The organism is Flavobacterium frigidum, assembly GCF_048286795.2.
Genome location: NZ_JBLVPT020000016.1, coordinates 1 through 57671 on the forward strand (window position 1 = coordinate 1; position 57671 = coordinate 57671).

Annotated in this window: 48 protein-coding genes and 1 pseudogene; 41 read left to right on the plus strand and 8 right to left on the minus strand. The window is 31.8% G+C overall.

Features of this window, described 5'->3' with window-relative positions; translation table 11 throughout:
- Positions 1–193: 193 nt before the first annotated feature.
- The 5 genes from ACNQGB_RS13395 to ACNQGB_RS13415 all read right to left on the minus strand — a co-directional run bounded on the left by ACNQGB_RS13395 (position 194) and on the right by ACNQGB_RS13415 (position 6250).
- Positions 194–1249, minus strand: a complete 1056-nt coding sequence (locus ACNQGB_RS13395; RefSeq protein WP_417944400.1) for a nucleotidyl transferase AbiEii/AbiGii toxin family protein — start codon at positions 1247–1249, stop codon at positions 194–196.
- Between the two features lie 27 nt (positions 1250–1276).
- Complete coding sequence (locus ACNQGB_RS13400) at positions 1277–2005, minus strand: DUF6577 family protein (protein WP_417944401.1); 729 nt, start codon at positions 2003–2005, stop codon at positions 1277–1279.
- Between the two features lie 231 nt (positions 2006–2236).
- Complete coding sequence (locus ACNQGB_RS13405) at positions 2237–4774, minus strand: TonB-dependent receptor (protein WP_417944402.1); 2538 nt, start codon at positions 4772–4774, stop codon at positions 2237–2239.
- 9 nt (positions 4775–4783) lie between these two features.
- The gene (locus ACNQGB_RS13410; protein WP_417944403.1) at positions 4784–5683 is read right to left on the minus strand and encodes a FecR family protein; all 900 of its coding nucleotides are present in this window, start codon (positions 5681–5683) and stop codon (positions 4784–4786) included.
- 45 nt (positions 5684–5728) lie between these two features.
- The gene (locus ACNQGB_RS13415) at positions 5729–6250 is read right to left on the minus strand and encodes an RNA polymerase sigma factor (RefSeq protein ID WP_417944404.1); all 522 of its coding nucleotides are present in this window, start codon (positions 6248–6250) and stop codon (positions 5729–5731) included.
- A gap of 228 nt (positions 6251–6478) precedes the next feature.
- On the opposite strand from ACNQGB_RS13415, the gene ACNQGB_RS13420 reads away from it, so the two are divergent.
- From ACNQGB_RS13420 to ACNQGB_RS13580, 33 genes and pseudogenes are all read left to right on the plus strand, one after another.
- On the plus strand, positions 6479–7510 hold the full coding sequence (locus tag ACNQGB_RS13420; RefSeq protein WP_417944405.1) for a hypothetical protein: 1032 nt from the start codon (positions 6479–6481) through the stop codon (positions 7508–7510).
- A 140-nt stretch (positions 7511–7650) separates the two neighbouring features.
- The gene (locus ACNQGB_RS13425) at positions 7651–8373 is read left to right on the plus strand and encodes a hypothetical protein (RefSeq protein ID WP_417944406.1); all 723 of its coding nucleotides are present in this window, start codon (positions 7651–7653) and stop codon (positions 8371–8373) included.
- 167 nt (positions 8374–8540) lie between these two features.
- Positions 8541–8939: pseudogene (locus tag ACNQGB_RS13430) on the plus strand (transposase); the annotation flags it as partial.
- A 544-nt stretch (positions 8940–9483) separates the two neighbouring features.
- Positions 9484–9852, plus strand: a complete 369-nt coding sequence (locus ACNQGB_RS13435; RefSeq protein ID WP_417944407.1) for a hypothetical protein — start codon at positions 9484–9486, stop codon at positions 9850–9852.
- 153 nt (positions 9853–10005) lie between these two features.
- Entirely contained in the window at positions 10006–10908 is a 903-nt protein-coding gene (locus tag ACNQGB_RS13440; protein ID WP_417944408.1) for a DUF3347 domain-containing protein, read from the plus strand.
- An 18-nt stretch (positions 10909–10926) separates the two neighbouring features.
- Positions 10927–11979, plus strand: a complete 1053-nt coding sequence (locus ACNQGB_RS13445; RefSeq protein ID WP_417944409.1) for a YncE family protein — start codon at positions 10927–10929, stop codon at positions 11977–11979.
- A gap of 43 nt (positions 11980–12022) precedes the next feature.
- Positions 12023–12757, plus strand: coding sequence for a DUF3347 domain-containing protein (locus ACNQGB_RS13450; RefSeq protein ID WP_417944410.1), 735 nt, complete (start codon positions 12023–12025; stop codon positions 12755–12757).
- A 1-nt stretch (position 12758) separates the two neighbouring features.
- Complete coding sequence (locus ACNQGB_RS13455; RefSeq protein WP_417944411.1) at positions 12759–13229, plus strand: heme-binding domain-containing protein; 471 nt, start codon at positions 12759–12761, stop codon at positions 13227–13229.
- Between the two features lie 5 nt (positions 13230–13234).
- A complete protein-coding gene (locus ACNQGB_RS13460; RefSeq protein WP_416856331.1) occupies positions 13235–14530 on the plus strand; it encodes an efflux RND transporter permease subunit in 1296 nt (431 codons plus the stop codon).
- Positions 14527–16464 (plus strand): efflux RND transporter permease subunit, encoded by a 1938-nt coding sequence (locus ACNQGB_RS13465; RefSeq protein WP_417944412.1) that lies wholly within the window; start codon positions 14527–14529, stop codon positions 16462–16464. Before ACNQGB_RS13460 ends, ACNQGB_RS13465 begins: the two co-directional genes overlap by 4 nt.
- A complete protein-coding gene (locus ACNQGB_RS13470; RefSeq protein ID WP_417944413.1) occupies positions 16451–17707 on the plus strand; it encodes a TolC family protein in 1257 nt (418 codons plus the stop codon). Before ACNQGB_RS13465 ends, ACNQGB_RS13470 begins: the two co-directional genes overlap by 14 nt.
- A gap of 2 nt (positions 17708–17709) precedes the next feature.
- A complete protein-coding gene (locus ACNQGB_RS13475; protein WP_417944414.1) occupies positions 17710–18957 on the plus strand; it encodes a heavy metal-binding domain-containing protein in 1248 nt (415 codons plus the stop codon).
- Between the two features lie 2 nt (positions 18958–18959).
- Positions 18960–20174, plus strand: a complete 1215-nt coding sequence (locus ACNQGB_RS13480; protein WP_417944415.1) for a heavy metal-binding domain-containing protein — start codon at positions 18960–18962, stop codon at positions 20172–20174.
- Positions 20175–20235: 61 nt separating this feature from the next.
- Entirely contained in the window at positions 20236–21480 is a 1245-nt protein-coding gene (locus tag ACNQGB_RS13485; protein ID WP_417944416.1) for a hypothetical protein, read from the plus strand.
- A gap of 11 nt (positions 21481–21491) precedes the next feature.
- The gene (locus ACNQGB_RS13490; protein WP_417944417.1) at positions 21492–22556 is read left to right on the plus strand and encodes a YncE family protein; all 1065 of its coding nucleotides are present in this window, start codon (positions 21492–21494) and stop codon (positions 22554–22556) included.
- 111 nt (positions 22557–22667) lie between these two features.
- Positions 22668–23378: a PepSY domain-containing protein gene (locus ACNQGB_RS13495; protein WP_417944418.1), complete on the plus strand. Its 711-nt coding sequence runs from the start codon at positions 22668–22670 to the stop codon at positions 23376–23378.
- 47 nt (positions 23379–23425) lie between these two features.
- The gene (locus tag ACNQGB_RS13500) at positions 23426–24295 is read left to right on the plus strand and encodes a DUF2911 domain-containing protein (RefSeq protein WP_417944419.1); all 870 of its coding nucleotides are present in this window, start codon (positions 23426–23428) and stop codon (positions 24293–24295) included.
- 27 nt (positions 24296–24322) lie between these two features.
- A complete protein-coding gene (locus tag ACNQGB_RS13505) occupies positions 24323–24808 on the plus strand; it encodes a DUF305 domain-containing protein (RefSeq protein WP_417944420.1) in 486 nt (161 codons plus the stop codon).
- A 29-nt stretch (positions 24809–24837) separates the two neighbouring features.
- A complete protein-coding gene (locus tag ACNQGB_RS13510; RefSeq protein WP_417944421.1) occupies positions 24838–27714 on the plus strand; it encodes a multicopper oxidase domain-containing protein in 2877 nt (958 codons plus the stop codon).
- Positions 27715–27920: 206 nt separating this feature from the next.
- The gene (locus tag ACNQGB_RS13515; RefSeq protein WP_417944422.1) at positions 27921–28256 is read left to right on the plus strand and encodes a four-helix bundle copper-binding protein; all 336 of its coding nucleotides are present in this window, start codon (positions 27921–27923) and stop codon (positions 28254–28256) included.
- Positions 28257–28594: 338 nt separating this feature from the next.
- A complete protein-coding gene (locus ACNQGB_RS13520) occupies positions 28595–28702 on the plus strand; it encodes a heavy metal-binding domain-containing protein (RefSeq protein ID WP_417944423.1) in 108 nt (35 codons plus the stop codon).
- A gap of 521 nt (positions 28703–29223) precedes the next feature.
- Positions 29224–29613 (plus strand): hypothetical protein, encoded by a 390-nt coding sequence (locus tag ACNQGB_RS13525; RefSeq protein WP_417944424.1) that lies wholly within the window; start codon positions 29224–29226, stop codon positions 29611–29613.
- A gap of 251 nt (positions 29614–29864) precedes the next feature.
- Positions 29865–30293, plus strand: a complete 429-nt coding sequence (locus tag ACNQGB_RS13530; RefSeq protein ID WP_417944425.1) for a hypothetical protein — start codon at positions 29865–29867, stop codon at positions 30291–30293.
- A 44-nt stretch (positions 30294–30337) separates the two neighbouring features.
- Positions 30338–30553: a hypothetical protein gene (locus tag ACNQGB_RS13535; RefSeq protein WP_417944426.1), complete on the plus strand. Its 216-nt coding sequence runs from the start codon at positions 30338–30340 to the stop codon at positions 30551–30553.
- 69 nt (positions 30554–30622) lie between these two features.
- Positions 30623–31306, plus strand: coding sequence for a HupE/UreJ family protein (locus ACNQGB_RS13540; RefSeq protein WP_417944427.1), 684 nt, complete (start codon positions 30623–30625; stop codon positions 31304–31306).
- A gap of 11 nt (positions 31307–31317) precedes the next feature.
- Positions 31318–31944, plus strand: a complete 627-nt coding sequence (locus tag ACNQGB_RS13545) for a hypothetical protein (RefSeq protein WP_417944428.1) — start codon at positions 31318–31320, stop codon at positions 31942–31944.
- Positions 31945–31973: 29 nt separating this feature from the next.
- Entirely contained in the window at positions 31974–36314 is a 4341-nt protein-coding gene (locus tag ACNQGB_RS13550; protein ID WP_417944429.1) for a CusA/CzcA family heavy metal efflux RND transporter, read from the plus strand.
- A 10-nt stretch (positions 36315–36324) separates the two neighbouring features.
- Complete coding sequence (locus ACNQGB_RS13555; RefSeq protein WP_417944430.1) at positions 36325–38163, plus strand: heavy metal translocating P-type ATPase; 1839 nt, start codon at positions 36325–36327, stop codon at positions 38161–38163.
- Between the two features lie 14 nt (positions 38164–38177).
- Complete coding sequence (locus ACNQGB_RS13560; protein ID WP_417944431.1) at positions 38178–39302, plus strand: efflux RND transporter periplasmic adaptor subunit; 1125 nt, start codon at positions 38178–38180, stop codon at positions 39300–39302.
- Positions 39303–39326: 24 nt separating this feature from the next.
- Positions 39327–39941, plus strand: a complete 615-nt coding sequence (locus ACNQGB_RS13565) for a class I SAM-dependent methyltransferase (protein WP_417944432.1) — start codon at positions 39327–39329, stop codon at positions 39939–39941.
- A 239-nt stretch (positions 39942–40180) separates the two neighbouring features.
- Positions 40181–41056 carry a bestrophin family protein gene (locus ACNQGB_RS13570; protein ID WP_417944433.1) on the plus strand — a complete coding sequence of 292 codons (876 nt, stop codon included), beginning with the start codon at positions 40181–40183 and terminating at the stop codon, positions 41054–41056.
- Between the two features lie 11 nt (positions 41057–41067).
- Entirely contained in the window at positions 41068–41535 is a 468-nt protein-coding gene (locus ACNQGB_RS13575) for an MgtC/SapB family protein (protein WP_417944434.1), read from the plus strand.
- Positions 41536–41569: 34 nt separating this feature from the next.
- Complete coding sequence (locus ACNQGB_RS13580) at positions 41570–43594, plus strand: heavy metal translocating P-type ATPase (RefSeq protein ID WP_417944435.1); 2025 nt, start codon at positions 41570–41572, stop codon at positions 43592–43594.
- A 182-nt stretch (positions 43595–43776) separates the two neighbouring features.
- Here ACNQGB_RS13580 and ACNQGB_RS13585 read toward each other — a convergent pair whose 3' ends face one another.
- The 3 genes from ACNQGB_RS13585 to ACNQGB_RS13595 all read right to left on the minus strand — a co-directional run bounded on the left by ACNQGB_RS13585 (position 43777) and on the right by ACNQGB_RS13595 (position 47395).
- Positions 43777–44517: a phosphatase PAP2 family protein gene (locus tag ACNQGB_RS13585; protein WP_417944436.1), complete on the minus strand. Its 741-nt coding sequence runs from the start codon at positions 44515–44517 to the stop codon at positions 43777–43779.
- Positions 44518–45180: 663 nt separating this feature from the next.
- Complete coding sequence (gene eptA / locus ACNQGB_RS13590) at positions 45181–46713, minus strand: phosphoethanolamine--lipid A transferase EptA (RefSeq protein ID WP_417944437.1); 1533 nt, start codon at positions 46711–46713, stop codon at positions 45181–45183.
- Positions 46694–47395 (minus strand): phosphatase PAP2 family protein, encoded by a 702-nt coding sequence (locus ACNQGB_RS13595; protein ID WP_472777124.1) that lies wholly within the window; start codon positions 47393–47395, stop codon positions 46694–46696. Before ACNQGB_RS13595 ends, eptA begins: the two co-directional genes overlap by 20 nt.
- 257 nt (positions 47396–47652) lie before the next feature.
- On the opposite strand from ACNQGB_RS13595, the gene ACNQGB_RS13600 reads away from it, so the two are divergent.
- The 8 genes from ACNQGB_RS13600 to ACNQGB_RS13635 all read left to right on the plus strand — a co-directional run bounded on the left by ACNQGB_RS13600 (position 47653) and on the right by ACNQGB_RS13635 (position 57228).
- Positions 47653–48333 carry a response regulator transcription factor gene (locus ACNQGB_RS13600; protein ID WP_417944439.1) on the plus strand — a complete coding sequence of 227 codons (681 nt, stop codon included), beginning with the start codon at positions 47653–47655 and terminating at the stop codon, positions 48331–48333.
- On the plus strand, positions 48330–49595 hold the full coding sequence (locus tag ACNQGB_RS13605) for a sensor histidine kinase (protein WP_417944440.1): 1266 nt from the start codon (positions 48330–48332) through the stop codon (positions 49593–49595). The genes ACNQGB_RS13600 and ACNQGB_RS13605 overlap by 4 nt, the downstream gene beginning before the upstream one ends.
- 53 nt (positions 49596–49648) lie before the next feature.
- Positions 49649–50086, plus strand: coding sequence for a PepSY-like domain-containing protein (locus ACNQGB_RS13610; protein WP_417944441.1), 438 nt, complete (start codon positions 49649–49651; stop codon positions 50084–50086).
- Positions 50087–50161: 75 nt separating this feature from the next.
- Positions 50162–51562 (plus strand): Omp85 family outer membrane protein, encoded by a 1401-nt coding sequence (gene omp85 / locus ACNQGB_RS13615; RefSeq protein ID WP_417944442.1) that lies wholly within the window; start codon positions 50162–50164, stop codon positions 51560–51562.
- 28 nt (positions 51563–51590) lie between these two features.
- Complete coding sequence (locus ACNQGB_RS13620) at positions 51591–52832, plus strand: TolC family protein (protein WP_417944443.1); 1242 nt, start codon at positions 51591–51593, stop codon at positions 52830–52832.
- On the plus strand, positions 52798–53751 hold the full coding sequence (locus ACNQGB_RS13625; protein ID WP_417944444.1) for an efflux RND transporter periplasmic adaptor subunit: 954 nt from the start codon (positions 52798–52800) through the stop codon (positions 53749–53751). The genes ACNQGB_RS13620 and ACNQGB_RS13625 overlap by 35 nt, the downstream gene beginning before the upstream one ends.
- A complete protein-coding gene (locus tag ACNQGB_RS13630; protein WP_417944445.1) occupies positions 53751–56789 on the plus strand; it encodes an efflux RND transporter permease subunit in 3039 nt (1012 codons plus the stop codon). Before ACNQGB_RS13625 ends, ACNQGB_RS13630 begins: the two co-directional genes overlap by 1 nt.
- 160 nt (positions 56790–56949) lie before the next feature.
- Complete coding sequence (locus ACNQGB_RS13635; protein WP_417944467.1) at positions 56950–57228, plus strand: transposase; 279 nt, start codon at positions 56950–56952, stop codon at positions 57226–57228.
- Positions 57229–57671 lie beyond the last annotated feature (443 nt).

The window sequence follows — 57671 nt, forward strand, 5'->3', positions numbered from 1 at the left end:
TGTAATTTAAAAGACATTGAATAATCTTTTTGAGTCCGCTTCACATAGTGTGTTTCTTTATGTTTTTCCATTAGGATACTTTTTGTGTATCGCTATTTCAGGACGGGACACTGCTTTCATTAAAAAGCCTTCTAATTGCGAGAGTTTTATTTTATCGTTTTTCATTGTTTATTTTTATAAAGTAAAATTGAATCTACTTTAAGATTATAAATTCAAAGCTTTTATACCAATAGTAAAAAGCTTCTGGGTTGTTCTTTTTTAACTTGTTTAATTTATTGTATTCTTGGTTTTCAATCAACCAATCTTTTATTTCTAAAGGGTTTTTAAACCTTTCAATTTTTATTTCATTTTCGGAATGTATTAGCTTGGTTAGGTAAGCCACTTTTGCTGCTGCAGTTATAGCTTCGTCAATATTAAATCTATCAATTGTAAAATTGGTGAAATTTCGAATACCTAATTGCAAGTGATTGTATTCTTCTGATTTTGTATCACGTTCCGCTAATAAGAAACAGGCTGACAGAGTATCTTCTAATACTTCCTTGGCAGTACAATCTAATTTTCGGAAACCGATTTCTTCTTGGACTACTTTGTCATAGCTTTTTTTAACTATTTTCAAATTAGTGATATTATCGAATAGAAAAGCAATGTCGTACAACTGTTTTATAATTTCTACTGGACGGTTTTTACTGTATAATATGCCAGTTGTTTTGGGTGCGAATGCTGTTAATTTATCGCCTAAGATAGAGTCAAATGTTGGCATTGCAATTATAACATCTTCTCCTGAAGTAGCAAGCCATGAGTGCTTTATTGGGAGTTCTCGAACTTCTGGGTATGGATTTGGTGTGTAGAGTAAGTCTAAAAGAATTGGTTCTATGTTGCCATCCACTACGCTTTTATAATACATTTTGAAATGCCCTATAGGTGCATCGGGGGTGTGTTTGCGGTTGTTGTCGTCTTCCCAACTGATAAAGGTTTTTTCAGTAACTATTTTTTGTAAAACGGCACTTATTTCTTTTTCCGTATGTTCTGTGATAATATCGATGTCAATGGAAAAACGTTTGGGGGTTTCGGTTGCCAGTAACAAGGCTGTTCCTCCTTTGAATGTAAAGTTTAATCCTTTTAATTGTAGTTGTTCTAATAAGGTTAGTGCCCAAATTACTTTTTCAATTAATTTGGGATCAATACGACTTCCTAACTTATTTTTCAAGCTGGTGATCCATTCTATCTGTTGTGTTTTGTGGTCAATCATAGTTGTTAACTTTTGGCAAAAAATACATTAATTTGCCAAAACTAAATTAATTTTTTTTTCGATTTCCTGCTCTCTGTTTCTGCGCATTGCGTATCGTTTCATTTTTGCGATATTGACAGGGTATTTTTTGAATGCTGTATTAAAAATAAAATCGAGTTCACCTTGTTGCGCTGCAAATAGGTCCTTATCAATGATCATATCTACTAACAATTTTTCCAAAGAAGGGATTTCGATTTTATTGATTTGCATTGTTGGTGATTCTGTTACCAAGTTTTTAATTATAGTAACTTCTCCGATGTTTGTGCTTATGTACCTCTCAAATATCTCTTCATCGGGATTGAGGTATACATTTTTGGTGCTTTCGCTAATACTATTGAAGACTTGTTCTATAGCTTCTTTTTCAGTTTCCACTATCGTGAAGTTTTTAAACGTTTGGTGTCGCATTAGGTCATTAATCCATTTTGTATTCCAAACACAAATTTTTATGAACGGAAATTCTTTATGAATTTTATTATATACCTTTTTCAGACCTTGATTAATTTCGGGTTGGAAATTTGATTTACTTGAAATTGTGTAAATTCCTCGTGATGGATTATTGATTATGCCCGCCTTTTTAAGCTTAGAAAGATAAACGGTAATAGTGCTTTCCGTTAGATCCGGAAAATCATTTACTATTTTTTGTACCAGTTTCTCCCTAGAAAGTTGATTTTCAGTTTCAAAGTAATTGTGAATTGTATTTTCAAGCGTTTTTGTCAAAAGGTCTATTTTAAAAGTGAAGGTACTACTTTTTTTAAAAAAATTAATTTTTGGCAGTAAAATTATTTTTTTGCCAAAACTTAATTATTATTTTATAGAGTGTATTTCACTTTATACAGAAAACCAACATCGTTTGTCTGGAGTATTTTATCAAAAGCAATTAGGTTAAAAAATGGCCCGCATTCAATATAAAACTTGCTTTACTTGGAAAATAACAATAACCGTCAAGGTTTAATACGTTACTCTAAAGCTTAAATTTGGTGTGCGTCGAAGTGAAAAAGTTTTTATATCTTCTATAGAATTGGTTACTGCATTTATTCTATAATATTCATTGATTTCATTTTTTCGATTCAATATATTCAATAAAGAGAACCCCAATTTATATTGAGCTCGATCTAAGCTTTCCCATTTGTACGTTGCCGAAAAATTAACTTGAAAAAAGTCATCTAATATTTTATTGTTTGGGGTATTATAATCAATCTTTGGATTAGAGAAATTACTGTAATTTATACTTGAACTCACAGGAGTGGTCTCGGGTTTTCCAGAATACCACTTTGAACCCAATGCTATTTTTAGATTTTTTCTTTCATAGATTCCAGCCCAAGAGATAATATGGTCTAATTTAAAGTTATTTGGAAATACAGGTTGTTCTAAATCTGGAAAGTGATAATTATTAATATTGTAAGTATAACTAAACCAAGTAATAAAATGGTTTATCTTTTTTTGAACCAGCATTTCAATTCCTAAAACTTTATAATCGCCATTAGTTTTAACAAATTCTAGTTGGTTTTGAAATTCTTGACTGGAGCTATTAATGCCCGTTACTTTTTTATAAAAATTCTCTATAGTAAATAACCAATTATTTTTGTTGTAAAATAAACTAATTGATGCTTGTTTACTTCTTTGAATGGGTATTGTTGTGTTATTTGACAATATCCATCTTCTTTTTTCAATACCAAAATAATCATTTTGCAGATCAATAACCTGATAAGAATTTTGACTTTTAAACTCTCCTAACACTTCTAAATTAAAATATTTTGTGATGGAATAATTAAATTGTAATCGTGGTTCTAAAAGGTTTTTTTTAAATTGTTCGATATAGTTTAATCGCAATCCAGCATTAAAATATATTTTAGATATTGTATCATTATATTTTGCTTCAATTATAAGTGCGTGAATTCGTAAAACTTCTTTAATTCTTCTATAAAATATAGGACTGTTTATTTCATCTGCATTTATGGTCGCAATTTCGTTGAATTGATATCCATTTTTAAGGGTGAATTTCGAATTAATTGCATGAGTATTTTCAAGCTTCAAGCCGTTGTCTAACACTTCGTTTTTTTGTTTTACAATTTGATTATCTTGTATTTGGTTTTTTTCGGCATTTAGCACATATGAAGAAGTATACGCATTCAAATGAGAGCTGTTTTTAGTATTCCAGTGTCGCATCCATGAGAGATTACCTCCATAATTTTTTTGATTTAAAATATTATTTTCAGACTGGATTTGAGAACTGTTGTTTGTTGTTTGAAAAATTTTCAGCTGATCGTTAATTGTAATAAAATCTAAAATAAAATGATTTTTTTGTCCTATTTGTTGAGAATATTTTGCCGTAATATCGTAAAAATTAAATTTTTCGTCACCTGAATAATTTATATTTTGATTATTATAAAAATTAGTAATACTTGTATTTTGGAAGGCTTTATTATAATACTCTTTGTAAGTAGGTGTTTTTACTAAATCGGTTATGGATTTTCTTCCTGCAATTTCTATAAAACTTTTTTTGGAGATTTTAAACTTTGAATATACATCGGCATTTATCATGTTTATTCCTGCACTAATACTGTTTTTTTTTAAATTATTGGTGTTTGAAGAAATATCCACAACGCTTGAAACACCTTCTCCATAAAAAGCAGAAGTCCCATTTTTAGTAATAGAAACGGTATGGGCTAAATTAGGATTGAACGCCGAAATTAATCCAAAAAAATGTCCCGTTTGATACATTTTGATTCCATTCCACAAAAACAAATTTTGATCATGCGTGCCTCCTCTTACATTAATACTTGAGATGCTTTCGTCAGCACTATAAATACCCGGAATTTGCAACAAAGTTTGTAAAACATCCGGTTCAATTAAGCCAGGTAATATTCCAAGTTTTTTGGGTTTAATTTCAAAAGTTCCATTAATTTTTTTTGAGATTCCAGATGTTAAAAGATTATTCGCAATTATATTATTTAATTCAGAAACTTCCACTTCTAGGTAAATTTTTGAACAATTTATATTTTGTAAATCAGAAACAGAAATTTTTTTAGTCGTGTACCCAATGTTACTAATTAATAAATAAGTGTACTTTTCTTTTTTTAGTTCAAAATATCCTTTTATATTGGTTGAAGTACTAAGTGCATCTTCAAACTTAATATTCACATTTTCCAGTGGGGAATTATCTTCTTTAGAATATACATATCCACAAATATTCTTTTTTTCTATGCTATTATTGCTGTAAATGGTGATGAATTTATTATCGATATTTTCAAAGAACAAATTCGTTTTTTTTTCAAGATAACTGATCTTCTTGTTCAAAGACAATGATTTTTTTGGAGGTACAATTTTAATTTCAACTATCTCATTGTCAATGTAATTAAAATAAATAAGATGTTGTTTCTCAATAGTTTGCAGGATATCTTTTAATGCAATTGGTTCACTTCTGTTTTGAGCTGTCATACTCAAGACAAAAATTAGGCAAAAAAATAAAACAGAAGTGTATTTCATTTAAAAAATTTATTTTCCTTCAAAAATTATTTTGTTTGCAGTAATTTTTTTGGATTCTAAATGATAGGTTGTGGTAATAATTTGAAGAGCAACATCAAGATTGTTACTTGGGATTTTTCCAGTAAATAATGCACTCGAATATTTTGTTTTCACTTCAATAGAAACATCGTATTGCCTTTGTATTTCATCTAAAATGTTGTGTAAATTTTCTTTATTGAAAGCAATTGTGTTTTCCATCCATTCTGGTTTAGCGATAGCAATTGTTGAGTTTATTTGTTTTCCTTCTACAAAATAAACAACTTGTCCAGGTGATAAAATCAATTCTTTTTCTTGGTACTTTACGAGTACCCTTCCTTCAAAACATGTTACGTCCAAACGATCTTTCCGTACTTTTACATTAAATTGAGTTCCAAGAACAGCAACTTTTCCAAGGACAGTTGTAACTTCAAATTTTTCACCTTTTGCTACTTTAAAATAGGCTTCCCCATCCAACTCAAGGTTTCTATTTTTGTCCCAATTCCATTTTTTATATTTAATTTCAGAGCCGGCATTTAGAACTACTTTAGAATTATCTGGTAATAAGAAAGTGGTTTTTTTACCATTAAGAGCATAATGTGTTTGTAACGCAAAATTTTGCATCATAAATACAATTCCTATCCCAATAACGAAAACGGCAGCCGCTTTGAATAACCATTTTTTGTAGGAAGGAATAATTTTAGGTATTATTTTTTTGTGATTAATAACATGCTCTAAAACTTTCTCTTCATTAAATAGCGGTACTTCTAAATGAGCAGTATAATTTTTAATTTGTTCGTATTTTTCATTATCAGGATTAGCTTTGAATTCAGCTAATTGATCTTCTGTTAATTCGTTGTTTAGCCATTGTGCTAAAATGTATTTTTTTTCCATTGCACTAATCGTATTATATTTAAAACAAGTAAAAACAAATTTACCCTACTTTATTGTATCAATTTCTTTTCGTAGTTCAATTAAAGCCAAGTGTATCCGCTTTTCAACTGCTTTTACACTGATATTTAATTCCGTTGCTATTTCGCTATATTTCTTACCGTCTATACGATGCATCAAAAAAGCAACTCGCTGTGTTTCTTTTAAATTCTCGATTGATTTTAAGAGCTTACTTTTAAATTGTTTTTCTTCGAGTATAAATTCTGGAGTTTCATTTGTGTTATTATGACCGACAAAATTTTTTTCATATTGCAAAACTACTTTTTGATGTGCAATCTCGTTAAGAGAGCTATTATTTGCGATGGTGTAGATATAAGATTTCGCTTTATCAATGGGTACTGTAGCACAGTTTTGCCAGAGTTTAATAAAAGCTTCTTGCGTTATATCATCGGCTTGATCTTTATTCCCATATTTATAAAAAAGAAAATTGCGAAGCGCTTTCGCATGACTTTTAAAAAATATTGAAAAAATAATCTTATCACAAGTATTTGATAATGAAAATATTGTCATTTATTTCGTAATTTTTTGCTCTACAAAGATATATTTATTTTTAAATTTTGGTAGGGTAATATAGCTCTAAACTGTTTTAGTATTAAACCGTTACTTTTTTAATATAGAATAAGCGAAATGAAAACGGTCTATAAACATCGAAGCGAATACGCAGAACGGAATTCTATGCCACAAAAAACAATATAAAAAATATCAGTTCGTTATTTTACATATTAATTAATACTATATATGAAAACAATTAAATATTTATTAATGTGCCTTGCGGTAGTGCTATTTATTTCGTGTCAAGATGAGGAAACTTTGGTTATCCAAGACATTACACAAAATTTAACAGCTACATCTCCGCTCGCTAGTCTGATTTCTAGGGTATCACAAAACCCAACGGCTAAGGATAATATTTTGGATAATTCAAGTTGTTTTAACGTTTTGTTACCGGTTAGCGTTATTGTAAATGAAAAGAATATTACAGTGTCTAGCCAAAATGATTATGTAGTAGTTCAAAACGCATTAGATGCTTTTTCAAATGATGATGATGTAGTAAACTTTGTATATCCAATTACAATCCAATATCAAAATTTCAAGACAGAACTAATTAGAAATTCGGATCAATTAGAGAATGTTATTGATAATTGTGATGATGATGACGGGTTTGAAGAGATTGAGTGCCTAAGTATAAATTATCCCATAAAGATTAACATTTATAATGCAAATAATCAAATTGCAAACACTATTACTATTCAAAACGATAAGGATTTATATAACTTTTTAAAAGATTTAGAAAGTAATGTGTTTATATCTATCAGCTATCCAATTTCTATTATAAACTCTAAGGGTCAAAATGTTGTAATTACAAATAACTCTAATTTTGAAAATAGCATTGAAGAGGGAATTAAAGATTGTAATACTAATTCAGGCTCTGTAGGAAATCAGAATTTTGTTTCGATTTTGACAAATGGAACTTGGCACGTATCTTATTATTTTGATGATAGTGATGAAACTTTAAATTACAATGGATATAATTTTACTTTCAATTCTAACGAAACTGTTACGGTTGTGAAAGAAAAAAATACTATCGCCGGAAATTGGTCCACTTTTGTAAATAATAGTCAAGATATATTTCTGTTAAAACTTGAAGACAGTAAATTAGATGACTTGGAGGACGATTGGAAAATTTCAGAATTTACAACTACAAACGTTAGACTGAAAAATAAAAGTAGCAGCGATGGAACAACTGATTATCTGTATTTCACAAAGAATTAATTAATACAAAACATAAAAACCTAGTTATTGCAAATTTTAAAGAAACTTTTTTTATTCATACAATTATTAAAATTGTTTGTCACAACCATTAATTATTAACCCCTAATTACATATTATTTAATCTTAAAAAAATGAAAAAAATGAAAAAAACATCGATTTTAGCATTACTTGTCATTGTGATGAGTTCTTGCACAAATGACCCATCTACAAGCGGTAACGTTACATTAAAAGCTTCATCCTTTTCTGCAACAGGAAAAACGTCTACAACTGCTCGTACTGCGGCATCAACAGTTGTGTTCAACGAGTTTAAAATAAACATTGGAAAGATAAAATTTGAAATAGATGAAGAAGATGATCAATATAATCTTTCAGATCCTTTTTATGATGATGACGTAAAACTGGTAGGTCCTTTTTTAGTAGATATTTTAGATCCTAACCTAACTTTGACTCAGTTTATAACTTCTGTTAATATCCCCAATGCCAAGTATGAGGAAATTGAATTTAAATTTGAAAAAAGTATTGTACCGGGCGAAATGTTAGGTAAAACTTTTTTAATTAAAGGTACAATAAACGGTAAAAACTTTATAATCTGGAGTGGAAAAGATGCTGAACTTGAAATGGATTTTGAAGATCCAACTAAAGATTTTATAGTTAGCGGTAACGATATGTCACTTAACATAAAAATTCATCTTGATGCCATAATGGCAAAACTTATTACTTTAGCTAATCAAAATTTATTGATGGATACAGATGGGGATGGAGTTATCGAAATTAGTACCGATAACGACGATGGTAATCAGAATATTGGAGAGCAAATAAAAAACTTACTTGAAAATGAAACAGACTTAGATGACAAGGATTAATTAAATTAAAACGGATTTGTAAAAAAAGACACTATCTTTAAAAGAGGCCACTGAAAAGTCTTTTAGTAATTAATTGTTTAATAAAAAGGAGTAGAAAACTTTAATTTTTCACTCCTTTTTTCACGTTTTTGAATGTCATCATAATGCTATTCAGATGATGAGGTACAATAACAAAAAAACTCAATGCCATTCTTCGTTATTATGATGGAATCGTTCCTAATGGTAATGTGCTCAGAAAAATCAATAAGTTGATCGATTTTTCATTTATCTACATAGAGTGCTAAATTAATACGGGACAAATAATAGTCGCACAGCAAGAGTCCTCTTTAGTGTAGCGTTTCCGTTTTGATATGTCCTTTAAGTATTTTTTGGAAATGGCACCAGAAAAAAAAGTTATCAATTCTAGTACGTTTAGAAACTACGTTTGAAGGACACAGGCTTATTAAATCTATTGATTGGTAAAACGTAACTTATAGCCGTTGGAAAAGGAATTATCCGTTCTAAGTCTATTAGTTGATGTCATACATGCTTTATCGAGATCAAATCCAAATTCGGCAATTCAAGTATTCCTCTTCCCTATAAAACTATCAGTTTGCAAATATTAATGATCATTTAGATAAGAAAGGCAAATTCTGTCTTTAAATATGTTTATGCTCTATTATATGGATTTGTATTACACGCAGAAAATAAAACAAAAATTTGATAGGATTTGAAAAGCTTTAAAAATCTTTTGCAAACAGTTTTTTACGATTACGGTAATCGAATTAACAATTACTACAAATTTAATTAATCATAAATACTAGAAAAATTTCGAAGTAATTTTCGAACTATATAAATACCGCAAAAATCAAATGAATTTGGAGATTTATACTTTTTGTGGTCGTTAGGGAGTTAAAACTATTACTTCACTAAAATTAAAGCATTTTAAAAGTTATTTTTTTAAATAACAAAGATTAAAGGAATTAGTCTTTATCTATTCGCTTCCCTAATAATGCTTTTAATGAGAATAAAAATCAAAGCTAAGTAGTAGTAAAAAAAAATCAGCAAGTCTTTAACGTGTATTAGGATTATTTTTCTAACTTTGTTACAATATTTAGATTTTCTATACAAATGAAAAAGTTTCACATTTTATTAATCGTTGTTCTTGGTTTCTTCTTGATGCCAGCAGTAACTTTTGCGTGTGAAAATAATTCATCGAAACATTCTTCTTCAAAAGAGACTTCCTCAAAAATGGATAAAGATGATTGTTATAATAACGATAGTCATTCAAAAACTAAAAACCACGAAGGTTGCGGAGGAAAATGCAGCCATTCTAAATGTGGTTGTGCTTCTTCTTGCAACACATCCGTTTCTATTAATGAATTGAACTTTAATAGAAATATTTTTAATTTCTTTTCAGAAAAACAAAGTTTTTACAATTACGAAACCTCCATTTCTTCTGGTTTCGATTCTCTATGGCTTATACCAAAAATAGGCTAAATTTTAAATTTGACAGCCATAATTGTGTCAAAAAAAAGCAATTATTGCTTTAAAATCATTTATTTGCTCAGTTAATTTCATTTTCAAAAAGGTGGCTTTGTTATGCTGTCATTTTGTTCTTGTTTAACTAATTCAATTTAAAATTATTTTACAATGAAATCACTAAAAAAAGTAGTGGTGACAATAGCACTATTGTTATCATTCGTGGTATCCAATGCGCAAATCAAAAACTTTAAAACCGAAACCGTAAAAATATTCGGGAATTGCGGAATGTGCGAAACCACCATAGAAAAAGCAGGAGGTATCAGGAAAATTTCCAATGTTGATTGGAATAAAGACACCAAAATGGCTACGCTCACTTATGATGCTAAAAAAACCAATCAGGATGAAATCTTAAAACGTATTGCACTTGCGGGTTATGATAGCGAAAAATTCCTTGCTCCAGATGATGTATATAATAATCTTCATGGCTGTTGTCAATATGATAGAGAGGCAAAAGTTGCAGTAAAAACAGAAACTAAACCGGAACCGAGTGATAGCGAACAGGCAAAGCAAATGGCAACTATTGAAAATCATAGCGCTCACGCCAATAAATCAGAAACTCAAAAAATAGAACAAGTAACTCAAAATCAATTAAAATCAGTATTTGATAATTACTTTTTATTGAAAGATGCTTTAATAAAAACGGATGGTAAAGCAGCTTCAATACAATCTAAAGAATTGCTTTCGGCTATCAATGCCGTAAAAATGGAAACATTGAAAATGGAAGAGCATATGGTTTGGATGAAAGTAATGAATGAGTTGAAAGAAGATGCCAAACATATTTCCGAAACACAAGATGTAAAACACCAAAGAGACTATTTTATGACTTTATCAAAAAATATGTATGAACTTCTGAAAGTTTCAAAAGCGGAAACGCCAATTTATTATCAGTTTTGCCCAATGGCAAATGGTGGTAAAGGTGCTAATTGGTTGAGCAAAGAAAATACTATTAAAAACCCATTTTACGGTTCACAAATGTTGAGTTGTGGCAAGACAGTAGAAACAATTAAATAATTTATAAATAAATAATATATGAAGACTATTTTTTTTACCGCTTCAATAATTGGAGTTATGCTTTTATCATCTTGCAGCGAAGACCACAATATGGATATGACAAATCCAGTATTAAATGTAAATTATACTGCTGCTTATGTTGTCAATGGCGAAGACGCAACAATTTCAGTAATCAAATTATCAACTAATGAAGTTATAGGAACTATTCCATTAATGGGAACTGGCAATAATATGATAATGTGGCCACACCATATATCTTCACATGGAAATCATCTTGCAATTGGAGTTCCAGGGATGGATTTAAGCGCAGGACACGCAGTAACAGGAACTATGTCTGGTAAACTTGTTGTTATTGATGCAACAACTGGTTCAATTGTTAAAAACATGGGTTTACCTGTAATGAACCACAATACTATTTATTCTCCAAATGGTTCAGAAATTTGGGTGCCTCAAATGGATATGAACGGAAAAGTATTGGTTTATAATGCTTCTACCTATGCATTAACAAACACAATTACTGTGGGTATGATGCCAGCAGAATTAACTTTTTCTTCGGACGGCACAAAAGCCTATGTTGCTAATGGCGATGATGATACAATATCTGTAATCAATGTGTCAACAAAAGCAGTTGTTGCAACGGTTACGGTTGGTGACAATCCTGTTGGTGCTTGGACGGGTAGCGATGGTAAAATGTATGTGGATAACGAAGACGGACAATCTATTTCTGTTATCAATGTGGCTACAAATGCCGTTGACCAAACTATTGTTTTAGGATTTATGCCCGGAATAGCTTCCCACAACGGAACAAAAAGCGAGTTATGGGTTTCAGATCCAATGGCTGGAAAAGTACATTACTGGACTTGGAATACTGCAATGATGATGTGGATGCACGGCGGAGCTTTTAATACTGGTGCTGGAGCTCACGCAATTTCGTTCACTACCGACGGAAACACTGCTTATGTGACCAATCAAGTAGCAAATACAGTTTCTGTTGTAAATGTTATCAATCATACCGTTACTAAAACAATCAATGTTGGTAAAAAACCAAATGGTGTTGTAATAAAAATGTAAACTTTAAAATATCTAAAAATAACAATTAATAAATTTAAAAAAAATGAAAAATCTAATCCTTTCAGCCATAGCAATGGCATTTGTACTAGTTTCTTGTAATCAAAAAAATAAAGAAGCTGTAACAACTGATCCAGAAAAAATAGAAAGTACTTCACAATTGTATGCGTGTTCTATGCACCCCGAGGTAACAGGGAAAAAAGGAGAAAAATGTTCAAAATGTGGAATGGAATTAACCGAACCAGTTGTACTAAATGAAGCAGCGCATGATCATACTGATGGTAGTCTTAGTCATGATGATGCAACAACAGTTGAAGTTAATACTGACGCTACATCGGTTACCCGAACAACATTTTCTATAAATGAAATAATTTTTGATTATTTAAAACTAAAAAACGCACTCACAAAAGACGATACAAAAGGAGCAGCCAATGCGGGTAAAACATTATATGCAACTTTCAATAAACTCAATACCAATACAATAGATCCAAAATTAAAAACAGAATATATTGATATTGCTGATGATGCTAAAGAACACACAGAACACATTGGCGATAATGTTGGAAAAATTGACCACCAAAGAGAACATTTTGTGATGTTGAGTAAAGATGTGAATGATTTGATAAAAATATTTGGAGCAAAACAAAAACTATATCAAGACTTTTGTCCTATGTATAATGATGGAAAAGGTGCTATTTGGATAAGTGAAAGCAAAGAAATAAAAAATCCTTACTACGGTTCGAAAATGCTTACTTGTGGTTCTATGAAAAAACAATTATAAAATGAAAAAAATCATCAAGAAAATACTCATAATTGGGTTTGTTATTTTTTTGTTGATGCAGTTATATCAACCTGCTCGTAATGAAAGTTATGAGCAGGAATTAACTGCGAATTTCACAAAAATGTACGATGTTCCTAAAGATGTTGAAACTATTTTACGGACATCTTGCTACGATTGTCACAGTAACAATACAAATTATCCTTGGTATTCATACATTCAACCAACACGGTTTTTTATGGAAGAACACATTAAAGATGGAAAGAAAGATTTAAACTTTAATGGATTCGGAAACTACTCCAAGCGAAAACAAGAAAACAAATTAGAAGCTATCATCAAACAAATAAAATCTGATGAAATGCCCTTAGCGTCCTACACGTTACTTCATAAAAATGCAATAGTAACACCTGATCAAAAAGAGGAAGTAATCAATTGGATAAATAAAATAAAAGATAGTCTTTCATTAGAAAACTAAATGTCATGGTAGAAAAATTAATATCATTCTCGTTAAAGAATAGATTTGTTGTCCTTCTCGTTTCGGCCTGCTTATTTGCTTGGGGTATTTATAGTGTGCAACAAAATCCTATAGATGCAATTCCTGATTTATCAGAAAATCAAGTCATTGTTTTTACAGAATGGATGGGAAGAAGTCCACAGGTTATAGAAGCACAAGTAACCTATCCTTTGGTTTCTAACCTGCAAGGAATACCAAAAATTAAAAACATTCGTGGAGCTTCCATGTTTGGGATGAGTTTTGTCTATATTATTTTTGAAGATGATGTTGATGTTTATTGGGCAAGAACCCGCGTACTGGAAAGATTAAATTATGCCCAACGATTGCTGCCTCAAAATGTTGTCCCAACCTTAGGCCCCGATGGTACTGGGGTAGGACATATTTTTTGGTATCATTTAGAAACCAACGGTATGGACTTAGGAGAGCAACGCGCTTTGCAGGATTGGTATGTGAAATTTGCATTGCAGACCGTTCCTGGCGTGGCCGAAGTGGCTTCTTTTGGAGGTTTTGAAAAACAATATCAATTGGTGTTAGATCCTTTAAAAATGCAGTACTATAATGTAAGCATGATGGAGGTGATGAATGCTGTCAAGGCAAACAACAACGATGTTGGCGGGCGAAAATTTGAAATGAGCAATATGGCCTACATTGTAAGAGGATTGGGCTACATAAAGAACATAAAAGATGTCGAAGATATCACGGTTAAAAATTATAATGCGGTTCCTGTAAGAGTAAAAGATCTGGGTTCCATACAAATGGGAGGTGATTTGCGTTTGGGAATTTTTGATGAGAATGGTACAGGAGAAGTAGTAGGCGGAATTGTAGTTATGCGCTATGGCGAAAATGCCGATAAAGTGATAAAAGCGGTTAAACTAAAAATGAAAGAAGTCGAAAAAGGACTCCCAGAAGGCGTTTCTTTTAAAACTTCCTATGATAGAAGCGAACTCATAGAACAAGCTATCGAATCTGTCAAAGGAACTTTAATCGAAGAAATGATTGTTGTTTCTATAGTCATCCTTCTGTTTCTTTTTCATTGGCGAAGTGCTTTAATCATCCTTATTCAGCTTCCAATTTCCGTTGCTGTTGGTTTTATTTTGCTCCAGACTTTCGGGATTTCATCCAATATTATGTCATTAACCGGTATCGCTCTCGCAATAGGCGTTGTGGTTGATGATGGGATTGTGATGGTTGAAAATGCGTATCGGACAATTTCGGAGAAACAGGAAGAAATGGATAGTAATCAACAATCGATTGAAAAATGAAAAATTTCATAAAAAAAATATTTAAAAAAGAACACGACCCATTATCTTCCGAAGAAAAACTGAAGATCATTGAGGCTTCCTCCAAATTGGTTGGACCAGGTGTTTTTTACTCCACCATAATTGTAATTACTTCGTTTTTGCCGGTATTTCTTCTTACGGGAATGGAAGGTAAACTGTTTAGTCCACTGGCTTGGACAAAATCGTTTATCCTTATTGTAGATGCTTTTTTGGCCATTTCACTTACACCTGTTTTGATCAGTTTTTTACTCAAAGGCAAACTTCGCCCAGAGGCAAAAAACCCAATTAACAAAAAACTGGAAAGTATTTACACCCCTATTCTGACTTTTTCTTTGAAATGGAGAAAAACAGTGTTGGGTTTAAACATTATTGCTTTACTAATTGGCGTATTGATGTTTACGCGTCTGGGCTCAGAATTCATGCCTCCATTAGATGAAGGTTCTGTTCTGTTTATGCCGGTTACCTTGCCCGATGTTTCTAATTCCGAAGTAAAACGAATTTTACAGGTGCAGGATAAATTGATAAAATCGATACCCGAAGTCGCCCATGTTTTAGGAAAAGCCGGAAGGGCGAATACCGCGACCGACAATAGCCCCATAAGTATGATTGAAACGATTGTTTTGCTAAAACCCCAAAACGAATGGAGAGAGGGGAAAAACAAGAATGACATTGTAACCGAAATAAACAATAAACTGCAAATTCCCGGTGTAACGAATGGTTTTACCCAGCCTATTATCAATCGGATCAATATGCTTTCTACCGGTATCCGAACTGATGTGGGCATAAAAGTTTACGGAGCCGATTTAGATACCATAAATGCTTTATCCCAAAAAATCAAAAAAGCACTCGAAGGAACGGCCGGAATAAAAGATTTATATTCCGAACCTATAACAGGCGGAAAATATATTGATATTGAAGCAAAGCGGGAGGCAATAGGTCGATACGGACTTACTATTGACGATGTGAATAACGTTGTCGAAGCCGCTATTGGCGGGATGAAACTGACTACAACTATCGAAGGAAGGCAACGTTTTTCGGTAAATGCGAGATATGCTCAGGAATACCGAAACAGTATTGAAGCCCTGAAAAAACTGCAAGTGCAAACCATGCAATACGGACCAATTCCTTTGGAAGCCGTTGCTGACGTAAAAATAAGCGATGGACCACCCATGATAAACAGCGAAAATGCGATGCTTCGTGGAAGCGTATTATTTAATGTTCGGGAACGTGATTTGGGAAGCACCGTAAAAGAAGCGCAGAAAAAACTGAACGCAATGATAACAAAAATGCCCAAAGGGTATTATGTGGAATGGAGCGGACAATGGGAAAACCAAATCAGAGCCAACAAAACATTAAGTATGATATTGCCCATCGTTGTTATTATAATTTTCCTGATTTTATACTTTACATATCATTCGATGAAAGAAGCTTTAATCACTATGATAACAGTGCCATTTGCTTTAATTGGAGGGATTTTTATGGTCTATTTTTATGGCATTAACTTATCGGTGGCGGTGGCTGTTGGTTTTATTGCGTTATTCGGAATGGCCATAGAAACTGCGATGCTAATGACCATTTATTTGAATGAATCCATGAATAAAATGGTGGCAAAATATGGCAACAGTGCAACAACCATTACCGAGGCCATTTTAAGACAGTATATTATTGACGGTTCAGCCAAAAGGCTTCGACCAAAACTAATGACGGTTTCTGTTTCGCTATTTGGATTAATCCCCATTCTTTGGGCAACAGGAACGGGTGCCGATGTGATGCTCCCTATTACTGTTCCACTTATTGGTGGTACAATCACCTCAACTATTTATGTATTATTGGTAACACCTGTTGTTTTTGAAATGGTAAAACTCCGTGAATTAAAAACAAAAGGTAAAATAGAACTTATAGATGTTAAAGAATAACTATTTTCTCGTTATGAGCTGTTTGCTTTTATGTACCGCTAATGTAGTGGCGCAAACACTTTCGTTGGATAATGTTTTGACGAATATTAAAACAAACAATCCACAATTAAAAATGTATGATGCCGATATTCAAAGCATGGATGCAGCGGCAAAAGGTGCCAAAAGTTGGATGCCGCCACAAGTGAGTACCGGGTTTTTTATGACCCCTTACAATCCCAAAATGTGGAAAGCCGACGAAATGAACCCAGGAATGGGCAATTATATGTTAGGCGTTACGCAAATGATCCCTAATGCTTCAAAACTAAAAGCGGATTACAACTATATGAATACGATGTCTTCGGTCGAAGCCGAAAACAAAAATTACACCATCAATCAGTTAAATGCTTTAGCGAAAACGAATTATTACCAATGGCTGGTACTCACCAAAAAAGTAAAAATTGCCAATGATAATCTATTGCTTTTAGAATATATGATTAAAAGTATGGAAATTCGATACCAGTATAATATGGATAAATTGCCAACCTATTATAAAGCAAAATCGCAATACAGCATATTACAGAATATGATAGTAATGCTACAAAATGACATCTCTCAAAAACGAATTATGCTTAATACATTGATGGCAAGAGATAAAAACACCTCTTTTGAGATAGATTCAAACTATAAATTAAAAGATTTTGATGTGATGAAATCGGATACCACTTCACTTTCCCAAAACCGAAGCGATGTGAAGGCTATTGAAAAAACAATGGCATTAAATCAATTGAAAATAAAAGCCGAAAAGACAAAATTATTACCGGAATTTGGTGTTAAATATGAGCACATGTTTGCATTTGGAGAAGATCCAAACCAATTCACTTTGATGCTTATGGTTAATATTCCTTTTGCGCCGTGGTCATCAAAAATGAATAAAGCTAACATTAATAGTTTTCGAATTAAAAACGAAAGCCTGAACTGGCAAAAACAGATGATTTTGAACGAAGCTACCGGGATGATTTCAGGGATGAATACCGAACTCGGAAACTTAAAAAAACAATATGATATCGTTGAAAAAAATATCATTCCAGCCTTACGAAGAAATTATGATACCGCAATAATAGCCTGGCAAAATAATACCGGCGATTTATTTATTGTTCTGAATGCCTGGGAAGCATTAAATATGGCTCAAATAGATGCCTTAGATAAATTACAAACTATTTTGACGACACAAGTGGAAATTGAAAAACAACTGGAAACAAAATAATTATGAACAGATATTTAAAATATAGTTTAGTAGTTCTGGTAATTTTGATTTTTGGATTTGCAATCTATTATTTTGCGACAAAGTCAGGCAATCATTCAGAAAGTATAGCTCAAAACGAAGTGTACACCTGTTCTATGCATCCTCAAATTATTCGGGATAAACCCGGAAATTGTCCCATTTGCGGAATGACTTTGGTAAAAAAAACAATTCAAAATCAGGCAATTGACAGTAATTCAATTGATGTTCTTTTAAGACCTACCGATAATTTTATCGTTGGTAATTATCAAACCACAACCGCAAAAGACACCACCATTAGCAGTGAAATTAATTTACCCGGTCTGGTTGCTTACGACCCAAATTCTTCCGTAAATATTGCGGCAAGAATAAGTGGCAGGATAGAACGAATATACGTGAATTATAAATACCAAAAAGTTAATAAAGGACAAAAACTATTTGATTTGTATAGTCCGGAATTACTGACAGAACAGCAAAATTTTATTTATTTAGTTTCCAATGATTCCGATAATGCATCAATTATTAAAGCCTCAAAGCAAAAATTATTGCTTTACGGAATGACAAATAATCAAATAAATGCACTGGCTTCCGCCAAAAGAGTAAATCCCGTAATTTCAATATATAGTCCAGCATCCGGAATCATTCAGGGAACCGAAAGCATGACCAAAAGCACTAATGCGACCATGCAAAATTCAGGCACAACTACAGAAGCTTTAACCATTAAAGAAGGTGATTATATAAAGAAAAGTGAAATCGTTTTCAAATTAGTGAATACCGATAAAGTATGGGGCGTTTTTAATATTTTGCAAGGATATAATAGCCTGATTAAAGTCAATCAATCGATCAACATTTTCTCGGAGTTGAATGAAAACGAATCTATTTCGGCCAAAGTGAACTTCATCGAAACACAATTCAGCACTACGGACAAATCCAATAGAATTAGGGTTTATTTGAATAACAATACGTTGAAATTACCCATCGGTTTACGATTACAAGGCATTGTAAAAACAAATCCGATGCAAGGGACTTGGATACAAAAACAAGCGTTGGTGAGTATTGGAAACAAAAAAATAGTTTTCATGAAACTGGGCAATGGTTTTAAAGTAAGAGAAATAAAAACGGGAATTGAAGTGAATGATTTTGTACAAATTATAGACGGTATTTTCGTTGATGATACCATTGCAAAAAATGCACAATATTTAATTGATAGCGAAAGCTTTATAAAAACAGAATAGCCATGAAAGCATTAAAAAAAATCAGCATTCTATTTTTAATACTTACCGCGTTTATAGCTTGTAATACAAAAAACAAGGAAGACCATAGTACCCATCAAACAAAGGAAAGTCTTTTTTATACTTGCTCCATGGATCCACAAGTGAAGGAAGACAAGCCAGGGAAATGTCCTATTTGCCACATGGATTTGACTCCGATGAAAAATGACGACTCGGCGGTTAACGAAATAGCTTTGAGCGCCCAACAAATTAAGCTTGGTAACATCACTACACAAACCATTGCAGAAACTCAAAGCAGCGTAGAACAATCCTATACCGGGGTTTTAACGATTAATCAAGAAAAAATAAAAACCATTTCCGCAAGAGCAATGGGACGAATCGAGAAGTTGTATTTCAAAACTGTTGGAGATTATATTGCTAAAAACCAACCCGTTTATCAATTATACAGCGAAGATATTGCCATTGCCAAGCAGGACTATTCCACAGCCTATAAACAGCTTTCCATGCCCGGTGATTTTGGAAAAAATGCTAAAACCATGCTAAATGCAGCCAAACAGAAACTATTGTTCTTTGGTTTGTCCAACATCCAAATTGAAAGTATAAAAACAAGCAATGAAGTTTCTCCTTACACTACTTTCTACAGTACCTACAGTGGAACTATTTCGGAATTAACAGCCACCGAAGGCAGTTACATCATGGAAGGTTCTGGAATAATTAAACTGGCTGATTTGAATAGTCTTTGGATTGAAACACAAGTAAATGTAAACTATTCGAAAAGTATGCACCTAGGGCAAAACGCCAAAGTTTCATTTATAGATTTTCCAGAAAAAACTGTAAACGCAAGAATTTCATTCATTAATCCGGAAATAAATCCGGATACCAGACTGCTTTTAATTCGTATGGAAGTCCCGAATCAAAACCTACTCTTAAAACCGGGGATGCAGGCCATGGTGAGGTTAACACAATCAAGCCTGAAAGGACTGTTTGTTTCCGCCGATGCCGTAATCAGGGAAGAAAACGCCTCTTATATATGGATTGAAAAAAGACCAGGAGTATTTGAAAGCCTAATGGTGGAAACAGGAGCGGAAACCAATGGGATGATTGAAATTAAATCAGAAATGGATCCATCTAAAAAAGTAGTCATTACTGGGGCGTATGCCATAAATAGCGAATATAAATTCCGAAAAGGTAGCGACCCCATGGAGGGAATGGAAATGTGATATTAGGTGTCAATGATTATGAAAATATTAAATTGTAAGCAAATTTATACATAAAGTAAAAATGAACAACCTAACGCAAATAATACAACAATTCAAAACCGATACAGAAAGTGTCTACAATACTTGGTTTGTCGATAACGACCAAAGGCTAAAAGCATTTCGAACCATTCGTAGAGGAATTTTACAAGTCATTGACGATATCAAAAAAAAGACTTTTCCAAATGATTTTAAAGGGAGTAGTTTAGAATTTGTATTGAGTTGTATTGCAGAACAAAAACAAATATTTGTTGGAGTTGCACATCCTTTTTATTGGAAACCAAAATTGCGAATTCCTGATATTTACGAAAATCCAAACAATAAAATTGCTTTCGGCCAATTTCTCGAAAACTGCATCAATGCAAAAACTGAAGAACAAGTTGTAAAAGAAATTGTAAAATTGGATGAATTAAAAATAAAAGGTTTAGGTCCAGCGGTAGCGAGTATTTTATATTTTTTACATCCAACTTGGTTTCCGCCATTTAATACGGCAATTCTCAACGGATTTAATTTTCTATTCAATGACAAAAAGAAGTTAGGAAGTTGGACAGAATATTTAAAAATTAGAGAAACATTAATCGAAACTAACAGCAAACATAAATCTGAATTATCAAATGATTTAGGAGCGATTGCAGGTTTGTGTTTTGAAATTGGAACACAAAAAATGCTAATTGGTAATGATGAATATTTAAGCGAAGACGAACGTACTAGGTTTGAAAAGAATATTTTAAAACGACAAAAAGAAATTCAGGAAGAAAAATTAGCAGAAAATCTTCATAACGAAATGCAATACCATTTGCTTAAAATTGGAGTTTCATTGGGTTATGATGTTACACCAGCTAGTAATGATAAAAGTAAAGCGTTTAATGGTCAAAGTTTTTCGTTTATATCAATAAGTAAGTTTCCAGAATTACCAACCGATAAAGATACCCAAAACACGATTAAACTCATTGATGTGCTTTGGTTTCAAAAAGGAACAAACAATATCATCGGTGCTTTTGAAGTAGAAAAAAGCACCAGTATTTATTCAGGTATTTTAAGACTTTCCGATTTGTTTTTTAGTATTTCCAATGGTGAAGAGGTGTTTTATATCATCATTCCGGATAGTCGAGAAAAAGATGTGATACAACAATTGAACAGACCGGTCATAAAAAATTCAAAAATGAACATTAAATACATACTATTTTCTGAATTGCGAAATCAATGTGACGCAATTTGCAAATTTGGTTCAGATTATTCAATAATGGAAAAAATAGCAAAATCAACTTAAATAATAAAAAAATGAAAAATCTTGTAGTAGTAAAAAAAATTCAGATTATGGTAGTATTAGTAGTGGTTAGCTTAATAATAGGCAGCTGCAATAATCCTAAAAAAACAATGCAATTAGCAAAAGTATACGTAGCCAATGAAGATGGAGGTAGCATTTCTGTTATAAACCTTCAGGACAGTACAAAAAACACAGAAATATCAATTAGTGACTCTTCAGGAATGATGTTTATGGCTCATAACGTACAAGTTGCACCTGATGGAAAATCTGTTTGGGTGACGGCAATACCTATGGATAGTGCGGCAACAAACCAATTGATCGTAATCGACCCCAACACGAATTCAATAATAAAACGTATTGAAGTGGGTAAGGATTTGCATTTGGCTCATGTTGTTTTAGATAGCAAATCAGAATTTGCTTATACCACAGCAAATGAAACTAATCAGATATTTCAAGTTGATGCAAGAACATATAAAATAATTCAAAAATTTGAATTAGGAAAAGGATATTTACCACATGGTTTTAGACATCAAAACGGAAAACTTTATGTTGCAAATATGGATGCAAAAAGTATGTCGATTGTTGCTATTGCTGATGGCAAAATAACAAACGTTCCACTGGGAGGTGTAGCTGTGCAAGTTGCAACTACGCAAGATAAAAAATTTGTTTTTGCGAGTTTGTACGATACCAAAGAAGTAGTAAAATATGATGTTAAAAATGCTCAGATAACAAGAATAAAATTGCCAAATGATGCACAAGGTCCTATTCAATTATATGCCACGCCAGACAGCAAATTGTTATATGTAGCCGATCAAGGGGAAACAATGGATAGACCTGTTTCAAATAAAATTTTTGTAATTGACATAATCAGTAACAAAGTTATTAAAACGATAACTGTAGGCAATAAAGCGCATGGTGTAGTGATTAGCAAAGACGGAAAAACAGTTTATGTAACCAATAGTGGTGACAATACTGTTTCAGTAATAGAGGTGGCAACTCAAAAAGTAATTAATACAATTGCAGTAGGCAAAAAACCAAATGGTATAAGTTATTGGTCCGAAACTGGCGGAATGGAATAGAAAATTAAGCAATGAATATTCAAATATATTCTGTTTTATAATTACAATTTTAATAAGATTTTTAAGGTTGGTTCAGTTTATTTAACAATTTCAAAAAAAATTAAAAAGTAAATGATTAAAGGAAAAAAAGCAAAATGGATTAGAAAGTCTCACCGATATTTAGGAATATTTTTAGGTCTTCAATTCTTAATGTGGACCATTAGCGGTCTATATTTTAGTTGGTCCAATATTGATGACATTCATGGAATGCAATTTCATAAAAAAGAAATTGTTGCCGAGTCGTTTTCGGGCTTAATAAGTCCTTCACTTCTTCACCCTTTGATAGCAATTCAATCTATCGAATTAAGGAAAATAAATAATCAACCTTTTTACTGGGTTAACGAGAAGATGCTTTATAATGCCAAAACAAGAAAATTAAAAAATGGTATCTCTAAAGAAGAAGCGTTGTCAATTGCAGATAAAAATATTGTATCAGGTTTAAAAGTAAAAGAAATACAATTTATTAAAGAAGTAGGGAAACACCATGAATATAGAGAGCATTTACTACCTGCCTACGTTATTTCATACCAAGAACCAAATAATTTAAAGGCTTATATCTCGGCAAATGATGGAGCTTTTCAAACGATTAGGCACAGTGATTGGAGATGGTTTGATTTTTTATGGATGACCCATACCATGGATTATGAGGGTAGAGACAATATGAATAATATTGTTCTAAGAATTTTTTCATTATTAGGGTTAATAACTGTTTTAAGTGGTTTTTTACTTTGGTATATCTCTTCACCTACCATTAGAATAATTTGGAGAAAAATAAAACAATAATTTAAAAAATAAAACAAAAAATAAAACAAACAATAAAATCAAAAACCATGAAAAAAATAATTCTAATACACTTCTTTATTTTACAGGCTTTAATAATTTCGGCACAAGAAAAAGCTCAAATAAAACTAACTTCTGCTAGTCCATCCGCATCATTTGAACAAGAATTAGGTAGTACAATAATCAAAGTTTCTTACAGCAGACCACTAGCAAGAGGCAGAAAAATATTTGGTGAATTAGTGCCTTTTGAAAAACTCTGGCGAACTGGCGCTAGTGAATGTACTTCAATAACCACCAACGAAGATATTGTGTTTGGAAATACTACTTTAAAAATGGGTAGTTACTCAATATTCACAATACCTTCAAAAAAGGAGTGGACAATAATTGTAAATACAGATACCACATTGCACGGCGAAACTGGACACGATGCTAAAAAAGATGTTTTTCGTTTTACAGTTCCAGTAGAAAGCATACCCAATTTTTATGAAACATTTACAATCGAAATAAATGATATTAATAGTAAAGGGGAGGGATTTCTAAAAATAATATGGGAAAATTCGATGGTTAAAATTCCACTAAAAAGTAAAGCTGATGAAAATATTTTAGCAGTAATAGATAAACATATCATTAAAGACAAAACTCAAGATGCTAATTTATTATTTCAAGCAGCAAACTATTATTACAGTACAAACAGAGATTATAAACAAGCAATAGTTTGGCTTATTGAAGCCGAGAAATTAGATGCAGAGAATTTCTATTATCCTAATTTAAGACAAAAAATTGCAATGGAACTAAAAGATTATCCAATTGCAATTGAAGCAGGTAAAAAAGCTTTATCAATAGCAGAATTAAAAAAAATGAAAAGTGTAGAATCACTTAAAAAACAAATTTTAGAGTTGGAGTTACTATTGAAAAAATAAATTAATTTAAATCAAAAAATCATGAAAATGAAACATACAACAGAAGAGCATTCAAAAGAATTAAGTTTGACTATGTACAAGAAATTAGCGATTATGATAGTGGTATCATTTATAGCTATGTATATACTCATGTATTCAATGGTAGATGTTTTTGCCAATGTAGTACCCAATATAAACCAATTTTACATGGCTGGACTGATGACCATGCCGATGCTCATAATTGAACTTTTAGTAATGGGTAGCATGTACGGAAATAAGAAATTAAATATTTCACTGGTTGTTACTGGTTTTATTGCTTTGATTCTATTTTTTGCAGGCATTAGGCAACAGGCAGCGGTTGGAGATAAAGAATTTTTAAAATCAATGATACCGCACCATGCAGCCGCAATATTAATGGGAAAAGAAGCATCTGTAACCGACCCTGAAATAAAGGAATTAATTAAAAATATTATTACCAGCCAGCAAGCGGAGATTGACCAGATGAAAGCAAAGCTCAAAGAATTAGACAAATAACTCCATGAGAATTAGTAAATCAATTTAAAATGAAAAAAATACTAGTAGTAGCATTGATTCTCGCTATTTACTCCTTTGCACAAGCACAGGATATGAAGGGGATGGATATGTCAAAAAAAGAAAAGGCGCAAAAGTTGCAGCCCACAACGTACACCTGCGTGATGCATCCCGAAATTCATGCTGATAAGCCAGGAAAATGCCCTAAATGTGGAATGACATTGATAAAGGAAAAAACGAAAACTCTTAAGAAATCAGTAGTTAAAAAGCAGGATGAAATGCAAATGCTCATGAAAAAGACTTCTAAAAAGAAGGACGACATGGACAATATCAAAACGGATAATATTAAGTTGGCATCCGTAACATACACCTGCCCAATGCACCCCGAAATTCACGCTGATAAGCCCGGAAAATGCCCTAAATGCGGAATGACTTTGGTAAAGGAAAAACCTAAAGCAGTTAAGAAATCGGTAGAAAAAAAGCATGATGATATGCAAATGCCCATGGAAAAGACTACTATAAAGAAGGACAACATGGACAATATGAAAACCGAGACTACTGATGCACATCAAAATCATGAGATTGGCAAAATGGATATGCCAAAAGCAAACCTAGGCTCTATAAAGACAATTGTAAACAACACACCGCCAAGAACTGTTCGATACGATTTGTATGTACGGGACACTATTGTAAATTTTTCAGGCGAACCTAAAAGAGCTATTGCCGTAAACGGACAAATACCAATGCCAACACTTACGTTTACGGAAGGCGATACCGCTGAAATTTATGTTCATAATGAATTAAACGAAGAAACTTCTCTCCATTGGCACGGCTTGTTTTTACCCAACAAAGAAGATGGTGTACCAAACCTTACACAAATGCCAATCAAACCGCATACTACTCACTTGTATAAATTTAAAATTATTCAGCACGGTACGCACTGGTATCATAGCCATACCGGATTGCAGGAACAAATAGGGATGTACGGTTCTTTTATTATGAATAAAAGAGAAGAGCTTGATATTCCCACAGTGCCTATAGTTTTGAGTGAGTGGACAGATATGAATCCCAACAATGCACATCGAATGTTACATAATGCTTCGGATTGGTTTGCTATCAAAAAAGGAACAACCCAAAGTTATGCAGAAGCCATAAGAAGCGGCTATTTTAAAACTAAACTTAATAACGAATGGAAGCGAATGAACGCTATGGATGTGAGCGATGTGTACTACGATAAATTCCTGATAAATGGAAAAAGTGAAAGCCAACTTTCACAATTTAAAGCAGGGGATAAAGTGCGATTACGTATATCAAATGGCGGTGCATCTACTTATTTTTGGCTTACATATGCTGGAGGTAAAATGACAGTTGTAGCAAGCGATGGTAACGATGTAGAACCCGTTGAAGTAGATCGGTTAATCATTGCGGTTTCCGAGACCTACGATGTTATCGTTACCATTCCTGCCGATAAAACGGCGTATGAATTTTTAGTTACATCTGAAGATCGTACAAAATCAGCCTCATTATATTTAGGTGATGGTATCAAGCAATTAACGGCTCCGCTACCCAAGTTAAAATATTTTGAAGGTATGAAGATGATGAACGGCATGATGAAAATGAACGGAGATCTAGACGATATGGGAATGCAAATGTCGCTTAACCAAATGGACATGAACGTAGTCATGTATCCCGAAATAACTGGCGAGCTGAAGAAAAAAGGCGACGATAAAATGCTGGATACGAATATGGAGGGCGATAAAATGGATGGAATGGAGATGAATAAAAAGGCGATGAAAGACAAGGAGAAAGGCCAAGAGAAAAAAGATATGATGAATATGGGCGACCATAAAATGCAAGGCATGGACAATCAATATGATTCCAATGCACTTTCTGATATCGTGACCTTGAACTATGCTATGTTGAAATCTCCAATTAAGACAACCCTTCCTAAAGATGCACCAGTAAAAGAATTAAAATTTGAACTTACCGGAAATATGAATCGTTATGTTTGGAGTCTGGATAACAAAGTAGTTTCAGAAAGTGATAAAATCTTAATTAAAAAAGGAGAAATCGTACGCATGATTCTTCACAACAATTCTATGATGCGTCATCCAATGCATTTGCACGGACATGATTTTAGGGTCATCAACGGACAAGAAGATTTCGCTCCAATGAAAAACATTATTGACATCATGCCAATGGAAACCGATACGCTCGAATTTGCTGCCACTGAAAGCGGTGATTGGTTTTTTCATTGTCATATTTTGTATCATATGATGAGTGGAATGGGCAGGGTTTTTAGTTATGAAAACTCCTCTGCAAATCCATTAATCCCAAACCCAAAATTGGCTCAACGTAAACTATTTGCAGACGATAGAGCATTTCACTTTATGGCAGAAAATGATTTTGCAACGAACGGAAACGATGGAGAAGCGATGTATCAAAGTACTCGTTGGAGTATCGGGACCGAATGGCGATTAGGCTACAAAACTATGCACGGCTACGAAACCGAAACCCATATTGGACGATACATTGGCAAAATGCAATGGTTAATGCCTTTTATAGGTTTTGATTGGAGATATAGAAAAATGGGTATAGACGAGCAAGAAAGAAATTTATTTGGGCAAACAAATACCAAAGACAACAGAGCTGTCTTTAGTGCAGGGGTTAGTTATACTTTACCAATGCTTATAATCGCTCAAGCAGAAGTATTTACTGATGGAAATGTGCGTTTACAGTTTGAACGAAAAGACATTCCTGTTTCTAAAAGATTACGTATGAGTTTAATGTGGAACACCGACAAAGAATATATGGCAGGCTTACGCTACATTGTCAAAAGAAATTTTGGATTTACAACCCACTATGATAGTGATATGGGAATTGGTTTTGGCGCTACTTTGAATTATTAAAAAACTCAAATTTCAAATTTGTATTAAGGATGCTTGTTCTAAAAGACAAGTGTCCTTTTTTTTGCAATTACATTTTTTACAAAATCAAATTACATTGCTAATAATGTGTGAATTATATAATTTTCATTAGAATTTCACAATACTTTTTTAAGTTAAAAAGCTACCTTTAAACTGCGAAAATTAATTCGCAATTAAAATTTAATAAGATGAGTCATCAAAAATTTAAAGATTGTATCGATGCATGTTCAGAATGTGCAGTAGAATGTTCGCATTGCGAAAGTGAATGCTTGAATGAGCATGACGTAAAAATGTTAGCGCGTTGCATAAAACTAGATCATGATTGTGCAGCTATTTGTTTATTTGCAATGCAGGCTATGGCAAGCGGAAGTGAATTTGCGGAAAAAATATGCAAATTATGCGCCGAAATTTGTACAGCTTGCGCCGAAGAATGTGAAAAACATTCACACATGGAGCATTGCAAAAATTGTGCGGAAGCCTGTCGAAAATGTGCTATTGAGTGCAGTAATATGAATAAAATGTGAGAATTTAGATCTCTTAAATAAAGTTTCGTTTAGAAGAATTATTTAAGAGATTTTAAACAATCAAAATTATAAACTATGAAAACAGTACAAAAAAGCACATTAGTTGTTTATCGATTGCTTTATTTAGTTCTTGCCGATCCACAATTGATGTAAATCAAACAGATACTACGATGAGGTCCGAAATGTGTAAATTGATGATAGATAATCCTAAAATGATGGATCTGATGAAAGATAAAAAAATGCAATCACACAAATGACTAGAATGCATAAAAATATGGATCTGTCCAAATAATACAAATACAAGCAACATTAATAAAAAAATAAAAAAATAAAAAAAAATGGAAACTCAAAAAACGTACAGCTGCCCAATGCATCCAGAAGTTACTTCGGATAAACCCGGAAAATGTTCCAAATGCGGAATGAATTTCGTGGAGAAAAAAGAGTGAAAATTCTATTAGTAACCGACGGTTCAAAATATAGTAATAATCACAAAAGTAGTTGCAGGTTCATCAAAAAACGTAATACTTCAAGATGCCGAAAAATTTAAAGCCAATTTGATACTAGTTGGCTCACTGGAGTATGCAGCAATTTAGCGTTTTGTTTTAGGTTCTGTTTAGCATGCAGAGGTGCTACGTGCTAACTGTTCTGTAGAAATTGTTCGTAAATTCTAAATTTGAAATATTCTCCATTCCTTTTAAAATCTCTTCAGTTATTATTATTTGAATTATCTGTTTTTTTTTCATTGTTTTAATGAAGTTGCTCATGGTGTTCCATCATTTCACTTGAGTTTTTAATACCGCATCAAACATATCTGTTGATTTGTTGACATAAAACAGTACAATCTAAAAGATAACAAAATTGATGTGTCATCATCAAAATTAGTTTAGAGGTTTTAGTAAATTAAGATTTACTTACTATTTATTTTTTAATTTATTGGTAATCAATAAAATTTATTACTTTTACAATCTTGAAAAAAATAATTACCATATCATTCATTTTTGTTTTTTTGTGTGCTAACACAGAGATTGGACAGCTATTGAAATTACCCAACTTAATACAACATTTTTCAAATCACCAAGAGGATACTAGTGGTCAGAATATTTCATTACTTGATTTCTTAGCAATTCATTACAATGATAGTGAACATCATCCTAATCAGGGAAAAGACAATCACCAAAGTTTGCCTTTTAAAACTATTAACCAATCTGTTAATACTGTACTTGCTTTTGAAAACATAACCCAGTTTTCATTTCGTAAACCAAATACTATTTCTGTAAATAGTACTGTATCTTTTAGTCAGGATTTTTACATCTCCAGCGTTTTTGCCTCTATCTGGCTTCCCCCTAAGTTGAGTTAATAATTTTATTTTTAATCGTAATTAGTTATATTTTAAATATTTCTGATTGCCATTGTAAAATATACTTTGCTATTTACTTATAGCGAACGATACCTTGTATCAATTCCATTACCATTCATCACTAACTGGACGTTTATGAGTTTTAGGTTACTCCATAACTAAAATCTTTTTAGACTTCATAAAACTCTCATAGCGTTTTTAGTGTCGATCTGTAATGCAATCAATCTTTTTTAACTCTAAAAACATCCATAATGAAAACAATTAAATCAATCGCAATAGGCATATTCTTGCTAGTGGCAGGAACAACAATTTCTAATGCACAAGTAAACGAAAATCATTCCAAAACGCCACATGGTGGAATAATACAAAATTCAGGCGAATATAAAATTGAAATGGTCGAAAGAGAAAATAGTATTAGTTTTTATGTACTGAATTCGAAAGGAAAAACGGTTTCAAATAATAAAGTAACCGGCTCGGCTGTTTTTGAATTTTTCAATAAAACAAAAGCAACAAATCCAGTTTCTTTGGACACCAACAATTCTTTACTTGTCTATGTTCCTAAAGCAAATATATATGCTTATTGTACCATCACATTACTTGTCAATGGAAAAACAATCTCTTCTAAATTTAGAAACAGCGAAGTTTCAGAACAAGATATTAATCATGGACACCAACATTAATTCAATTTTATTATTCTTTATAAACCTAATTTAAATTTACAATTATGAAAAAAATTTTAATCGTAGCAACGATCGCAATCGGAATGTTAACTTCTTGCAACAAAAAAGCAGACAACGAAACTGAAAACACTGAAGTTCAAACTACGGAAACCACAGAACAGGTGCAAGTAATGACAGATACTACTAACCAAGTAAGTATGGATAGTATTAAACAAGTGGAGCAAGACAAAGTTGATGCGGCTCACGGACACACGCATTAATATAATTTAACAGGCTGCTTCTCTTCCTAAAATTTCAGGAGAGAAGTAGTTTTTAAAAGAAAAATAAAAATGAATTCAAAAAAAATAATATTTGTTGTTTTACTTTTTTTTGTTGGTATCACAGGCATTTTTGCCCATGGTGTCGATGAAAATACACAAACATTTTTGTTAGGAAATGACGGCGTTGCGTTTGGCCCTTTTCTCTATATTGGTGCTAAACACATGCTAACGGGTTACGATCATTTGCTTTTTTTAATTGGCGTTATCTTTTTCCTTTATCGCCCTAAAGAGGTACTGCTTTACGTAAGTTTCTTTACGATTGGTCATAGCGCAACATTATTGTTTGGCGTTATGAATAATATATCAATCAATTCGTATTTAATTGATGCGATTATTGCTCTGTCAATAGTGTATAAAGGGTTTGATAATTTAGGTGGTTTTAAAAGATTTTTCGGAACGCAACCCAATACAAAAGCAGCTGTTTTGATTTTCGGATTATTTCATGGTTTCGGGCTTGCCAGCAAATTGCAGGATTTCAAATTTGAAAAAGAAGGATTGTTTACCAATCTGCTTGGGTTCAATATTGGTGTCGAAATAGGTCAGTTCATAGCATTAACTTTTGTACTAATTCTGATTACTTTATGGCGCAGACATTCCAGCTTCATGAAATTTTCAACAATAACAAATACGTTGCTTATGGCTGCCGGATTTGTATTAATCGGATATCAATTAACAGGTTATTTTACATCTTAAAAAATTAAAAAATGTCAGAAATAAATCATCAAACAGTAAATAAAAAACAAATTATTAAAGCAGTTATCTTCGCTTTACTACTTTCTATAGTAATTTTAGTGAGCGCAGTTTTACCTGCTGAATATGGAATAGATCCAATAGGAACAGGCAAATTGTTCGGGTTCAGCAAACTTCATGTTCCGGAAAATCAGGAAGGAAATCAACAGGAAACAAGAACTCAAAAGGTATTTACTTTAATAAAAATGGAAAAAGCAGGGTCCGGACCAGAAGTAAAAAGACCAGTCGAGGCAGATAACCCTGCACCTGAAAAACAATTTGCAGAAAGAGAAGATACTATTGAAGTTATCGTTCCGGCAGGAAAAGGCATTGAATATAAAATTTATATGCTGAAATACGGTAAAATGAAATACGAATGGACTACTAATAAAGGAATCGTTTATTTTGACTTTCACGGCGAAGTGAAACAAGCAAAAGAAGTTAATGATGTCTATTTTGAAAGTTATACGCTTGCTTATTCCAATAATATGGTGGGAACTTTTTATGCTCCATTTGAAGGGAAACATGGTTGGTTTTTCAGAAACAATGAAAATGCAGCCATTATAGTTACGCTAAAATTAAAAGGGCAGTATTCAATATAAGTAGTGAACATTCCTTAATATAACAAATTATGCTAAATAAAATTATTGAGTTTTCAATCAAAAACAAACTCATTATTGGACTATTTATTTTTGCGCTCATTGGATATGGAAGTTATCAATTTACAAAATTACCTATCGATGCGGTTCCTGATATTACGGATAATCAGGTTCAGCTAATTACTTCAGCACCATCGCTGGGTGCAACCGATATTGAACGACTGATTACATTTCCAATAGAACAAGCCAACAGTAATATTCCGGGACTGAAAGAAATTAGAAGTTTTTCTCGTTTTGGTTTATCAGTGGTTACCATTGTTTTTAATGATGCAACTGATGTGTACTGGGCAAGACAACAAGTCACAGAACGATTAAGTGCTGTTAAAGACCAAATCCCCACAGGGATTGGAGATCCATTTCTTGCACCAGTAACAACAGGACTAGGCGAAATTTATCAATATGCGGTACGAACCAAACCTGGTTACGAAAAAAAATACGATGTAACTGAGTTGAGAACCATTCAAGATTGGATTGTTCGTCGTCAATTGTTAAGTGTTGAAGGAGTCGCGGAAGTAAGTAGTTTCGGTGGAAAATTGAAACAATTTGAAATTGCCATTGACCCAAATAAATTGCAATCCTTTAATATTACTATTACGGATGTTTTTACGGCTTTAGAAAAAAACAATCAAAATACGGGTGGTGCTTATATCGAAAAAGGTCCTAAAGTTTTGTATATCCGAAGTGAAGGATTAATTAGTACTATCGAAAATATCAAAGATATTTCTATTAAAAATACCAGTAACGGAAGTCCTTTATTTATTAGGGATGTAGCTGATGTACGAATTGGTAATGCTATCCGTTACGGAGCTATGACTTTTAATAAAAAAGGAGTTCAATCTGGTGAAGTTTCGGGGGCAGTGGTAATGATGTTAAAAGGAGCCAATAGTAATGTGGTTATTAAAAACATTAAGGATCGTATTGCACAAATCGAAAAAACATTACCCGAAGGCGTTATTCTGGAACCTTTTCTAGACCGAACCAAAATGGTAAACAATTCTATTTCAACGGTAGAAAAAAATTTATTAGAAGGAGCATTAATAGTCCTCTTTGTTTTAATTTTCTTTTTAGGAAACATAAGAGCAGGATTAATTGTTGCTTCAGTTATTCCTTTAGCAATGTTAATAGCAGTCATATTGATGAATATGTTTGGTGTTAGCGGTAATTTAATGAGTTTAGGAGCATTAGATTTTGGATTGATTGTAGATGGCGCTGTTATTATTGTTGAAGCCTGTTTGTTTAGTTTACATAGTAGGCAAGCTTCTCAAATCTCACAGCAAGAAATGGACAACACCGTATTAAAAACGTCTATAAAAATGCGTAATGTATCCGTTTTTGGTGAGTTAATTATATTGATAGTATACATTCCCATTTTTACGTTGCGTGGTATTGAAGGAAAAATGTTTCTACCAATGGCACAAACTATTGCGTTTGCATTATTTGGTGCTTTTATATTGTCGCTGACGTATGTTCCAATGATGACCGCTTTATTTTTGAATAAAAATATATCCCACAAAAAAACTTTTTCAGATAGAATGATGGAAAAATTAGAAAATTTCTATCAACCCCTTCTGAACAAAGCATTAGGAATTCCACGAACAATTATTGCTGCAACTTTGGGTTTATTTGTTTTAGCGCTGATTACACTTTCGTTTATGGGTGGCGAATTTATGCCCTCATTGGAAGAAGGCGATTTTGCAGTAGAAACCAGAGTTTTACCAGGAAGCAATCTACAAACCTCTATGACTGCTATTTCACAAGGTGCAAAAATACTACTAGAAAAATTTCCCGAAGTGGAGAAAATTGTAGGCAAAACAGGAAGTAGCGAAGTACCTACCGATCCAATGCCCATTGATGCCAGTGATATGATGATTATTTTAAAGGACAAAAGCGAATGGACTTCTGCCAAAACTTTTGATGAATTATCCCAAAAAATGGCAAAGGAACTGGAAGCTGTTCCAGGAGTTTCTTATGGTTTTCAATATCCAGTACAAATGCGTTTTAATGAATTAATGACTGGTGCAAGGCAAGATGTAGTCTGTAAAATATTTGGAGAAAATTTAGATACTCTGGCTTTATACGCCAATAAATTAGGTAAAATTGTAAATACCGTAGAGGGAACTTCCGACCTTTATGTAGAAACCGTTACCGGAATGCCTCAAGTAGTAATTGACTACAATAGAGCTTCCATTGCGCAATATGGTTTAAATATTGAAGATATAAATCGAATTGTAAACACCGCATTTGCAGGACAAAGTACTGGGGTTGTTTATGAAGGGGAGAAACGATTTGATTTAGTGGTTCGTTTAACAGGCGAAAAACGACAGGATTTGGCGGATGTTCAAAATTTATTGATACCAACTTCCACGGGTTCGCAAATTCCGTTATCTCAATTAGCAAAAGTTGAAATTACCGAAGGTCCAAATCAGATACAAAGAGAAGACGCCAAACGTAGAATTGTAGTTGGTTTTAATGTTCGAGGCCGGGATGTACAAAGTATTGTAAAAGAACTGCAAGGTAAAGTCGAAGCACAAATAAAATTTCCCGCTGGCTACTACCCTACTTATGGCGGTGCTTTTGAAAACTTAAACGAAGCCAAAAATCGTTTGATGATAGCTGTTCCGGTCTCCTTACTATTAATATTTATTTTACTGTATTTTGCATTCAATTCCGTAAAACAAGGGCTATTGATTTATTCAGCAATTCCACTTTCGGCCATTGGGGGTATATTCTTTTTAGCGTTGCGGGGAATGCCCTTTAGCATCAGTGCTGGAGTTGGTTTTATAGCCCTATTTGGTGTAGCGGTTCTAAACGGTTTAGTATTGATTGCAGAATTCAACAGCATACGAAAATCGGGTGAAACCGATCTAAAAGCGATTGTTTTACAAGGAACTAAAGTACGTTTACGCCCAGTTTTAATGACTGCATTTGTAGCCTCATTAGGGTTTTTACCGATGGCATTAAGCAACGGTTCTGGTGCAGAAGTACAAAAACCACTGGCAACTGTGGTAATCGGCGGTCTGTTGATTGCAACATTCTTAACTTTATTTGTTTTACCAATTTTATATATCATGTTTGAAAAAGGAATTAATTTAAAACCAAAAAAGATAAAATCAATTACAACAATCCTGCTACTGGGACTATTTTTTTCTTTTCAAAGTGCAGCTGCGCAAGAAAAAATTTCAATTGACAAAGCTATTGAAACGGCTCTTTCAAACAATCTCAAAATTAAAAACGAAAAACTGAATTCAGACTATTTGCAACAGATGACTAAGACAGGCTACGATATTTTCAATACAGGAATTATTGGCGAGTACGGTCAGTTTAACAGTAATGTTAATGATATAAAAATTGGTGTTTCGCAAACAATTAAGTTCCCAACAATTTACAAAAAGCAGAAACAACTGCTAATTGAAGAAGCAAAAACTGGCAAATGGAACGAAGCTTTGCAAAAAAAGGAATTATCCAAGCAAGTTACAAGTGTATTTTATGAAATAATTTATTTAAAAGAGAAAGAAAAATTATTGCTGAAAAGTGATAGCATTTATTCTGAATTTTTAAGAAAATCAACACTTCGTTTTGATAAAGGTGAAAGCAATGTATTGGAAAAAGCCACTGCCGAAAATCAATCTGGACAAATTAAAATCCAATTGTATGAAGTACAAAGCGATTACAAAACAGTGCTGTCTCAATTCAAAATGCTGCTCAATGCAGATAATGATTTTGTACCTTTTTCGGATAAAATCAAAATGGATTTTGACGAAAAAATAGCTGATAATAAAATAACAAACTATCCAACTATTAAAATATTCGAGCAAGAAGTAACTATTAATAAAGCGGAAATTGCATTGGAAAAATCTAAAAAATTACCCGAATTAATTGGCGGTGTTTATTGGCAAACTTTCAATACCAATGCTAATTTGCAGGACAGTTTCAATGGTATTTATGGACAATTTGGAGTAGCACTTCCTTTATTCAACTCCTCGTTCAGTAATAGAAAAAAAGCGTTAGAAACCAAATCCGAAATCGCCGAAAATAATTTGAATTTTGAAAAAGTGAAACTGCAAAACCAGTATCAAAATTTGTTACAGGAATTTCAAAAAAATAAAACGACAATTATATATTATGAAACTAAAGCTTTAAAAAATGTTGATTTAGTAACCAATACTGCTAATAAAAAATTCATTGGTGGCGACATCAATTATTTAGAATGGGTAATACTAATCAATCAAAATACCGAAATTCGAAGTAATTATATTGAAGCTATCAAAAGAATAAACAATAATATAATTGAACTCAATTCATTAACCCAATAATCATAACAAAATGAATTTTACTCAAACATTTTTTTTACGTCAGTTTCTTTGGGAAATTGTTAGAATACTAATTGTCGGTCTCGCTAGTTTATTATTCTATTTCAATATTATTCCATTACCTATTTTAATTGTAACAATGGCTTTTGGTCTCTTTTCATTAGTCAAAATAGCAATTTTAGATTTAATTAAAGAAAGAAAAATAGGAACCGAATTATTTATAACAATAGCGGTAATTATTTCAGTTCTTGGTAAAGAATATTTGGCGGGTGCTGTGGTGCTTATGATTATTCTTATAGCAGAATATATTGCAAGTGCCAGTACAGAAAAAGCAAGAGCATCTATTAAAGAGTTAATTGGTTCCGTTCCAAAAACAGCAATAGTAAAAAAAGATAATCAAGAATCCACAATTGCTATTGCCGATTTAAAAATTGGAAATATAGTACTGGTAAAAGCCGGCGAAAAAATTCCTGTTGATGGTAAAGTTATTGGCGGTAATGGCTCTGTGAATCAAGCACCAATAACAGGAGAAAGTGTTCCGCAGGAAAAAACAGTGGGAAGCGAAGCATTTGCTGGAACAATACTAGAGTTAGGCGCGCTAGATATTCAAATGACAAAAGCAGGCGCAGATACTGTTTTTTCACGAATTATTTCGTTAGTGGAAGATGCCGAAAGTCAGCAAGCACCTATCGAAAAATACACAGACAAAGTGGCATCTTGGCTGATTCCCGTGGTGTTTATTTTTGTTGGTGCAGTATATTTTTTTACGCGTGATGTAAGACTTGTTATTGCATTGCTAATTTTTACTTCGCCTGCTGAATTGGGATTAGCAACTCCGCTTGTAACCATTTCCGCCATAGCTCGTGCAGCTAGAGAAGGAATTTTAATAAAAGGAGGTTTGTTTTTAGAAGAGCTGGCTAAAGTAACTGTAATCGTTTTTGATAAAACAGGTACTTTAACGATAGGCAGTCCCATAGTAAATACCGTTGAAATAATAGATACTAATTATAATGAGCAGCAACTAGTTGAGTTTGCCGCTGCTGTAGATCGTCGTTCTAGTCATCCATTAGCAAAAGCAATTTTAAGTTACGCCGATAAATTAAAACTTACTTATGGTGATCCTACAGAATTTGAGGTAGTAAAAGGACGTGGTGTTTCTGCCAAAGTTGATGGAAAGTTTGTTTTATTAGGAAATAAACTTTTTATGGAAGAAAGCAAAGTTGTTGTATCAAAATCTTCAGAAAATCCTACAGACACTGCTATTTATCTTTCAGTAGAAAATAAACTTGCAGGTATTTTTTATATTTCTGATGCCATTCGTGAAGAGGCAAAAGAAATGATTGAGGGTTTGAGAAAAAGCGGTATTAAAAATATAATTATGCTTACAGGAGATAACCCAGAAACGGCCAAACACGTTTCCAATCAAATTGGAATTACCGATTTCAGAGCTAATTTATTACCCGAAGATAAAATCAATATTATAAAAGAGTTGCAAAAAGATGGTTCTAAAGTAGCAATGGTCGGCGACGGTATTAATGATGCACCTGCTTTAGTTCAGGCAAATATTGGCATTGCAATGGGTGCTATGGGAACAGAAGCAGCAATGGAAGCAGCTGATATTGTCTTGATGCAGGATAAATTAGAAAAAATTGCCAAGGCTCGGGCTATAAGTAAAAGGGCATTTCGTACTATTAAAGAAAATATTTTTGTAGGTGTTGGCGTGGTACATATAGTCGGAATTACTCTTGTTTTACTTAAAATAATTGGACCAGTCGAAGCAGCAGCTATTCATTTATTACCTGATACATTAGTTTTTATTAATTCGATTAAACTTTTAAGAGTTAAAATTTAAATACAACTTATAATATGAAAAATATATTTATCACAATTACAGCCATTCTGTTTTACATTTCTTGTGGAAACAAAAAATCAGAAGAAGCATCAGCCGAAACAGAAACTGTAGAAAATGTTACAACGTTAACCGATGCACAAATAAAAAATGCAGGTATCGAAACAGGTAAAATTGAACAAAAAGAAATTTCTGCAACCTTAAAACTAAACGGAAAAATAGATGTGCCACCACAAAATTTAGTGTCTGTAAGTGTGCCAATGGGCGGTTATTTAAAAAGCACCCGGCTTTTGGAAGGAATGCATGTAACCAAAGGGCAGGTCTTGTGTGTGGTAGAAGACCAACAATACATTCAACTGCAGGAAGATTACCTTTTGGCGAAAGCAAAAATAGGGTATGCTAAAGCCGAATTTGAAAGACAAAAAGAACTCAACCGAAGCAAAGCTAGTAGCGATAAAGTGTATCAACAAGCACAATCAGAATACAACTCACTAATTGTAATGGTGCAATCGTACGGCGAGAAATTAAAATTCACAGGGATAAATCCGAATAATGTTTCAACAAAGAACATTTCAAAAAGCATCAATATATATTCGCCAATAAGTGGTTATGTAGCTAAGGTAAACGTGAATATTGGCAAGTATGTAAACCCGAGCGATATTTTATTCGAGATTGTAAATCCATCTGATATTCATTTGGCATTAACCGTATTTGAAAAAGACATCAATCAATTGGCAATTGGTCAGTCAGTTATATCTTATACAAATACTAATCCTGAAAAAAAACATCTTGGCACAATTATTTTAATCGGTAAAGATTTTTCAGAAAATCGAAGCACTGAAATGCATTGCCATTTTACAAATTACGACAAAGCACTTTTACCAGGAATGTACATGAATGCCGAAATAGAATTAAAAAGTCAGCAATCAAATGTATTGCCATCTGATGCTATAGTGAATTATGAAAACAAGAATTATATTTTTGTTGCCAAACAAAACAAACAATTTGAAATGAAAGAAATTAGAATTGGAACAGTTGAAAATGAGTTTACTGAAATTCTTTCAGACGATTTAAAAGACGAGAAAATTGTTATCAAAGGAGCTTATGTACTTTTAATGAAAATGAAAAATGTAGAAGAATAACAAAAAACATGATACATTAAAAAAATGGAAAATAAAAAATCACATTGGGAAAATGTATTTAGTACCAAATCCCCTAATGAAGTAAGTTGGACACAGGACTATCCTACCACTTCTATGAATTATTTAGAAAATTTAAACCTATCAAAAACTGCCAATATTATTGATGTTGGCGGTGGTGATAGCAATTTGATAGATGCGCTATTAGAAAAAGGATATCAAAATATTTGGGTTTTAGATATTTCAGAAGCAGCGTTAGAAAAAGCAAAAAAAAGGTTAGGCGAAAAAGCTAATAAGGTCCATTGGATTGTTTCTGATATAACCGAATTTAATACAGCTATTAAATTTGATTTTTGGCACGACAGGGCAGTTTTTCATTTTCTGACTGATGCGATAAGTATTGAAAAATATGTAACATTAGTGGGGAAATCAATCGCTGAGAATGGCAATTTCTTATTAGGGACTTTTTCAGAAAATGGTCCATTAAAATGTAGTGGATTAGAAATAAAACAATATTCTGAAAACACAATGAAGAATACGTTTAAAGAAAAATTTAATACTGTAAAATGTTTTACAGAGAATCATTTGACTCCTTTTGAAACAATACAAAATTTTCAGTTTTGTGGATTTAAGAAATGTTAAAATGAAAAAATAATTGCTAATACTAACCGTATCGTTTGCTGTTTTTTCCTGCAATCAAAATACAGAAACAAAAACAGCGGAGAGCGATTGAATAGTAGGAACTATAGTCGAAAAAATTATAATTATTAAAAAACAGTTTTGTGCTTTTATAGTTTTAGGTGGCTCATTACTCGGATATTTAATGACATTTATATAATTAAAAAAAAAGTATAACATAAGTATTTTTAATCTAAACAAATATGCTACTAAATAGAAAAATATCAATTTTTACTTTTATAAAAGAAATTAAGTATGATATTCTTGCAATTGTAACTTATGCAGTAGTTGTGGGCATTGTAGATCAATATTCTTTTCTGTCCAAAATATCAATACCTACTGGTATGACAGCTATTATAGCTACCACCTTATCATTTTTACTAGCGTTCAGGACAGCACAGGCTTATGAAAGATGGTGGGAAGCAAGAATAGTTTGGGGAGCAATAGTAAATGATTCCAGAACATTGATACGACAAGTCATGCAATTTGTTCCACAAAATAATGCTAATAGTAAAACAATTGAAATATTTGTACATCGCCAAATTATTTGGTGCTATGCCTTGGGAGAATCTTTACGAGGATTGCCTTTTACAGACAAAGTACAACAATACATTAATGAGCAACACATTGCGGACAAAAATATTCCAAACGCAATTTTGAATCTGCATAGTGTTGCATTGTCTCAACTGGATATGAGTGAATTTAAACAAGTACAGATTGACACTACTTTAAACCGTTTGTGTGATGCTATGGGAAAGTGCGAACGCATTAAAAACACAGTGTTCCCTAAATCCTACAGCTTGTTAATACATTTATTGATTTATGTATTCGCTACATTACTACCTTTTGGGTTAGATGATAAATACATCATTGAAGAGATTTTTTTAACTACATTATTGCCATTAATTTTCATTACTATAGAACGAACAGCTATAATATTGCAAGACCCTTTTGAAAATTCACCCTCAGATACACCAATGACAAATCTTGCAATAACTATTGAGATTAATCTAAAAGAAATGATTAACAATACAAATTTACCAATACTAGAAAAACCAACCTCTTTTTACTTAATGTAATACTATATGAAATGATAGAAGCAGATATAAAATTTGAACTTATAATGGTAGCCAAAATACTTATGGCTGCTATACTTGGTTGCATAATTGGGTACCAGCGAGAGCGAGAGAATAAAAATGCCGGAATACGTACTTTTGGCGCAGTAAGTGCCGGTGCCGCACTGTTTACCGCTGTTGGAATGCATTTTTCAGAAACCGATGATTCATCAAGGATTATTGCCAATATCATTACAGGCGTAGGTTTTCTGGGTGCCGGAATTATTTATAACAAACAGCAAAGCAACGAATCCAGCGGACTCACCACGGCTGCGAATATATGGGCAGTTTCTGCCATTGGTGTAGCCGCTGCTTTGGGATTTTATGTAATATCTGTTGTGACTACGGCCCTACTGTACTTCATGTTGTCGCTCAATCATTTTAGTTTTTATAGAAATTGGCAATCCAGGATTCAAAATGATAAAAACCCAAACCAAGACTAATACCGATACTAATTGTCAAATTAAAAATTCAATCATGAATCACAAACATAAATTCGATGCAAACGGCAAGCAGCTTTGCTGTTCACTAGAAGAAAAAATAAACAGCAAAACCGACAAGCAATCAGGGTGTTGTACCGTTGATTATAAATCCGAACATTCTGATGATGACGGACACGATCATGACCATTCAGGCGGAAATGAAAGTACTTTTAAAATGTTCTTGCCCGCAATTATTTCACTCATTTTACTCCTTGTTGCCATTGGTTTTGACAACTACTTTCCGCAAACCTGGTTTACAGGTTGGGTGAGGATAATCTGGTATATAGTTGCTTATGTTCCAGTTGGCTTCCCTGTTGTAAAAGAAGCATTGGAAAGTATTCGCAAAGGAGAAGTGTTCTCGGAATTTTTATTGATGAGCATTGCTACCATTGGTGCATTTGCAATTCGTGAATATCCTGAAGGTGTTGCTGTAATGCTTTTTTATGCCGTTGGTGAAGTGTTTCAAACCTTGGCTGTTCAAAGAGCAAAAACTAACATCAAATTATTATTAGACCAAAGACCTGATGAAGCAACAGTAATGAATGGAGAAAATGCGACTGTAAAAAAAGCATCTGAAATAATTATTGGAGAAATTATTCAGTTAAAACCAGGAGAAAAACTAGCATTAGACGGTAAGCTACTTTCGGATACCGCTTCGTTCAACACTGCAGCACTAACAGGAGAAAGTAAACCAGATACCAAACAAAAAGATGAAACCGTTCTTGCCGGAATGATCAATCTCAACACGGTCGTTTTAGTCGAAGTAACGACAGCCTACACCGATAGTAAATTATCTAAAATCTTAGAAATGGTGCAAGAGGCAACTGCCAAAAAAGCACCAACTGAATTATTTATTAGAAAATTCGCCAAAATTTATACGCCAGTGGTCGTGTTTCTGGCTATAGGGATTTGTTTGCTTCCAATACTATTTGTTGAAAACTACAATTTCAATGATTGGTTGTACAGAGCCTTAATTTTTCTGGTTATCTCCTGCCCTTGCGCATTGGTTATTTCAATTCCATTAGGCTATTTTGGGGGCATTGGCGCTGCAAGTAAAAACGGGATTTTGTTTAAAGGATCCAATTTTCTAGATTTAATGGCAGCCATCGAAGTAGTGGTTATGGACAAAACAGGAACGCTGACTAAAGGTGTTTTCAAAGTACAAAAAGTGGTTGCTGTGGATATTTCCGAAGCCGACTTAGTAAAATATACAGCTGCACTCGAAACCAAATCAACCCATCTCGTTGGAACGGCAATTATCGAATATGCTAAAGGAACCGAAAAAAATGCAACCGTTACTGACGTAGAAGAAATTGCAGGTCATGGACTAAAAGGAAAAGTGGACGGAAAAGAAATTTTGGCAGGAAATGTAAAGCTTATGAAAAAATTCAACATCAGTTATGATGTCGAAATCGATACTACACCATTTACGATTATCGTTATTGCAATCAATCAAAAATATGCAGGATATTTTCTGATTGCCGATGAAATCAAAGAAGATGCCAAAGAAGCGATCCAGAGTTTACACAAAATAAACGTAAAAACCGTAATGCTTTCGGGCGATAAACAAGCCGTTGTAGATGCAGTGGCTAAAGAATTAAACATTGACCAAGCTTATGGTGATTTATTACCGGAAAACAAGGTCGAAAAAGTGGAGGAATTAAAATTACAAAACCTAAAAATTGCATTTGTTGGTGATGGTGTAAACGATGCGCCTGTAGTTGCCCTCGCCGATGCCGGAATAGCAATGGGGGGTTTAGGAAGTGATGCAACAATTGAAACTGCTGACATTGTTATTCAAAACGACCAACTTTATAAAATATTCACAGCTATAAACATTGGAAAACAAACTAAGAAAATAGTGTGGCAAAACATCACTTTGGCATTTGCGGTAAAAGGAATAGTTTTAATTCTTGGAGCAGGAGGATTAGCTACTATGTGGGAAGCCGTTTTTGCAGATGTTGGCGTAGCTTTATTAGCCATTTTAAATGCGGTTAGAATACAGCGAATGAAGTTTTAAATCTGATATAAATAAGAAGCGTCCCATAATAGGGACGCTCTTTAAAATATTTATGTTTTTTTTGGAGGTGTTTTTCCTTCTCCACAACAAGAATTATTTATACAACAAGACTTTTCTTACATTAGCAATAGTTTTATATTTTTAAGCTGTAGTACCTGAAACCGTTACTGATGTCTTTTGTGTTAGAAAGTTTTTATAAGCCCAATACCTAATTGTTTACCATTATAAAAAGGCGCAATAGCTGACATACTATTTTTCTCTTTTGAATTGAATATTTTCTTTTGAATAAACGGATTAATCCAATAGGCTATTTTAGTGCTTAAAATTCCTATTCCGGCACCTGCAACAACATCTGTCAGCCAATGTTTGTCATTATAAATTCTGAATGCTCCTGTTCCTGTAGCAATTATATATCCTGAAATTCCATACCATATTGAGACATCTTTATATTCTTGCCAAAGGAACTCCGCACCTGCAAAAGCAGTAGCTGTATGCCCTGAAGGAAAGGAATTTAAAGCTGAACCATCGGGTCTTTCTATTTTAGTAATTGATTTTAAACTAAGTACAGTAGCCGACATTAACAAATAAGAAGTTCCTAGTATGATCGTTCTGTCTTTAAAATTATGTTTTCCTTTTATGCCTGAAGCATTCAATACATAGACGGATAGTGCTGGAGCATATTGAGAGAAATCATCAATTGTGATTTTTTTATCAATGTTCTCGTTTACTTCTTCCTTTATTCCAGAATTGACGAATTTTAATCCATCACTTTCAATACCAACAACACCATAGCCAATAAGTATCGTTGGTATGATTAGTTCTTTGTAAGAAATTTTTTTTACAACTACAGAATCTTTTTGTATTTGCTGTGAAAAGATAGTGTGGGTAATAAAAAATGCTATTAATAGGATTCTACTATGCATATTTATTAATTTATTATTGTTAAACTTTTTTCTAGTATTTATATGTGAATTCATTCTACATTTATACTTAAATTTTTTCCGTCAATTTGGATTAAACAATCTTTTTTTTTCGAAATATATGTTTAATTCCTTTATCAATCTTCTAGTGACGTTCTTATTTTCATATTTTTCTTTGACATAATCTGAATTCATAAAATACTTTTTTTAACAAATTTACTCTAGGAACAATTACTAAATTATGTACTAGAAAAAAGTATACAACATAAAAAAAAACATCAGTATTAAAATTAAAAAAAAGAAAATGTCAAACTTAATGAATCATCTTTTTGAATTGCACGTTTTGTTGTTCTTGTGTGTACTGGTTTTGTTTTGGATTTTAGAAATTTCCTTTTTTCTGAAAATATAAAAGAAGATTTTTATTAAAATTAAATTAGCTTAACGTTAATGTAATTGTGTTAGTTACTGCCAGGATTATATCCAATATGAAAACATTTGTTACAGTATCAATCTATAATTAAATACAGCTTACTTAATAACTTTCCCTTGTTTTAAAATTCATTTGGATACTTTGTAGTAAAACACATCTGGATTGATTGAGGCACTGCAACTATCGTAGTGTAACCTTTGTATCGCCTTTTATAATTTTAAATTCTGTTATATATTTTACTCTTTGAAAATATTCATATCCTCATTATAAATAGGACTTTCTATGTTTAAAAAATTTAAGACACTATGAAATACATAGTTTTGATTTAATGTTTTATTAGGTTTTAATTTCCTTGAACTATTATCAGATAACCATACTATAAAGGGAATTTTATATTGTTCTTTAGGGGCAATACTTATAGGTATGCCGTGCATATATAGATTTTTTTCACCCAAAGACTCACCATGATCGGATACAAAAAGCATTGTGCTTTTATACTCTTTTAGTTGCTTTAAATTATTAATAACATTAGATAAAATATAATCGGTATAAACTATAGTATTGTCATAAGCATTTATCAATTCTGTTTGAGAACAATTTCCTAATTCAACACTATTACATACGGGTCTAAAGTTTTCAAATTTAGAGGGGTATTTTTTGCTATATGTAGGTCCATGACTTGTGCTTGTATGCAATACAATCAGAATTTTATTCTTTTTACTAGCTAAAATTTGTTCTTTTAATCCACTTAAAAGCACTTCATCATAATTACATCCATCACCTTGACAATTTGTCTTAAGATAATCTCTACTTTGAAAATTTTTAATGTGTAATGGTGGTTCTCCCCAGTTTGTCGTTCTCCAAACTACTTCAACATTATTTCTGTATAAATAATTGGGCAAAATTTCATATAAATCATCTGTATTTTCATGTTCCAAAATACTTTTCACACCAGCTGTCGTATATGTAGCATCAGAAGTAGCATCAAAATGAAATACATTATCTATTTTAGAAAGTAGCGGATTTGTATTTTTCTTGTAACCATACAAAGAAAAATTTTGACTTCTTGCAGATTCTCCTATAACTAATACTACCACTGATTTTTGGTTATTTTTAATTGTAGCATTTGGCAATAAAATTTCTTTTTCATTTTTTTTATTCTCATGAATATATAAAAGTGAAGTATTGACAGCATAAGACCAAGGCATCGCAAGACCACCTAACGTTTTGGAATTTTTATCAATCCAAAGCCAATTGCTAGCATTTACCAACACTAAAAATAAAACAAACAGTAAGGTAAGTGAAGAAATGATTGAGAATTTCTTTACTGTTACATTAATTATTTTTACTTTAATTATATATATGCTTGGAATGATTCCAAATAGCACTATATGAAGTACTAATTTTATTGAAAAAAAACTACTTGATTCATCATAATTGGTATTGAATACATTACCGATCATGCTTTCATCTATTATCACTCCGTATGTATTTACAAAGTAAACAGCAATTGCGTTAATTAGAAAGAATAATACCAATATGAATTTTCCCAAAAAACGAGACAGAAAAAAAAACAGAAAAAAAACAAAAGCGTTAAGAGTTAACATTAAAATAATTAAACTTATTACAATTGAAATACCACTTAAACTATTATAATCGAGATTATTAGCGACAAATTTAAAAAAAGGATAATGAAAGAATAAAAAGTTAAAAACACTCATTAATAAAACAAAATGAGATATTTTAATATTATTTTTTAGTGTAAACATGAATGAATTTATAAAGTGATACAATTAAAGCTAGCAATGCCAAATAGTAAATTATGAAATTTTGATTTATGATTTTGATTATTAACGTGATACTACAACCAATAATTAGTACCATAAAAAGAGGACAGAATTTTTTATTGCCGATCCAAGTCCATATTTCATATTTTCTACTACCAAAAATACCTATGAGGCCACAAATATAACCAATAATCCCACCTATCAGTACATCAAGAGGATAATGAGCCCCTACCCCAACTCTTGTCGATATAAGTACTAATGCAATAAGTAAAAACATGATTTTATAGAAAATTCTATTTATTTTACTTTTTGGCATAAATCCGTACATTAATACTGTTAGTATCGTCACCATTGTTAAAGCATGACCAGATGGTAAGCTCGTATTGCCAACAATTGCTTTACCCGTGATTATAAATGTATTGTTATCAAATACTTGAGCAGGTCTTGGTACACTGAAAATTCTTTTTAGAGTAAATGAAAATATAAGTGAAGCCAATGAAGCTGTAAGTAACGACTCCCATATTTTTGGGGTATATAAAATTAAAAAAATGATAAATGATAGAAATATTGATGCATCTCCTATTTGCGTAAGGTTATATTCGAAATTTGGGTACTGTCCTAAGAAATTATTCATATCATAGAAAACATCCTTTTGAATTTTCACATAATTACTAACGTTCAAAGAATGATTAACATATAAAAATATGGAAATCATCACTAATAAACAAAAAGGGATAAAGAATAGTGATAGTTTAAGTTTTTCAAAATTAGTAATAACATTTTTGTTCATTTGCTGGAGTTTAAGTTGTAAATAACTAATTGAAATCTGTAGTAAAACTGTATTTTGTTGTTCAACCATAGAATTAGGATAGATTTGCTTTCTAATTTTAATTAATATTACTTTTCTAATACTTAAATTTAATGAAAATCTTACTTATTGAAGATGAACCAGAAATGCAAAAAAGCATTGTGCACTATTTAGAACTTGAAAAGTTTAAAGTAGAAGTAGCCAATGATTTTGAGATTGCTTTTGAGAAAATACAATTGTATGAGTATGATTGTATTTTACTGGATATTACTTTACCTAATGGAAACGGATTAGAGTTGATAAAAGCTATAAAAAAGACGAGACCAAAAACGGGTATAATTGTTATATCTGCAAAAAACTCATTAGATGATAAAATAGATGGATTGAATCTTGGCGCTGATGATTATTTACCAAAACCATTTTATTTAGCCGAACTTAATGCTCGTGTAAAGTCTTTAATAAGACGAAATGTATATGATGGAGTGGATGTAATTACAATTAATGAAATTACTATTTATCCAGATGAAAGAAAAACTCTAATTCATGATTCAATAATAAACCTTACTGCTAAAGAATTTGATCTCTTAATCTATTTTATTGGCAATAAAAATAGGGTTGTGCAAAAAAGTGCCTTGGTGGAACATTTATGGGGTGATAATGCCGATCAATTTGATAATTTTGATTTTATTTATAACCATGTAAAAAACTTAAGAAAAAAATTAATAGCTGCAGGTTCTTCAGATTATATTCAGTCTTTATATGGAATTGGCTACACCTTTAATACAGAACAATGAAATTATTGACAAAAACAAGTTATTACTATATTTTATATACTATTCCAGTATTAATATTGACTACCATATTATTCTATTTTTTTCTACTAAATGAAATAGGAGAAAGTAATGAATCATTATTACAACAAAGAGTTGAGGTTGTTGAAAATTACATTAAAAATGAAGACGTTTCAGTAATAAGCATCCTTGAATCTAATAACGAAGTCTTTATAAAAGAAATTGAAAAAAATAAAATTATAAATCAAAAAATAGAGGACACATTAATTTTTTCAAAGCATTTAAAAGAAGATATTGCATATAAAGTATTAGAAGTAAATTCAATAATAAACGGAAAAAACTATAAAATAAAAGTTTTAAAAAGCACTATTGAATTTGATGAATTAATGGAAGTTGTTTTGATTAATTTTGTTGCTATAGTGTTGTTGCTTTTTTCTATTATATATTTTATTAATATAAAAATTTCAAAGAAATTATGGCAGCCTTTTTGGTTTACATTAGACTATATAAAAAACTTCAATGTTACAACAACAGCAATTATAAAACTTGAATCAAGCGATATAACTGAATTTGAAGAATTAAATTCTTCGATGAATCAAATGACTTCAAAAATGGTTAGTGATTATCACAATCAAAAGAAATTTGCTGAAAATGCTTCTCATGAATTTCAAACTCCATTTGCTATTATAAAAGGGAAAATAGATATTTTGTTACAGAATAAGGATTTAGATTTAGATACACTTAAAACATTAATATCTATTGATGATGCAACGATTCGATTAAGTAGAATTAATAAATCATTATTATTACTTTCTAAAATAGAAAACAGACAATATCAGCATTCAGACAATGTATTACTTCTTTCTTTAATAGATAAATGTAAAGCTTTGAACGAAGATTTTATTTTGGATAAAAATATAAAATTTAACCTTGAAGATTCCGAAGAATTATACTTTAAAATAAACTATGAACTATGCTATATTTTATTTAATAATTTAATGCAAAATGCTATTCGTCATAATGTTGAAAATGGTTCAATAATTATTTCTATTAAAAATAACAGTATTTGTATAAGTAATACAGGTATTCAAATTCCATTAAATAGTCATCTAATATTTGAACGCTTTGAGAAACAATCTAACAATCCCAATTCAATTGGGTTAGGTTTGTCTATAGTAAAAGAAATAGCTGAAGTTTACAATATTAACATTTCTTATTCTTATGAAAACAAATTGCACGTTTTTACATTAAATCAATTAGCATAGATTTTAAATAGATTTCTGCATGACTTTTACATTATAATTTAAAACTTATAATCATGAAAAAAGTAATTTTATTAACTGCAATAGCTATAAGCTCAGTTGGTTGTGCACAATCTAAAGAAAACAAAGAAGTTCCAAAAATGGTAACCGAAGCCTTTGCAAAAGAATATCCAAATACAAAAGTAGATTGGGATATTGAAGAAGATGGCTTTGAGGCAGAATTTAAATTAAATGGAAAAGAGGCTTCAGCTGATTATGATAAAAACGGTAACAAGTTAGCCACTGAAATTGAAATTACTGAATCTGAATTACCAACATCAGCATTGACTTACTTAAAAACTAATTATCCAAAAAGTAAAATAAAAGAAACTGCAAAAATCACTGATTCTACAAATGTAGTTACGTATGAAGCTGAAATAAAAATTGATGGCAAAAACAGTGACTTACTTTTTGATGCTAATGGTAGTTTTTTGAAAATCGTTCAAGTAGATTAATTTAAAAAATAAATACTAAAATCGCATTAAATTATTAATTTACAATAGTTTAATGCGATTTAAAATATAATTAAAATGAAAAAAAAGTTAATTTACTATTTCTTATTTACAATTGCAAGCATGCCCTTTTTAGAGGCACAAGAAAAAGACACACTATCTTTTGTGAAGTCTAAAAGAATGTCTAATGATGATTTATTAAAAAAAAATGAAGGTACCTTTTTTACAGGTATTCCAGATTTCTCATCGGATCCAGTAACAGGCTTTGGTTTTGGAGTACGTTCTAATGTTTATTGGAATGGGCAAAGAAACAATCAGTTATTTCCCTACACACCCTATTTAGCAAAATTAAAAGTTAATGCTGCCTATTATACTTCTAACGCGAGAGAACTTGTGATGTCTTTAGATATTCCTTACTACAAAGGTACCAGATGGCGTTTTAAAGTCGATTTTAAAGCCCAACAAAATCCAACAAATTTGTATTTTGGTCTCAAAGATGCAACTCTTGGTCAATTGCGATTACCTTCTACACCAGAAGGAGGAACAACATATAGCACATATGCTGAATATGACAACGCTAGAAAAATATTGCGTCCTGGAGAAGTTGGAGAAGCATCCTTTGTAGTAGATGCCTTGTCAAATAGATTTAGAGAAACAGAATACATGCTTAATCTTAAAGCAGATTATGCACTTGGAAATGGAAAATGGAGAGTAATGGGTGGCTATGAAATTCAACATTTAAGTTATAAAACATTTGAAGGAGAAGAAGCTGAAGCTATAAATCCAATAACAGGAGAAGAAACTACAGCTCCTAATGGGTTTTCACTTTTAAGAAGAGACTTTGAAGAAGAAAAAATATCTGGACTAGAAGGTGGTTGGATTTCTATACTTCAAACAGCTCTTATTTTTGATACTAGAGATTTTGAACCGGACCCCACAAAAGGTTATTATTTTGAAATAGCCAACGAATATTCAAGTAATTTAATAGGTTCGAAATTTAACTTTAATAAACTATTTCTACAAGGTAAAGGTTTTTGGAAATTACCTTTTGGAAAAAGAACGGTTGTTGCCAGTAGAATTGGGGTTGGAACTATTTTTGGTTCAGAAGCTCCTTTTTTTGAATTTCAAGATCAGTGGAGTCCTGATGGAAGCATTAACGCTTTGGGAGGAAAACAATCCTTACGAGGCTATAGAGCTAATCGATTTTTAGCACGTTCAATGTGGTTTACAAATTTAGAATTAAGATATCGCTTTTTAGAAGCTAAATTAGGAAAACAAAGATTTGCTTTTGGTGTAGCTCCTTTTTTCGATGCAGGAACTGTTAGAGATCGTTGGCAAGATTTGAATTTTACAAAAATAAAATTTTCTTATGGTGCTGGTTTACGAATTGCATGGAATCAGTCAACTATTCTATCATTTGATTATGGAAAATCAAAAGAAGATGGATTGTTTTATATAGGAATTGGTCAAGCATTTTAAAAAAAAAAATAAAACAGTAAATAATCACATGAGTTTAATAAAAAAAATAGTTTTTTTACTTGTACCACTTTTATCTTTTTCACAGCAAAGAGACGTGCACTTTTTTATTGAAAAAGCAGTTTTAAATTCAGCTTTACTAGAAGATTTGAATAATCAAACTAGTGCAATATCTATTGATAGTTTAGTTTATAAAGCTAATTTAAAACCGCAACTTAACGCTAATTTATTTACTAATTACGCACCAGTAATTAATAATTTTGGATATGATACTGCTTTAAGTAATGGTCAAACTGTAAGTGGACTGGTTAGTTTTTCTCAAAAAATATTTGGTAAAGAACAAAAAAACAATCAATTACGATCTTTAACCTTGTTGAAAGACAAGATGAGTTTTAATAAAAGAATTACAATTAATGATATTAAAAAAGCTGTTCAATTGCAATATATTGTTACCTATTCAGACCATAAACAATTAGTGTTTTTACAACAACAACTTGATTTATTAAATAATGAGTTAGAAATATTAAAAAAACTAACACAGAAATCCATTTATAAACAAACGGATTATCTACTTTTTCTCTCTACAGTTTCGCAACAAGATTTAATTACTCTTCAAACGAAACAACAATTTGTAAATGATTTAGCTGTTCTAAATTATTTATGTGGTACTAACGAAAGGGAAAGTGTTGAATTATTGGAATCCAAACTTGAATTAAATCAATTGATTACAGCTGACGAATCCATTTTTAATAATCAATATAAAATTGATAGTTTAAGTATTCAAAATCAAAGAAAAAATATTGCTAACACCTATAAACCTTCTTTATCCTTGTTAGCAGATGCGGGTTATAATTCTACATTAACGGTTCACCCATATAAAAATTTTGGATATAGTTTTGGGTTTAATTTTTCTATTCCATTCTATGATGGTCATCAAAGAAAATTACAAATTAGTAAAAATGATTTAGCTCAAAAAACAAACATTGCATACAAAAGTCAATTTGAAAGACAGTATAAGCAACAACAAGAACAACTGATTATAAAGATTAATCAAAATGAATTACTGCTTCAAAAATTAGAAAAACAGTTAAAAATCAATGAAACTTTAATTACAGCCTTTACTAAATTACTAGTTTCAGGAAATGCAATTATTATGGATTATGTTTTAGCTTTAAACAATTCCATTACTATTCATAATACTATTGCTCAAAACAATACCAACAGATTACTTCTAATCAATGAATTTAATTACTGGAATACCAATGAAAAATAAAATACTTTTAAACGCTTGTTTTCTTTTGTTTATACTCGTTTTTAATTCTTGTAAAAAACAAGAAACAAATAGTAAAGAACAAAAAGTTATTGTGGCTGTTACAGTAACTCACATAGACACTACAAGTATCGACGATTTTGAAGAAGTTTCTGGTACCGTTTCTTATATCACAAAGACTCCTGTTAAATCAAATATTACGGGTTATATTACATCAGTATCTATAAAAACAAATGATTTAATTAATAGAGGTAAAACTTTATTTACCATAAAAACTAAAGAAGCACTTGCCTTAGGAAATGATGTAAATAAATTAGATCCAAATTTACATTTTGGAAAAGCAGTTGCCGTACAATCTAGCAGTAATGGCTATATAACTGCTATGAATATTGAAAAAGGAAACTATGTACAAGAAGGTGATGTGTTGGCTATTATAAATGATTTAGGGAGTTATGGAGTAATAATTAATGTTCCCTTTGAATTAAAAAAGTATATCAATTTAAAAAGTTCTTTGTCTGTTTATTTGCCAGATGGAAGAGTTATAAGCTCAACTGTAAAACAATTTATTCCTTCAGTTGATGTTAGTTCTCAAATGCAAAGTGTATTTTTAAAAATAGATACTAAAGAAAACTTACCTGAAAATTTAATTGTTTCGGTTCGTGTCCCCAAATCTCAAAAAGCTTCCTTAATTTCTTTGCCTAAAACGGCCATTTTAAGTGATGAAATTGAAACTAATTTTTGGACGATGAAATTAATAAATGATTCTACTGCTATAAAAATTCCTGTTCAAATTGGTATAAAAAATCAAGAAAGAACAGAAATAATCGCACCTAAATTTGACTTGAAAGATCAATTTTTAACCTCTGGTAATTATGGTGTTGGAGATACATTAAAAGTAAAAATCATTAAAACGCTTAAATAATGAAGAACTTTTTTGTAAAATATAAAAGTGGTTTAAGTACCCTTATTTTCTTGATTTTAATTGGAGGTGTTTTTACATACTCTAAAATGCAAACCAGTTTATTTCCTGAAATAACCTTTCCAAAAATAAAAGTCATTGCAGATGCAGGTCAACAACCCGTTGATAAAATGATGATTACGGCTACAAAACCTCTTGAAAACGCCATTAAAAAAATACCTAACCTAAAAATTGTTAGAAGCACAACTAGTAGAGGAAGCTGTGAAATATCCGCTTTTATGGATTGGAATTCAGATTTAGATGTCAGTAAACAACAAATAGAATCTAGAATTAATCAAATTCGTACTAATTTACCACCATCCATTCAGATTACAGTAGAAAAGATGAATCCTTCTATTCTTCCTGTAATTGGTTATGCCATTGAAAGTAAAAACCGAACACCTATTGAAGTTAAAAAAATAGCCAATTATGTAATGAAACCTTTCTTCTCACAAGTAGAAGGAGTTAGTGAAGTACGAGTAATAGGTGGAAAAGAAAAAGAATACTGGATTGAATTAGACCAAAATAAAATGACTGCCTACGGAATTACACCTGATGCCGTTTCACAAGTTTTGAGTCAAACTAATTTTATCACTTCTAATGGTTATTTAGCAGATAATCGTTATCTATACTTAACCTTAACAGATTCTCAAATAACGAATAAATCGGATATTGAAAATTTGGTAGTTAGCAATAAAGGAAAAGGAATAATTACTTTAAAAAACATTGCAACTATAGCTATTGAAGAAGCAAAAGAATACATTAAAGTTAATGCCAATGGTAAAGAAAGTGTATTAATTGCAGTAATAAAACAACCAAACGCTAATTTAATAACGATGTCAACAGACATGGAATTAAAGTTGCAAGAATTACGAAAAATCATTCCAAAAGACGTAAAAATAACCCCTTATTATGAGCAATCCACTTTTGTAAATGATGCAGTAAAAAGTGTAACAGATAGCTTATTAATTGGCTTATTTTTAGCTATAATCGTTGCTATAATTTTTCTAAAATCAGTAAAAGCAAGTGCTACCATTTTAATTGTGATTCCGGTTACTTTATGTTTAACCTTACTAGTATTATATTACACGGGACAAACCTTTAATATTATGACTTTAGGTGCAATTGCGGCAGCTTTAGGATTAATTATCGATGATGCCATTGTGATTGTAGAACAGATTCATCGTACACATGAAGAACATCCCGATGAAGAAACTGTTACATTAGTAAAAAAAGCAATATACTATCTTTTTCCTGCTATGGTTGGCTCATCGTTGAGTACGATTGTTATCTTTCTGCCTTTTGTTTTAATGAGTGGTGTTGCAGGTGCTTATTTTAAAGTGCTAACAGATACTATGATTATTACTTTAATCTGTTCTTTTTTAGTTACTTGGATACTATTGCCCGTAGTTTATTTATTGTTGACTCAAAAACAATCTAAAAATAAAGGAATAACTAAAGTTGAAGCTCATCATGATGTAAAGACTCAAAATTGGGTAGGTTATTTTGTTGAAAGACCCTTTATTAGTTTTGGCTTTTGCTTGGTATTACTTATTTCAATATTTATTATAGTTCCTCGATTAGAAACTGGTTTTTTACCAGAAATGGATGAAGGAAGTATTATTTTAGATTATGAATCTCCACCAGGAACTTCTTTAGAAGAAACGGATAGAATTTTAGTAGAGGTAGAAAAGATTATTCAAAATGTTCCAGAAGTTGAAGCTTATAGCAGAAGAACAGGGACTCAAATGGGATTCTTTATTACCGAACCTAACAGAGGTGACTATTTGATTCAATTGAAAAAAGATAGAAGCAAAACTAGTAATGATGTTATTGATGAAATTAGACACAAAGTAGAAACTTCACAACCTGCTTTGCGAATAGATTTTGGTCAAGTTATTGGAGATATGTTAGGAGATTTAATGAGTTCTGTTTCTCCTATTGAAGTGAAAGTCTTTGGTAACAATCAAAAAGAATTGCAAAAAATAGCGGGTGAAGTCGCAAAAATAGTTGAGAAAATTGAAGGTACTGCTGATGTTTTTGATGGTATTGTTTATGCTGGACCATCTATAAGTATTCAACCTAATTACAAACAACTTTCTTTATACGGAATAACACCAACTAATCTTCAGTTTCAATTGCAAACGTTATTAGAAGGAAATGTTATTGGTTCCATATTAGAATTAGACAAAGTAGTTCCTATTCGATTAATTTATCCAAATACGCAAAATCGAAATTTAGAAGATATTAGAAAATCGTATCTTTTTTTACCTAATGGAAAAACCATTCCTATCACTAATTTAGTTGATATTACTATTTCAAAAGGTATTGCTCAAGTTGAAAGAGAAAATCTACAAATGATGTGTGTTGTTACAGGTCGATTAAATAATAAAGATTTAGGTACAGTAATGAACCAAATTAAGCAAGAAGTTTCAAGTAAAGTAGTACTACCTACTGGTTATTATATTGATTATGCTGGAGCATATAAGGATCAACAACAATCTTTTAAAGAACTTTTGCTTATCTTATTTGCTTCTTCCCTATTAGTTTTTGGTATTTTGTTATTCTTATTTAGAAACTTAAGGGTTGCATTAATAATTATTTTTATTTCAGTTTTAGGAATTTCAGGAAGTTATTTATTACTTTTTATTACCCATACACCTTTGAATGTGGGAAGTTATACTGGTTTAATTATGATAGTTGGTATTATTAGTGAAAATGCTATTTTTACCTATCTCCAATTTAATGAGACTTACCAAGTAACTAAAAATAAAAAACAATCTATAGTATTTGCAATTTCTACACGTTTACGTCCAAAGCTAATGACTGCTTTAGGAGCAATTATTGCTTTATTACCATTAGCTATTGGAATTGGTACAGGATCTGAATTACACCAACCTCTTGCTATTGCTGTTATTGGAGGTTTTTTAATTGCATTACCGTTGTTGTTGATTGTATTGCCTAGCTTGTTAATGAACTTTATTACAACGGAAGAAGTGTAGGAAAAAAAATAAGAAGATCCACAAACATGGGTCTCTTTTTTTTCTTATTTCTTGTCCCTTCCTGAATTAGGTTGACTATTTTTGGTTGGACATGCTAACTTAGCCATCACAGGAAGTTAAGAAATAATCTTAATTTTAACCTATGAAACAAGTTCGCTAAATTTATGAAAAAGCTTTTAAAGAGAAAGCTGTCAAATTGAGTTACGATAGAAAAAATATATCAGAACTTTCCGGAGAGTTGGGAATAACAGCTCCAAAGTTGTATAAATGGAGAAAAGAGTTCGCGGAGTTTGGAGAGGGAAGTTTTCCTGGAAAAGGAAATTTAAAACTAACTCCCGAGCAAGAAAAAATCCATGAACTGGAAAAAAGACTCAAAGATGCCGAGTTAGAGCGAGATATATTAAAAAAAGCAATCGGCATTTTTTCCAAGAGTGGTTGATGATATATAGCTTTATTAAAAACAATGAACAGCTATTTTCGATTGAAAAAATGTGCAAAGTGCTACAAGTAAGTACTGGTAGTTACTACCGATGGAAAAAAAAATCCACTGTACAACACCAACTAAAAATTACTATAAAAGAAAAGATAACATTGATTTATTTTGAATCCAAGCAACGATATGGAAGTTCTAGAATAACATCACAACTTCAGAGTTTTGGATATAAAATTTCAAGAACCCAGCGATAGCGAATAGGCGAGGCAATTACCGTGGCAAATTATATGAAGCAGCTGGAAATACGCAGTAAACAAAGTAAGAAGTTCAAGGTAAAAACCAACTCAAATCATAACTATCTAATTGTCGACAACATCTTAAACAGAGAGTTTGTTGTATAAACACCTTCAAAAGCTTGGGTTTCGGATATTACTTAATTCCAAACCAAA

Excerpts from the sequence above, each read along its gene's own strand:
- ACNQGB_RS13480 (WP_417944415.1), top strand. The coding sequence starts at position 18,960 with ATGAAAGCATTAAAAAAAATCAGCATTCTATTTTTAATACTTACCGCG.
- ACNQGB_RS13500 (WP_417944419.1), top strand. The coding sequence starts at position 23,426 with ATGAAAAAAATAATTCTAATACACTTCTTTATTTTACAGGCTTTAATA.
- ACNQGB_RS13440 (WP_417944408.1), top strand. The coding sequence starts at position 10,006 with ATGAAATCACTAAAAAAAGTAGTGGTGACAATAGCACTATTGTTATCA.
- ACNQGB_RS13605 (WP_417944440.1), top strand. The coding sequence starts at position 48,330 with ATGAAATTATTGACAAAAACAAGTTATTACTATATTTTATATACTATT.
- ACNQGB_RS13565 (WP_417944432.1), top strand. The coding sequence starts at position 39,327 with ATGGAAAATAAAAAATCACATTGGGAAAATGTATTTAGTACCAAATCC.
- ACNQGB_RS13435 (WP_417944407.1), top strand. The coding sequence starts at position 9,484 with ATGAAAAAGTTTCACATTTTATTAATCGTTGTTCTTGGTTTCTTCTTG.
- ACNQGB_RS13455 (WP_417944411.1), top strand. The coding sequence starts at position 12,759 with ATGAAAAAAATCATCAAGAAAATACTCATAATTGGGTTTGTTATTTTT.
- ACNQGB_RS13540 (WP_417944427.1), top strand. The coding sequence starts at position 30,623 with ATGAATTCAAAAAAAATAATATTTGTTGTTTTACTTTTTTTTGTTGGT.
- ACNQGB_RS13515 (WP_417944422.1), top strand. The coding sequence starts at position 27,921 with ATGAGTCATCAAAAATTTAAAGATTGTATCGATGCATGTTCAGAATGT.
- ACNQGB_RS13570 (WP_417944433.1), top strand. The coding sequence starts at position 40,181 with ATGCTACTAAATAGAAAAATATCAATTTTTACTTTTATAAAAGAAATT.
- ACNQGB_RS13405 (WP_417944402.1), bottom strand. The coding sequence starts at position 4,774 with ATGAAATACACTTCTGTTTTATTTTTTTGCCTAATTTTTGTCTTGAGT.
- ACNQGB_RS13485 (WP_417944416.1), top strand. The coding sequence starts at position 20,236 with ATGAACAACCTAACGCAAATAATACAACAATTCAAAACCGATACAGAA.
- ACNQGB_RS13625 (WP_417944444.1), top strand. The coding sequence starts at position 52,798 with ATGAATTTAATTACTGGAATACCAATGAAAAATAAAATACTTTTAAAC.
- ACNQGB_RS13420 (WP_417944405.1), top strand. The coding sequence starts at position 6,479 with ATGAAAACAATTAAATATTTATTAATGTGCCTTGCGGTAGTGCTATTT.
- ACNQGB_RS13395 (WP_417944400.1), bottom strand. The coding sequence starts at position 1,249 with ATGATTGACCACAAAACACAACAGATAGAATGGATCACCAGCTTGAAA.
- ACNQGB_RS13520 (WP_417944423.1), top strand. The coding sequence starts at position 28,595 with ATGGAAACTCAAAAAACGTACAGCTGCCCAATGCATCCAGAAGTTACT.
- ACNQGB_RS13610 (WP_417944441.1), top strand. The coding sequence starts at position 49,649 with ATGAAAAAAGTAATTTTATTAACTGCAATAGCTATAAGCTCAGTTGGT.
- ACNQGB_RS13490 (WP_417944417.1), top strand. The coding sequence starts at position 21,492 with ATGAAAAATCTTGTAGTAGTAAAAAAAATTCAGATTATGGTAGTATTA.
- ACNQGB_RS13460 (WP_416856331.1), top strand. The coding sequence starts at position 13,235 with ATGGTAGAAAAATTAATATCATTCTCGTTAAAGAATAGATTTGTTGTC.
- omp85 (WP_417944442.1), top strand. The coding sequence starts at position 50,162 with ATGAAAAAAAAGTTAATTTACTATTTCTTATTTACAATTGCAAGCATG.
- ACNQGB_RS13415 (WP_417944404.1), bottom strand. The coding sequence starts at position 6,250 with ATGACAATATTTTCATTATCAAATACTTGTGATAAGATTATTTTTTCA.
- ACNQGB_RS13445 (WP_417944409.1), top strand. The coding sequence starts at position 10,927 with ATGAAGACTATTTTTTTTACCGCTTCAATAATTGGAGTTATGCTTTTA.
- ACNQGB_RS13560 (WP_417944431.1), top strand. The coding sequence starts at position 38,178 with ATGAAAAATATATTTATCACAATTACAGCCATTCTGTTTTACATTTCT.
- ACNQGB_RS13630 (WP_417944445.1), top strand. The coding sequence starts at position 53,751 with ATGAAGAACTTTTTTGTAAAATATAAAAGTGGTTTAAGTACCCTTATT.
- ACNQGB_RS13410 (WP_417944403.1), bottom strand. The coding sequence starts at position 5,683 with ATGGAAAAAAAATACATTTTAGCACAATGGCTAAACAACGAATTAACA.
- ACNQGB_RS13425 (WP_417944406.1), top strand. The coding sequence starts at position 7,651 with ATGAAAAAAACATCGATTTTAGCATTACTTGTCATTGTGATGAGTTCT.
- ACNQGB_RS13505 (WP_417944420.1), top strand. The coding sequence starts at position 24,323 with ATGAAACATACAACAGAAGAGCATTCAAAAGAATTAAGTTTGACTATG.
- ACNQGB_RS13550 (WP_417944429.1), top strand. The coding sequence starts at position 31,974 with ATGCTAAATAAAATTATTGAGTTTTCAATCAAAAACAAACTCATTATT.
- ACNQGB_RS13475 (WP_417944414.1), top strand. The coding sequence starts at position 17,710 with ATGAACAGATATTTAAAATATAGTTTAGTAGTTCTGGTAATTTTGATT.
- eptA (WP_417944437.1), bottom strand. The coding sequence starts at position 46,713 with ATGTTTACACTAAAAAATAATATTAAAATATCTCATTTTGTTTTATTA.
- ACNQGB_RS13575 (WP_417944434.1), top strand. The coding sequence starts at position 41,068 with ATGATAGAAGCAGATATAAAATTTGAACTTATAATGGTAGCCAAAATA.
- ACNQGB_RS13555 (WP_417944430.1), top strand. The coding sequence starts at position 36,325 with ATGAATTTTACTCAAACATTTTTTTTACGTCAGTTTCTTTGGGAAATT.
- ACNQGB_RS13465 (WP_417944412.1), top strand. The coding sequence starts at position 14,527 with ATGAAAAATTTCATAAAAAAAATATTTAAAAAAGAACACGACCCATTA.
- ACNQGB_RS13585 (WP_417944436.1), bottom strand. The coding sequence starts at position 44,517 with ATGCATAGTAGAATCCTATTAATAGCATTTTTTATTACCCACACTATC.
- ACNQGB_RS13545 (WP_417944428.1), top strand. The coding sequence starts at position 31,318 with ATGTCAGAAATAAATCATCAAACAGTAAATAAAAAACAAATTATTAAA.
- ACNQGB_RS13580 (WP_417944435.1), top strand. The coding sequence starts at position 41,570 with ATGAATCACAAACATAAATTCGATGCAAACGGCAAGCAGCTTTGCTGT.
- ACNQGB_RS13470 (WP_417944413.1), top strand. The coding sequence starts at position 16,451 with ATGTTAAAGAATAACTATTTTCTCGTTATGAGCTGTTTGCTTTTATGT.
- ACNQGB_RS13535 (WP_417944426.1), top strand. The coding sequence starts at position 30,338 with ATGAAAAAAATTTTAATCGTAGCAACGATCGCAATCGGAATGTTAACT.
- ACNQGB_RS13620 (WP_417944443.1), top strand. The coding sequence starts at position 51,591 with ATGAGTTTAATAAAAAAAATAGTTTTTTTACTTGTACCACTTTTATCT.
- ACNQGB_RS13510 (WP_417944421.1), top strand. The coding sequence starts at position 24,838 with ATGAAAAAAATACTAGTAGTAGCATTGATTCTCGCTATTTACTCCTTT.
- ACNQGB_RS13600 (WP_417944439.1), top strand. The coding sequence starts at position 47,653 with ATGAAAATCTTACTTATTGAAGATGAACCAGAAATGCAAAAAAGCATT.
- ACNQGB_RS13450 (WP_417944410.1), top strand. The coding sequence starts at position 12,023 with ATGAAAAATCTAATCCTTTCAGCCATAGCAATGGCATTTGTACTAGTT.
- ACNQGB_RS13530 (WP_417944425.1), top strand. The coding sequence starts at position 29,865 with ATGAAAACAATTAAATCAATCGCAATAGGCATATTCTTGCTAGTGGCA.
- ACNQGB_RS13495 (WP_417944418.1), top strand. The coding sequence starts at position 22,668 with ATGATTAAAGGAAAAAAAGCAAAATGGATTAGAAAGTCTCACCGATAT.